The sequence below is a fragment of the Bacillus cereus group sp. BfR-BA-01380 genome (genome assembly GCF_022663535.1).
Classification (GTDB): domain Bacteria; phylum Bacillota; class Bacilli; order Bacillales; family Bacillaceae_G; genus Bacillus_A; species Bacillus_A cereus_BB.
Map to the genome: position 1 here is coordinate 1 of NZ_JAKUFS010000030.1, position 56,393 is coordinate 56,393.

Genomic DNA, 56,393 nt, shown 5'->3' on the forward strand with positions numbered 1-56,393 from the left:
TGATGGCAGAGAGGTCACACCCGTTCCCATACCGAACACGGAAGTTAAGCTCTCTAGCGCCGATGGTAGTTGGGACTTTGTCCCTGTGAGAGTAGGACGTTGCCAGGCAAACGAAAGACGAGTCAGTGGACTCGTCTTTTTTGTGTTTTTTATCCTGCAAAAACTAAATTGAAAATCTTCATAGGAAACTTTACATTCTTTATTCATAAAATAAAGAACGGTTGATTAAGCAGGAAAAAATATGGATAGGATAGAGAAGGAAGCAAAAGAGTTGCAAAATTTTTTAATACGTATATAATTAAAGTCAAAGATAGTCAAAGTCAATAAAGGTGGAGGATAAATGAGAAATATATCTGATATTATTGAACAATATCTAAAGCAAGTTATTGACTTAAGTAATAATAATGCAATTGAAATTAAAAGAAGCGAAATTGCTGATAAGTTTGATTGCGTGCCATCTCAAATTAACTACGTTATTAATACTCGTTTTACGCTAGAAAGAGGATTTGTAGTGGAGAGTAAACGAGGTGGCGGAGGTTACATTCGCATTATAAAAGTCAAATTGCATGATGATATAGACATTATTGATCAAATGGTACAAATAGTTCAGTATAGTATTGCTCAGTCAAGCGCCGAGAGTATAATAAGGCGTTTAGCTGAAGAAGGCATTGTTACAAGCAGGGAAGCGAAGCTCATGTTTAGTGTGTTAGATCGATCTGTATTACTAACAGACTTACCACTTCGAGATGAATTGCGAGCACGTATGCTCCGAGCGATGCTTAGAACACTGAAGTATAAGTAAAACTTCTTTTAGGAATAATTTATCTCCTAAAGGTTAGTTGAACGAATAAGGTTATAAATTCATAATTCGTTCCTATTGTAAAGGTGGGGAAATACGTTGATTTGTCAAAACTGTAATTCACGATCAGCAACGCTACATTTTACAAAAGTAATGAATGGAGAAAAGACGGAGATTCATCTTTGCGAGCAGTGTGCACAAGAAAATGGATATACGTCTTTCTTTCAATCAAACAAGTCTAGTTTTTCATTTCATAATTTATTAGCAGGTTTACTGCATGTTGAAGAACCCGCACCTGAGAAAAAAACAAATGGCTTTTCGAATACGGATCCGCTGCAATGTTCGAAATGTAATATGACGTATTCTCAATTTGCAAAAATCGGTAGATTCGGTTGTTCTTCTTGTTATGAAACATTTAAAGAACAATTACAACCGATGCTAAAGCGTCTTCATGGCGGGTACACAAGTCATAATGGGAAAATTCCTAACCATATAGAAGGAAATATTCATCTGAAAAAAGAATTAGATGAGTTAAAACTAAAATTGCAGGAATGCATACAACAAGAAGAGTTTGAACAGGCTGCAGAATTACGCGATAAAATTCGCAGTGTAGAAAATCAGCTTCGTGAGCATAGAGAGGGGGAATAGTTCTATGTCACTCGATCGTATTATGAACGAAGCGATTAGCCCGTGGATGAGGGAAGATGGTCCTGATTCCGATATTGTTTTAAGCAGTCGTGTTCGATTGGCTCGGAATTTACGAGATTACCAATTTCCGACTATGTTAACAAATGAAGAAGCGGAGCAAATGATTAAAGTATTTCAAGAAAGGTTTGCTAATCAAACGGTCGAACCTTTTGGGATATTTGAACTGTTACAAATGAATAGCATTCAGCCGTTGCAGCGCAGAGTATTGGTAGAAAAGCACCTTGTAAGTCCAGATTTAGTGGGAACAGAATATGGTGCTTGTTTATTATCTGAAAATGAACAAATAAGCATTATGCTTAATGAAGAAGATCATATTCGAATTCAATGTTTATTTCCGGGATTACAGTTATCAGAAGCGCTATATAGTGCAAATCGAATTGATGATTGGATAGAAAGTCAGGTTGAATACGCATTTGATGAACAAGTTGGTTATTTAACGAGTTGTCCTACAAATATAGGAACGGGTTTACGAGCTTCAGTGATGATACATTTGCCCGCTCTTGTGTTAACAGGACAAATGAATCGTATCGTTCAAGCAATTAATCAACTTGGTTTAGTGGTAAGAGGAATATATGGTGAAGGTAGTGAAGTGCTAGGTAATATATTCCAACTTTCGAATCAAATGACATTAGGAAAAACTGAAGGAGATATTGTAGAAGATTTAAAAAGTGTTGTTCAGCAACTTATTCAACAAGAGCGAACAGCGAGGGAATCTATCATGAAAAATTCAAGCGTAGAGCTTGAAGATAAGGTATATCGTTCTTATGGTGTATTGGCAAATAGCCGCTTAATTGAATCTGCTGAGGCTGCAACATGCTTATCGGATGTGCGACTTGGCATTGATCTTGGGTATATCGAAAATATATCCAGAAATATTTTAACAGAGTTAATGGTACTTACACAGCCAGGAATTTTGCAGCAATATGCTGGTGGCCCACTGCAGCCTGATGAAAGAGATTATCGCAGAGCAGCACTTATTCGTGAAAGATTACAAATTGAACAAAATCGAGCGAAGTAGGAGTGTGATTTATATGATGTTTGGAAGATTTACAGAGCGAGCACAAAAAGTATTAGCGTTATCCCAAGAAGAAGCAATTCGCATTGGTCATAATAATATCGGTACAGAGCATATTTTACTCGGTCTTGTACGAGAAGGAGAAGGAATTGCTGCGAAAGCATTGGTCGCACTTGGATTAAGCCCGGAGAAAGTTCAAAAGGAAGTAGAGGCGCTAATTGGGCGTGGTACAGAGATGTCTCAAACCGTTCACTATACGCCACGCGCGAAAAAAGTAATAGAGTTGTCGATGGATGAAGCACGTAAGCTGGGTCATTCTTACGTAGGAACGGAGCATATTCTACTTGGTCTTATTCGTGAAGGAGAAGGGGTTGCAGCCCGTGTTTTAAATAATTTAGGTGTAAGTTTAAATAAAGCACGCCAACAAGTATTGCAGCTTCTCGGTAGTAATGAGACTGCGTCTGGCCATCAAGGTGGTGGTTCTGCTAATGCAAATACACCGACACTTGATAGCTTAGCTCGCGATTTAACAGTTGTAGCTCGTGAAGGGCGTTTAGATCCCGTGATTGGTCGCAGCAAAGAGATTCAACGTGTAATTGAAGTATTAAGTAGAAGAACAAAAAATAACCCTGTATTAATTGGAGAACCTGGTGTTGGTAAAACTGCGATTGCTGAAGGGTTAGCACAACAAATTGTAAACAATGAAGTTCCAGAAACTTTACGTGATAAGCGTGTTATGACATTAGATATGGGGACTGTAGTTGCTGGTACGAAATATCGCGGTGAGTTTGAAGACCGCTTAAAGAAAGTCATGGATGAAATTCGCCAAGCAGGTAATATTATTTTATTCATTGATGAGCTTCATACATTAATAGGTGCGGGCGGTGCAGAAGGAGCAATTGATGCATCAAATATTTTGAAACCATCACTAGCGCGTGGGGAACTGCAATGTATTGGTGCAACAACACTAGATGAGTATCGTAAATATATTGAAAAAGATGCGGCATTAGAGCGACGTTTTCAACCGATCCAAGTGGATGAACCAAGTCTAGAAGAATCAATCCAAATTTTAAAAGGATTACGTGACCGTTATGAAGCTCATCATCGCGTTTCTATCTCAGATGCTGCGATTGATGCCGCTGTAAAATTATCTGATCGTTACATTACAGATCGTTTCCTACCTGATAAAGCAATTGACCTAATTGATGAAGCTGCTTCAAAGGTTCGTTTACGCTCTTATACAACACCACCAGATTTAAAAGAGCTTGAATTGAAACTAGAAGAGGTAAGAAAAGAAAAAGATGCAGCAGTGCAAAGTCAGGAATTTGAGAAAGCAGCTTCTTTACGTGATATGGAACAACGTCTACGTGAGAAATTAGAGGATACAAAGCGTCAATGGAAAGAGCAGCAGGGTAAAGAGAACTCAGAAGTAACAGTAGAAGATATTGCAAATGTTGTTTCAACATGGACGCGAATCCCAGTCTCTAAGCTAGCTCAAACAGAAACAGACAAATTATTGAACTTGGAAAATATTTTACATGATCGTTTAATTGGGCAGGATGAAGCTGTTGTTGCAGTTGCAAAAGCAGTTCGCCGCGCGCGAGCAGGTTTAAAAGATCCAAAACGTCCAATCGGTTCTTTTATTTTCTTAGGACCAACTGGCGTTGGTAAAACGGAACTTGCACGCGCATTAGCGGAATCAATGTTTGGTGATGAGGATGCAATGATTCGTATCGACATGTCGGAGTACATGGAGAAACACTCTACTTCTCGTTTAGTTGGTTCTCCTCCAGGATATGTTGGATACGAAGAAGGTGGCCAACTAACAGAAAAGGTTCGTCGAAAACCATACTCTGTTGTCTTACTTGACGAGGTAGAAAAAGCGCATCCAGATGTATTCAATATTTTACTGCAGGTACTAGAAGATGGTCGTTTAACTGATTCAAAGGGCCGTACAGTCGATTTCCGTAATACAATTGTGATTATGACTTCTAACGTCGGTGCAGATGCATTAAAACGAAATAAACATCTTGGATTTAATGTACAAGATGAAAGTCGTGATTATGCAGATATGAAGGGTAAAGTAATGGATGAGTTGAAAAAAGCATTCCGCCCTGAATTCTTAAACCGCATTGATGAAATTATTGTTTTCCATACATTAGAGAAGAAACATATTAAAGAAATTGTTATTCTTATGGTAGAACAGTTAGTTAAACGTTTAAAAGAACAAGAGATTGATTTAGAGTTAACAGATGCGGCAATTGAAGCGATTGCTGATAAAGGATTTGACCCAGAGTATGGAGCGCGTCCACTACGCCGTGCTATTCAAAAACATGTTGAAGATCGATTATCGGAAGAGCTTCTTAAAGGAGTTGTTGAGAAAGGTCAAAAAGTTGTTTTTGATACAGAAGGGGAAACATTTGTCATTCGTAGTGCAGAAAAGGTAAAATAAGTATAGACAAACAAAAAGGGGGCTAAAGGATAGCCCTCTTTCTTGTACGAGAAGGAAATATTTTTGTTACACATGAAAGTGAAGTGTAAAAAACGATGGCTAAAAAGAAAACAAAATTTATATGTCAAGAATGTGGTTATCAGTCACCGAAGTACATGGGAAAGTGTCCAGGATGTGGACAGTGGAATACCCTAGTTGAGGAGATGGAACCAGTTGTATCGTCACGTCGGCTTAATTATGCAAATGCAATTCAAACGGAAGCAACAAAGCCTCGGCGCTTGAAAGAAGTGGAAACGAAAACAGAAGCGCGTATTGAAACGAATTTTCAAGAATTCAATCGGGTTCTTGGAGGAGGAATTGTAGATGGCTCTCTCGTACTCATAGGGGGAGACCCCGGTATTGGGAAATCGACATTGTTATTGCAAATATCGTCACAACTAGCAGACCGTGCTTACGATGTCTTATACATATCGGGTGAGGAATCTGCAAAACAAATTAAACTTCGAGCAGATCGCCTTCATGTAAATGGAGATAATTTATTTGTTGTGTCAGAAACTGATTTACAACGAATTGCAGTATATATAGATGAGGTGAATCCGTCATTTGTCGTAATTGATTCTATTCAAACAATTCATTTACCGGAAGTAACTTCAGCACCGGGAAGTGTCGCACAAGTACGTGAATGTACAGCGGAATTGATGAAGCTTGCCAAAACAAAAGGAATTCCTATTTTTATTGTAGGGCATGTAACGAAAGAAGGAGCTATTGCCGGTCCTCGTATGTTAGAACATATGGTGGATGCTGTTCTTTATTTTGAAGGGGATCGTCATCATACATACCGAATTTTACGAGCAGTAAAAAATCGTTTCGGTTCAACTAATGAGATGGGAATTTTTGAAATGAAGGAACTTGGTCTTTCAGAGGTGTTAAATCCTTCTGAAATCTTTCTAGAAGAAAGACCTGTGGGTGTTGCGGGTTCAACGGTTGTTGCCTCTATGGAAGGAACAAGACCTGTTTTAGTAGAAATACAAGCATTAATTTCTCCTACAAGTTTCGGAAATCCACGAAGAATGGCAACGGGAGTTGATCATAATCGTGTCTCTCTTATTATGGCAGTGCTAGAAAAAAGAGCGGGGTTATTGCTCCAAAACCAAGATGCTTATTTAAAAGTTGCTGGGGGAATCAAGTTAGATGAGCCTGCAGTGGATTTAGCAGTTGCAATAAGCATCGCATCAAGTTTTCGTGATAAAACGACTTCCCCAGGCGATGCCGTTATTGGTGAAGTTGGTTTAACTGGAGAAGTTCGCCGCGTCTCTCGTATTGAACAGCGTGTACAAGAAGCGGCAAAATTAGGGTTTCAACGTGTAATTATCCCAAGGAAAAATTTAGGTGGATGGACGATTCCGGAAGGGATTGAAGTAGTTGGCGTATCGAATATAGGAGAGGCTCTTCGATTTGCACTAGGAGGATAAGATATGGAAGAAAACAAGCAACGTTCTAAAAGTATTATTAATATTTTGCAGCTTGTTGCACCGGGGACACCACTAAGAGAAGGAATTGATAATGTGCTTCGTGCACAAACGGGTGGTCTTATTGTACTTGGATACAACGAACAAATTAAAGGTATTGTTGATGGAGGATTTCATATTAATTGTGCCTTTTCGCCTGCTAGTCTATACGAACTAGCAAAAATGGATGGAGCCCTGATTTTAAATGAAACGGGGAGTAAAATCTTAATTGCGAATGGACAGTTAGTTCCGGATCCAACTATTGACTCCATTGAAACAGGTATGCGTCACCGAACAGCAGAGCGAGTGGCGAAGCAAACAAATAGTCTTGTTGTGGCCATTTCACAAAGACGAAATGTAATTACCTTATATCAAGGTAATTTACGTTACACATTAAAAGATATTGGGGTTATTTTAACAAAAGCAAATCAGGCAATTCAAACATTAGAAAAGTATAAGGCTGTATGGAATGAAGGAATAACAAACCTTGGTATTTTGGAATTTGAAGAAGTCGTTACGATGTCTGAAGTTGTACATGTATTGCATAGCGTTGAGATGATGCTGCGTATTAAAAATGAAATCTTTAGTTACATTCATGAGTTAGGAACAGAAGGAAGACTTATTCGTTTGCAGTTAACAGAAGTGCTTGCTGACGTAGAAGCAGAAGCTGCACTATTAATTAAAGACTATTATCATGAAAAAACACAGGATCACTATCAAATTTTAAAAAGGTTACAAGAGCTTGCGAATGCCCAACTTCTAGAAGATAGCGATTTAGTAAAACTGCTCGGATATTCTGGACAAATGAAACTAGAAGAAAGCATTACACCGCGAGGGTATCGAATTGCAAGTAAGATTTCTAGAGTTCCACCTCTTATTATCGAAAACCTAATTAATCGTTTTAAGAATTTACAAGGAATTTGCCGTGCAACAATTGCAGATTTGGATGATGTGGAAGGAATTGGAGAAGTGCGGGCGAAAAAAATACGAGAGGGTTTAAAACGAATTCAAGAACACTTGTATATGAGCAGACACAATTAAGAATATTACATTGGTTTCATAATATAACGACACTCAAAGATTTTTTATATATGATATGATATATTGGTAAATAAAACAAATCATGAAAAAAACACGTCCACTTTTGCACTCGAGGTTTTGAGTGGCGAAGTAATGGTTAATAATGAGTAGGAGGTGGTTGAATGTTAAAACGAATCGTACAGCTTTTCTTTTTAGTTATTGGAGGAGCACTAGGGATTTTTCTTATTCCAAAAGTGATTGATATGTTGGGTGTAGGTGCAGTACCTTGGCTTGAAGGTTCTTATATTCGTGCAATTATTGGTGCAATCATTTTATTTTTAACAACATTTTGGCTTGTAGATTATATTGTTCAGCTTATTAAACATATTGAGGAATCGCTTGTAAAAGCACCTGTTACAGATGTTTTATTTGGAACATTAGGGTTAATTTCAGGGCTAATTGTTGCGTATTTGATTTTGATTCCGATTCGCGAAATTACCATTCAAGTCATTAGTACAGTATTGCAAATCTTTTTCACACTATTACTTGGTTACTTAGGATTCCAAGTAGGGTTTAAAAAGAGAAATGAATTGTTAGGATTGTTTACATTGCCACAACGCGGAGGCAAGAAAAAGAATACAAGCAATGAAAATGAGGAAGTAGAAACGCTAACTTCCGGATGGAAAATATTGGATACTAGTGTTATTATTGATGGGCGTATTGCGGACATTTGCCAAACAAAGTTTTTGGAAGGAACAATTGTCATTCCGCAATTTGTGTTAGAAGAATTACAGCATATTGCTGATTCTTCGGATGCGTTAAAGCGTAATCGCGGACGAAGAGGTTTGGATATTTTAAATCGTATTCAAAAAGAGTTACCTACCCCAGTAGAAATTTATGAAGGTGATTTCGAAGACATTCAAGAAGTCGATAGTAAGCTTGTGAAACTAGCGAAATTAACTGGTGGAACTGTTGTTACGAATGATTTTAACTTAAATAAAGTTTCTGAATTGCAAGGCGTGACCGTTTTAAATATTAATGATTTAGCAAATGCCATTAAGCCAGTTGTACTTCCAGGTGAAGAGTTAAGGGTATATGTCGTGAAAGATGGGAAAGAGCAAAATCAAGGTGTTGCTTATTTAGATGACGGTACAATGATCGTTGTCGAAGATGGTAGAGAGCATGTTGGTTCGCAAATTGATGTACTTGTTACAAGTGTATTGCAAACATCTGCAGGTCGTATGATCTTTGCCAAGCGTAAATTGTTAGAGAAAGCGTTATAAGTAGAGGTCTAAGACGATGTATACATTAATTATTCCAGCAGCAGGACAAGGTAAGCGTATGGGTGCGGGAAAAAATAAGTTATTCTTGCAACTTGATGATGTCCCCATTATTATTCATACATTACGGGCTTTTGAAAAAGATGAACAATGTAGACAGATTATTTTAGCGATTAATGAGAGAGAGCGTTCTTATTTTGAAGAACTTCTTCAAACTTACCATATTCAAAAAGATATCCAATTTGTTCAAGGCGGAAATGAGCGTCAGGATAGTGTATATCATGCTCTTATGCATGTAAGAGAGGTAGAGTATGTACTTGTCCACGACGGGGCACGTCCGTTTGTAACGAAAAAGATGATTGAAGATGTATTACAAATGGCGAAAGAAAAAGGTGCTTCTATTTGTGCAGTACCTGTGAAAGATACAATTAAAAAAGTGATGCATGATGCTGTTGTTGAAACAGTAGAACGTTCCCCACTGCGAGCGGTTCAAACACCACAAGGGTTTTATGTTCCTATTTTGTTAGATGCGCATGAGAGTGCAAAACAAGTGGATTTTCTTGGGACTGACGATGCCAGCTTGGTAGAGCGTCTTTCTAAGGAGGTAGGAGTTGTAGAAGGAAGCTATTACAATATTAAGGTGACAACACCTGAAGATTTAGTGATTGCTGAAAGCTTCTTGCGCGTTTTGCAAATACAGTAGCGATGTTATAATAGAAAAGCTCGGTAGCTACCGAGCTTTTCTATATATAAAGTGGAAATTTCAGCGAGCGGACCTTTATATGTCCGTGCGAGTGATATTACCCGTAAATAGCGGGATAAAGTTTACTAGTGTAGTTTGAGGAGGAATTGGAAATGTTTCGAATTGGACAAGGTTTTGATGTTCATGCATTTGCAGAAGGAAGACCATTAATTATTGGTGGGATTACAATTCCATATGAGAAAGGATTACTTGGACACTCTGATGCTGATGTTCTTTTACATACGATTGCAGATGCTTGTTTAGGGGCAATCGCTGCGGGAGATATCGGTAAGCACTTTCCAGATACAGATCCTGCATTTAAAGATGCGGACTCGGCTGTGCTTTTGCAAAAAGTATGGGAGTTTGTTACAGAACAAGGATATGTACTTGGAAACTTAGATTGTACAATTATTGCTCAAAAGCCAAAAATGGCACCGCACATTGAAAGTATGCGTGTGAGAATTAGTGAGCTGCTGCAAACAGATATCGAGAATGTTAATGTAAAAGCAACGACAACAGAAAAATTAGGTTTTACAGGACGAGAAGAAGGAATTGCTTCACAAGCTATTGTATTATTACAGAAAAAATAGTTGTTTTTAATTCGTAAGATGGATAATCATATTTTTTTGGTGTACAATTAAGGAATCTGTTGACATTAAGAATGGAAGGTGTACCAATTATGGAAAAGCAAGTGAGAGTGCGCTATGCGCCAAGTCCAACAGGACACTTACATATCGGAAATGCACGTACGGCATTATTTAACTATTTATTCGCTCGTAGTCAAAACGGAAAATTTATTATCCGTATTGAAGATACAGACATAAAGCGTAATATTGCTGGCGGCGAAGAAAGCCAATTAACATACTTAAAATGGCTTGGCATGGACTGGGATGAGAGCGTCGATGTTGGTGGTGAATACGGCCCGTACCGTCAAATGGAGCGTTTGGATATTTATAAAAAGTTATATGAAGATTTACTTGAGCGTGGTTTAGCTTATAAATGCTATATGACTGAAGAAGAATTAGAAGCAGAACGTGAAGGGCAAATCGCTCGTGGTGAAACACCTCGTTATGCAGGTAATCACCGTGAACTAACAGAAGAACAAGTAAAACAATTCGAGGAAGAAGGACGCATTCCGAGTATTCGTTTCCGTGTACCTGAAAACCGTGAATATGTTTTTAATGATATCGTAAAAGGTGAAGTATCCTTTAACTCAAATGATTTCGGTGATTTTGTTATTGTGAAGAAAGATGGTATTCCAACTTATAACTTTGCAGTAGCGGCAGATGATCATTTTATGGAAATCTCTCATGTTCTTCGTGGTGATGACCATATTTCGAATACACCAAAACAAATGATGATTTATGAAGCATTTGGTTGGGATGTACCCCAATTTGGTCATATGACGTTGATTGTGAATGAAAGTCGTAAAAAGTTAAGTAAACGCGACGAATCTATTATTCAATTTATTGAACAATATGAAGCGCTAGGATATCTTCCAGAAGCAATTTTTAACTTTATTGCATTATTAGGTTGGTCACCAGTAGGGGAAGAGGAAATCTTCTCTAAGGATGAGTTTATTGAAATGTTCGATGCAGCTCGTTTATCGAAATCACCAGCGTTATTCGATTCGCAAAAATTAAAATGGATGAACAACCAATATATGAAAAAGCAAGACTTAGATCGCGTTGTCGAATTAAGCTTACCGCATTTAGTGAAAGCTGGTCGTGTAAGTGAAAATGCAAGTGAACAAGAATTAGCTTGGATTCGCGATATGATTGCGTTATATCATGATCAAATGAGCTTCGGGGCTGAAATTGTTGAGCTATCTGATATGTTCTTTAAAGATCATGTGGATTATGAAGAAGAAGGACAAGAGGTATTGAAGGGCGAACAAGTACCAGAAGTTCTTCGCGTGTTTGCAGCAGAGTTAGAAGCATTAGAAGAAGTAGAGCCTGCAACAGTTAAATCAGCGATTAAAGCTGTTCAAAAGCAAACTGGTCAAAAAGGAAAAGGCTTGTTCATGCCAATTCGTGTTGCGACAACTGGTCAAACACACGGACCAGAGCTTCCGAATGCAATTGCACTTCTTGGAAAAGAAAAAGTTTTAAATCGTGTTCGTAAAGTAATTGGTTAACATTTTACGGATTTAGAAATATAATAAAAATACTTCAAAACGAAATAAACAAAAGCGACGAGAAGGAGAAGTAGAAAATCATGCTTTTCACAGAGAAAACCACCATTTGGCTGGAAGTGGTTTAAAAGTGGATTTTTGAAGTGCCCCTTTGAGTCTTCTGCTGAACAACGAATATATTTCGAGAAACGTCATAATGATGTAAAGTAAGCAGAAGCGGTATAAACCGTTATCATGTATGAGTTTGAGGTCTTTTTAGGCCTAAACAGAGTGGAACCGCGCTAGTAAGGCGTCTCTGTCTATAGACAGAGGCGCCTTTTTCTATACATTAAAGGTATGGGGGAAGTTTCACTTTAAACAAAAAAGGGGGAACACCGATGTTTAAGAGGCTTCGGGAGGATATTGAAGTCGTCTTTGAACAGGATCCGGCGGCGAGAAGTTATATCGAAGTGACTTTAACTTACTCTGGATTGCATGCAATTTGGGCACATCGTATTGCGCACGCCTTTTATAAACGAAAATTTTTCTTTTTTGCACGTGTTATCTCGCAAATGAGTCGTTTTTTTACAGGTATTGAAATTCATCCAGGGGCAACAATCGGTCGTAAGTTTTTTATCGATCATGGTATGGGGGTTGTAATTGGAGAAACGTGTGAAATTGGAGATAATGTGACGATTTATCAAGGCGTTACGTTAGGTGGTACAGGAAAAGAGAAGGGGAAACGTCATCCAACGATTAAAGATAATGTGTTAATTGCAACAGGTGCGAAAGTGCTTGGATCGATCACAGTTGGAGAAAATTCTAAAATTGGTGCTGGTTCAGTTGTGCTGAAAGAAGTGCCTGCGCATTCTACAGTTGTAGGCATTCCTGGTCGTGTCGTGATTCAAAATGGCGTAAAAGTAGGTCAGGAATTAAATCATTGTGATCTTCCAGATCCGATTTTTGATAAGTTGAAAGCGATGGAAGAAGAGCTTGAACAATTGAAAAAACAACTAATATTGAAAATAGAAAGGGCGGATAAAAATGACTATTCACATTTATAATACGTTAACGCGTCAAAAAGAAGCGTTTATTCCATTAGAAGAAAACAAAGTGAAAATGTATGTATGCGGACCAACTGTATACAACTACATCCATATTGGGAATGCAAGACCACCTATGGTATTCGACACAGTACGTCGTTATTTAGAACATAAAGGGTACGATGTACAATATGTTTCTAACTTTACTGATGTAGATGATAAATTAATTAAAGCGGCGAATGAGCTAGGAGAAGATGTTCCAACAATTGCAGATCGCTTTGTTGAAGCATACTTTGAAGATGTAACGGCACTAGGTTGCAAACATGCGACAGTTCATCCGCGTGTAACAGAAAATATGGATATCATTATTGAGTTTATTCAGGAACTTGTGAATAAAGGTTATGCATATGAATCTGAAGGCGATGTTTATTACAGAACAAAGGAATTTGAAGGTTACGGTAAATTATCACATCAGCCAATTGCAGATTTGCGTCATGGTGCACGTATTGAAGTTGGCGAAAAGAAACACGATCCACTTGACTTTGCGTTATGGAAAGCAGCGAAAGAAGGAGAAATCTTCTGGGAGAGCCCTTGGGGGAAAGGGCGTCCAGGATGGCATATTGAATGCTCTGCAATGGCACGTAAATATTTAGGTGATACAATCGATATTCATGCTGGTGGTCAGGATTTAACATTCCCGCATCATGAAAATGAAATTGCCCAATCAGAAGCATTGACTGGGAAAACATTTGCACGTTACTGGATGCATAATGGATATATTAATATTGACAATGAAAAAATGTCTAAGTCGTTAGGGAACTTTATTTTAGTTCACGATATTATTAAACAGTATGATCCACAGTTAATCCGATTCTTTATGTTATCTGTGCATTATCGTCACCCGATTAATTTTAGTGAAGAATTATTGCAACATACAAGTAACGGATTAGATCGTATTAAAACAGCTTATGGTAACTTAAAGCATCGTATGGAAAGTAGTACAGATTTAACAGATCACAATGAGAAGTGGTTAGCTGAGATGGATAAATTCCAGGCTGCATTTGAAAAGGCAATGGATGATGACTTTAATACGGCAAATGCCATAACAGAGTTATACAACTTAGCAAATCATGCAAATCAATATTTATTAGAAGAGCATACATCAAAAGTGGTAATTGAGGCATATATGAAGCAATTTGAAACGCTGTTTGGAATTTTAGGATTAGAATTAACGAAAGAAGAATTGCTTGACGAGGAAATTGAAGTATTAATCCAAAAACGTATTGAGGCTCGTAAAAATCGCGATTTTGCATTATCTGATCAAATTCGTGATGAGTTAAAAGAGCGTAACATTATTTTGGAAGATACACCACAAGGTACAAGATGGAAAAGAGGTTAAACATGATTGATGCAAAGCAATTGAATAGCTTAGCGTTAGCGTATATGGGTGATGCGGTATATGAACAATATATCCGTTATCACCTGCTTCAAAAAGGAACAGTTCGTCCAAACCAACTACATCGTTTGAGTACAAGCTTTGTTTCTGCAAAGGCGCAAGCAAAAGTTGTTTATCATTTATTAGAGACATCATTTCTTAATGAAGAAGAGGAAGCTGTATTAAGAAGAGGACGTAATGCAAAATCAGGTTCTGTTCCGAAAAATACGGATGTACAAACGTATCGACATAGTACTGCTTTTGAAGCTTTGATTGGATATCATTATTTATTAAATCATCAAACGCGAATGGAAGAGATTGTATTTGAAGCGATTCGTGTATTAGAGAATAAGGAAGGAGGCGCGTGAGCGTGAATAGTGAATATATTATTGGTCGTAACCCTGTAATTGAAGCGCTGAGATCAGGTCGTGATATTAATAAGATTTGGATTGCGGAAGGTGCTATGAAAGGACAGGTGCAAATTGTACTTGCATTAGCGAAAGAAAACAAAATTTTAGTACAAAATGCGCCGAAGAAAAAATTAGATCAACTTGTAGAGGGGAATCACCAAGGTGTAATTGCACAAGTGGCAGCATATGAATATGCAGACTTAGAAGATTTATTTGCAGTAGCAGCTAAGCGAAATGAAGATCCTTTCTTTTTAATTCTTGACGAGATTGAAGATCCGCACAACTTAGGTTCTATTATGCGTACGGCAGATGCGGTAGGAGCTCACGGTATTATTATTCCAAAGCGCAGGGCGGTTGGTTTAACAGCAGCAGTTGCAAAGGCTTCGACGGGAGCGATTGAGTATGTTCCAGTAGCTCGTGTGACAAATTTATCGAGAACGATTGATGAGTTAAAAGAACGTGGGCTTTGGATTGCAGGTACGGATGCAAAAGGAAAAGATGACTATCGTCATTTAGATGGAAAAATGCCAATTGGCTTAGTGATTGGTAGTGAGGGGAAAGGCATGAGTCGCCTTATTGGTGAGAAATGTGACTTCCTAATTCATTTGCCAATGGTTGGTAAAGTTACATCCTTAAATGCTTCAGTTGCTGCTAGTTTGTTAATGTATGAAGTGTATCGGAAACGTCATCCAATCGGTAAGTAAGAATGAATGATATTTTAATCGTTGATGGCTACAACATTATTGGGGCTTGGGTAGATTTGAGAAAGCTAAGGGATGTAGACTTGCAGGCTTCACGCGACTTACTTATTGATAAAATGGCAGATTATCAAGGGTATACAGGCACGAAAGTTATGATTGTATTTGATGCATATTCTGTTTATGGAATCGAAAAGAAGATGAAGCAAGCGCGCGTTGACGTAATTTTCACAAGAAAGAACCAAACAGCCGATGAGAAAATTGAGCAGCTCGCAATTGAACTACGTAATATTAATACACGTATTTATGTTGCGACGTCTGATTACACAGAGCAGTGGGCTATTTTTGGACAAGGTGCTCTGCGTAAATCAGCGCGCGAGTTAGAGATAGAAGTTCAGGCGATGGAACGAACCGTACGTCATGAAACGAAGAAAACGAAAGAAACACAACCGGCTATGCGGACGATATTTAGTGAGGAAGTTACAGAAAAATTAGAAAAATTAAGACGAGGAGGGCGTTGAAACATTGACGCTCTCTAAGTGCTTACTGTATAATATTGCTAAATAACTAGCGGTCGGAGGGATCAGATTGGAAGTAGACTTCGTAAGCGACAACAATGTTATATTTAGTAGTCTAGAGGATGAAGAGATAGTTGAATTAGTAAGGAAAGGTAATGTAGATGCGCTGGAGTATTTAATTCATAAGTACAAAAACTTTGTTCGTGCAAAATCAAGATCTTATTTTTTAGTTGGTGCTGATCGTGAAGATATTATTCAAGAAGGCATGATTGGGTTATTTAAGGCGATTCGTGATTATAAAGAGGACAAGCTATCTTCTTTTAAGGCTTTTGCGGAATTATGTATTACACGCCAAATTATCACCGCTATTAAAACTGCGACAAGACAGAAACATATTCCTTTAAATTCGTACGTGTCTTTAGACAAACCAATTTATGATGAAGAATCTGATCGAACTCTGTTAGATGTTATATCTGAGGCGAAGATGACGGACCCTGAAGAGATGATTATTAGCCAAGAAGAGTATGTTGATATAGAATCGAAAATATCTGAATTATTAAGCGATTTAGAAAGAAAAGTGCTGTCTTTGTATTTAGATGGAAGATCGTATCAAGAGATTTCAGAGCAATTGAATCGTCATGTAAAATCTATTGATAATGCTCTGCAACGAGTGAAAAGAAAACTAGAACGTTATATGGAAATGAGAGAAACGGCAACTGTTAATGCACCCTCCATTAAGCGAAATATATAAATGCCAATTGAAAAACCAAATACTTTTTAGATAGGAGAAGATATTTGGCTATGCATAGAAGCGGCTAGCTCCTTTTTTATTTTATAAAGCAGCGGCTTATATGTTGGGAAATAAAAATAGATTTATATAGATGCTTCTTAAAGGTATATTAAAATAACAGATTAATATAGAAGAGAGGTTTGTCCTCTCTTCTCCTTTTCTTTTTGAAGTAGATGGGAAGTGTCATTGACATTGTATTTTATTGTATGATACATTTTTAAAGAAATAATGTTACAAGGCTGGTGTAACAGGTGAGAAAAAAAATTGTACTCGCATGTGAAAAGTGTAATAATCGAAACTATTCCACTATGAAAGATACAAGCTCAGTAGAGCGTCTGGAGATAAAGAAATTTTGTAAAACATGCAATGCGCATATGATTCATAAGGAAACAAAATAAATAATCGTAATTATGCACTGGAGGTCCCGGAAATGCGTTTGACGAACTTTTTTGGTGATGTAAGCCGTGAAATGAAAAAAGTAAGTTGGCCGAAAAAAGATGAATTATTCCGTTCGACACTTACTGTAATTGCAACCGTTGTGTTCTGTGCAGTTTTCTTTGCAGTGGTGGATATGGGGATTTCTTCTTTAATTCGTTTAATTCTTGAATAAGAAGCACTTATACATGATATAATGTTAATGTTATTTATACGAACTGTGTAAAAGCCCGGTGAACGGGTTTTTTCATTTGCGCGAAAAAATGTACGTCAGGGAGGGAAGGACGGTTGTCCTAAATCAATGGAAAAACGTTGGTATGTTGTCCATACTTATTCTGGATATGAAAATAAAGTAAAAACGAACCTAGAGAAACGTGTAGAATCAATGGGTATGCAAGATAAGATTTTCCGTGTTATTGTTCCAGAAGAAACAGAAGTAGAAATGAAAAACGGAAAAGAGAAAATAACTAAGAGGAAAGTATTTCCTGGCTACGTATTAGTAGAACTTATCATGACAGATGATTCTTGGTATGTTGTTCGCAATACACCGGGGGTAACGGGGTTTGTTGGTTCTTCTGGATCTGGTTCAAAACCATCTCCACTATTAGAAGAAGAAGTAGTTGTGATTTTAAAACACATGGGAATGGAAAATGAAGTGGTTGACTTTGATTTCGAACTTCATGAGACTGTACGTGTGAATGAAGGCCCATTTGCAAATTATACAGGTGCTATTAATGAAATTGACCTAGAAAAACAAAGGGTTACAGTACTCGTTGATATGTTTGGTCGCGAAACTTCAGTTGAGTTAGATTTCCACCAAATTGAAAAATTATAAAATCAAACTTGAAATGAATTGTAAAAAGTGATAATATCTTTAAGGTCAGTACGTCTTCGGAAACGGAGACGTTTTTTGAGAAAAATTTTATCGCTAAAGATAAAATAAGAAGTGGGAGGGCAAAAAATAATTGCCCATTGACCACATCACGGACTTAAGGAGGTGTGTCTCGTGGCTAAAAAGGTAATTAAAATGGTAAAACTTCAAATTCCTGCAGGTAAAGCTAACCCAGCTCCACCAGTTGGTCCAGCATTAGGACAAGCGGGTGTTAACATCATGGGCTTCTGTAAAGAGTTCAACGCTCGTACAGCAGATCAGGCTGGTCTAATCATTCCTGTTGAAATTACAGTATTTGAAGACCGTTCATTCACTTTCATTACTAAAACTCCTCCTGCTGCTGTTCTTCTTAAGAAAGTAGCTGGTATCGAGTCTGGTTCTGGTGAACCAAACCGTAATAAAGTGGCAACTGTTAAGCGTGATAAAGTTCGCGAAATCGCTGAAACTAAAATGCCTGACCTAAACGCTGCTAGCGTAGAAGCTGCAATGCGTATGGTTGAAGGTACTGCACGCAGTATGGGCATTGTTATCGAAGACTAATTCGATTTGTTTTTTTGTAAAAGAGGTTGCGGGTCTGGAGTTCCAATTCGCAACCTTTATTATCGTAAATGAATGTCGTTTTTTAAATAAAAGGATGGGCGCACATCCTCGATTGTATCGAAAAAAATGCGTAAACGTGGGAGGTTATTCCGCTAAAACCACATTGAGGAGGAAATAAAATGGCTAAAAGAGGTAAAAAGTACGTAGAAGCTGCAAAGCTTGTTGATCGTGCGACTGCTTACTCTGCGACAGAGGCAGTAGAATTAGTAAAGAAAACAAACACAGCTAAATTTGATGCATCTGTAGAAGCTGCATTCCGTTTAGGTGTTGACCCTAAGAAAGCTGACCAACAAATCCGTGGTGCAGTTGTTCTTCCACACGGTACTGGTAAAGTACAACGTGTATTAGTATTCGCTAAAGGCGAAAAACTAAAAGAAGCTGAAGCTGCTGGAGCTGACTTCGTAGGTGATGCAGACTACATCAACAAAATTCAACAAGGTTGGTTTGGCTTTGACGTAGTAGTAGCAACTCCTGACATGATGGGTGAAGTTGGTAAACTTGGTCGTGTATTAGGACCTAAAGGTTTAATGCCAAACCCTAAAACTGGAACAGTTACTTTCGACGTAACAAAAGCAGTTAACGAAATCAAAGCTGGTAAAGTAGAATACCGTGTTGATAAAGCTGGTAACATCCATGTACCAATCGGTAAAGTATCTTTCGAAGATGCAAAATTAGTTGAAAACTTACAAACAATTGCTGATGCGCTTCTGAAAGCTAAGCCAGCTGCTGCAAAAGGTACTTACATGAAGAACGTAACGGTTGCTTCTACAATGGGACCTGGCGTACGCGTTGAAGTTTCTACTATTGCGTAAAAATTGGAAGTTGACTTCACAATGAAGTTCTAATATAATCAACTGTGTTGTGAATTTTAATAGTGTACCGTAGACAGTAGGTGCCAATTTGGCTTAATATCCTACCGAGGTGTAAATATACGGAACGGAATTTTTCTGTGACTATATGCCTCCATGTCTATAACTGGGCACGGAGGCTTTTTAGTGCACTTTCGGTACATCTTCTATATAATCTACAGGAGGTGTAATAACATGACTAAAGCAATCGAAGCAAAACAACATGTTGTAACTGAAATCGCTGGTAAACTTAGCGAAAGTAAATCAACTATCGTTGTTGACTACCGTGGTTTAACAGTATCTGAAGTAACAGAATTACGTAAAGCATTACGTGAAGCTGGCGTTGAGTTCAAAGTTTACAAAAACTCTTTAACTCGTCGTGCTGCAGAAGCTGCTGAACTAACTGAGTTAAATGAATACCTAACAGGACCAAACGCTATCGCGTTCAGTAACGAAGATGTAGTTGCTCCTGCGAAAGTATTAAACGACTTCGCGAAAAATCACGAAGCTTTAGAAATTAAAGCTGGTGTAATCGAAGGTAAACTTGTAACTGTTGATGAAGTTAAAGCTATCGCTACTCTTCCATCACGTGAAGGCTTACTTTCTATGCTTCTTAGCGTTCTTCAAGCTCCAATCCGCAACCTTGCACTTGCTGCAAAAGCTGTTGCTGATCAAAAAGAAGAGCAAGGCGCTTAATTTTTTAAAAGATAATTACGTATTATCGATCAAACAATATGAACTTATTTAATAAGGGAGGATATTTACAATGACTAAAGAACAAATCATTGAAGCAGTTAAAAATATGACTGTATTAGAACTTAACGACTTAGTAAAAGCTATCGAGGAAGAATTCGGCGTAACTGCTGCTGCTCCTGTAGCTGTAATGGGTGGCGCTGCTGGTGAAGCTGCTGCTGAGAAAACTGAATTTGATGTAGTACTTGCTGAAGCGGGCGCTCAAAAAATCAAAGTTATCAAAGTTGTTCGTGAAATCACTGGTCTTGGATTAAAAGAAGCTAAAGAAGTAGTTGACAACACTCCAAAAGCAGTTAAAGAAGGCGTTTCTAAAGACGAAGCTGAAGAAATCAAAGCTAAACTTGAAGAAGTTGGCGCTGTTGTAGAAGTTAAGTAATTAACTTTTGAAGCTTTTAAAAAAAAGCTCGCTCTCATGCGAGCTTTTTTTTTAACTGTAAAGAAAAGAGGTGGCCATATGGCAGACCATTATTTTTCTAACGATCCTTCTAGCAAAAGTGATCGTAAACGTTGGGAATATACGCTCAGAGAATCTCAATTTGTTTTCTTATCTGACCACGGAGTGTTTTCGAAAAATGAAGTAGATTTTGGTTCTCGTCTTTTAATTGAAGCTTTTCAGATGCCAGATGCCCAAGGTGATGTATTGGATGTTGGGTGTGGATATGGTCCAATCGGTTTATCTTTAGCGAAAGAGTTTCAAGAGCGTGTAGTTCATATGGTGGATGTAAATGAAAGGGCGCTCGGGCTTGCGAAAGAAAATGCTGCTAATAATCGGATTGGAAATGTCCAAATTTATCAAAGTAGTGTATATGAAAATGTGAGTGGAGAATACGCTGCTATTCTATCTAATCCGCCAATCCGAGCAGGGAAGCACGTCGTGCATGAGATTCTAGAAAAAGCAGTGGATCATCTTGTGCCGGGCGGAGAGCTTTGGATTGTAATCCAGAAAAAGCAAGGTGCACCATCTGCGGTGAAAAAATTAGAAGAAGTGTTCGATGTTGTGGAAGTCGTAGAAAAGAAAAAAGGCTATTATATCATAAAATCAAAAAAACGTTGACGGTTATTTTTGGTTGTGTTAACATTATAAAATGCCAATATATGATCTTCTGCGTTGAGAACAATGTATATTTTTGCTTCTCTTGGAAAAGATAGTAAAATCAGCAGATTATGAAACAGAATGATGGTTTTCTTATAGAAGCCATTTTTCTTTTTTGAGCAGTTAGAAACACTCAACGTATCTATCTTTTTAGAGAAAAAAGGCTACGTAATTTGCGTTAGTCGTATTTAGTTGTGATTTTGCACATTTTTGTGCATTTATAATACTCTTGATTTGAGGGGTGAAGCAGTTGACAGGTCAACTAGTTCAATACGGACGACACCGCCAACGAAGAAGTTATGCCCGTATTAGTGAGGTATTAGAATTACCAAATCTTATCGAAATTCAAACCTCTTCTTATCAGTGGTTTCTTGATGAGGGTTTGCGAGAAATGTTCCAAGACATTTCTCCGATTGAGGACTTTACGGGAAATCTATCGCTTGAATTTATCGACTACAGTTTAGGTGAACCGAAATATTCTGTAGAAGAATGTAAAGAGCGTGACGTGACGTATGCAGCACCACTTCGTGTAAAAGTGCGTCTAATCAATAAAGAAACTGGTGAAGTAAAAGAGCAAGATGTGTTCATGGGGGATTTCCCGCTCATGACAGAGACAGGAACATTTGTAATTAACGGTGCAGAACGCGTTATCGTTTCTCAGTTAGTTCGTTCACCAAGTGTATACTACAACGGAAAAGTGGACAAAAACGGAAAACGCGGATTTACTGCTACTGTAATTCCAAACCGCGGAGCATGGTTGGAATATGAAACAGATGCTAAGGATGTTGTTTATGTGCGTATCGATCGTACGCGTAAATTACCTGTAACTGTTTTGTTACGCGCATTAGGGTTTGGCTCTGATCAAGAAATCACCGAATTGATAGGTGATAACGAATACTTAAGCAATACGCTAGAAAAAGATAACACGGATAGCACAGAAAAAGCATTGCTTGAAATTTATGAGCGTCTACGTCCAGGCGAACCACCAACAGTAGAAAACGCAAAGAGCTTGCTTGTTTCTCGCTTCTTTGATCCAAAACGTTATGATCTAGCGAATGTAGGTCGCTACAAAATTAATAAGAAATTACACATCAAAAACAGATTGTTTAACCAACGTTTAGCTGAAACTTTAGTGGATCCTGAGACAGGTGAAATTTTAGCAGCAGAAGGAACAGTCTTAGATCGTCGTACATTAGATCGCATTTTACCTTACTTAGAAAAGAACATTGGCTTTAAAACAGCGAAGCCGATGGGCGGAGTGGTAGAAGGCGAGGTTGAATTACAATCTATTAAGATTTATGCTCCAGATGCAGATGGAGAGCGCTCTATCAATATTATTGGTAATGCGAATATCGATCGCGATGTAAAGCATATTACACCAGGCGATATTATTGCATCTATTAGCTATTTCTTTAATCTTCTATATAAAGTAGGAGACACAGACGATATTGACCATTTAGGAAACCGTCGCCTACGTTCTGTAGGGGAATTGTTACAAAATCAATTCCGTATCGGTCTTTCTCGTATGGAGCGTGTTGTTCGTGAAAGAATGTCAATTCAAGATACAAATGCAATTACACCGCAAGCGTTAATTAATATTCGCCCAGTTATTGCATCTATTAAAGAGTTCTTCGGTAGCTCTCAGTTATCTCAGTTCATGGATCAAACAAACCCATTGGCAGAGTTAACGCATAAACGAAGACTATCTGCATTAGGACCTGGTGGTTTAACGCGTGAGCGCGCAGGCTTTGAAGTGCGTGACGTTCACTACTCACACTATGGTCGTATGTGTCCAATTGAAACACCTGAGGGACCAAACATCGGTTTGATCAACTCTCTATCTTCGTTTGCGAAAGTAAATGAATTTGGTTTCATTGAAACACCATATCGCCGTGTTGATCCAGAAACTGGACGTGTAACAAAACGTGTAGATTACTTAACAGCTGATGAACAAGATAACTATGTTGTTGCCCAAGCAAACGCACGTTTATCTGAAGAGGGAGATTTCCTTGATGAAGACGTTGTAGCGCGTTTCCGCGATGAGAACGTTGTAGTAAAACGTGAACGTATCGACTACATGGATATCTCTCCAAAACAGGTTGTGTCTGCTGCGACAGCTTGTATTCCGTTCTTAGAAAACGATGACTCGAACCGTGCACTAATGGGTGCGAACATGCAACGTCAAGCGGTTCCACTTATGAATCCAGAATCTCCAATTGTAGGTACTGGTATGGAGTACGTATCGGCGAAGGATTCAGGGGCTGCAGTAATTTGTAAACATCCTGGTATCGTTGAACGTGTAGAAGCTCGCGAAGTTTTGGTACGTCGTTATATCGAAGTAGACGGTCAACAAGTAAAAGGTGACTTAGATCGCTACAAAATGTTGAAATTCATCCGTTCTAACCAAGGAACTTGTTACAACCAACGTCCAATCGTAAGTGTTGGTGATGAAGTTGTAAAAGGTGAGATTCTTGCAGACGGTCCTTCTATGGAAAAAGGTGAACTTGCACTTGGTCGTAACGTGCTTGTTGGCTTTATGACATGGGATGGTTATAACTACGAGGATGCGATCATTATGAGTGAGCGCCTTGTAAAAGATGATGTGTACACTTCTATTCATATTGAAGAGTATGAATCTGAAGCTCGTGATACAAAGCTAGGACCAGAAGAAATTACACGAGACATTCCAAACGTAGGTGAAGATGCGCTTCGCAACCTTGATGAGCGCGGTATTATCCGCATCGGTGCAGAAGTAAAAGATGGAGACTTGCTTGTTGGTAAAGTAACGCCAAAAGGTGTAACAGAGTTAACAGCAGAAGAACGTCTATTACATGCAATCTTTGGTGAGAAAGCTCGTGAAGTACGTGATACATCACTACGTGTACCACACGGTGGTGGCGGTATTATCTTAGACGTAAAAGTATTTAACCGTGAAGATGGCGATGAATTGCCACCAGGTGTGAATCAACTTGTACGTGCATATATCGTTCAAAAACGTAAAATTTCTGAAGGTGACAAGATGGCCGGTCGTCACGGTAACAAAGGTGTTATCTCCCGTATTTTACCGGAAGAAGATATGCCTTACTTACCAGACGGCACACCAATCGATATCATGTTAAACCCATTAGGGGTACCATCTCGTATGAATATCGGTCAGGTGTTAGAGCTTCATCTTGGTATGGCAGCAAGATATCTTGGTATCCACGTTGCAACGCCAGTATTCGATGGTGCCCGTGAGGAAGATGTATGGGGAACAATTGAAGAAGCTGGTATGGCGCGTGATGCGAAGACAATTTTATACGATGGACGTACTGGTGAACCGTTCGACAACCGCGTATCTGTTGGTGTCATGTATATGATTAAACTTGCACACATGGTTGACGATAAACTTCATGCTCGTTCTACTGGACCATACTCACTTGTAACGCAGCAACCTCTTGGAGGTAAAGCACAGTTCGGTGGACAGCGTTTCGGTGAGATGGAGGTTTGGGCACTTGAAGCTTATGGTGCTGCATATACTCTTCAAGAAATCTTAACAGTTAAGTCGGATGATGTTGTTGGTCGTGTGAAAACGTACGAATCGATTGTAAAAGGCGAAAACGTTCCAGAGCCAGGTGTTCCTGAATCATTCAAAGTATTGATTAAGGAATTACAAAGTTTAGGTATGGATGTTAAGATGATGTCTAGCGACGATACGGAAATTGAAATGCGTGATGTGGATGACGATGATCATCAATCTGCAGATAAATTAAATGTCGAAGTTGAGACAACGAAGGAATAATTGGGATAACCTGTAGATTAAAAGGGAGGTAGGCCCCTTGATAGATGTAAACAACTTTGAATATATGAAGATTGGACTTGCATCACCAGACAAAATTCGCTCTTGGTCATATGGGGAAGTAAAAAAACCCGAAACGATAAACTATCGTACATTGAAACCAGAGAAAGACGGTTTGTTCTGTGAGCGTATTTTCGGTCCAACAAAAGACTGGGAATGTCATTGTGGTAAATATAAACGTGTCCGTTATAAAGGTGTAGTTTGTGATCGATGCGGCGTTGAAGTAACGCGTGCGAAAGTTCGTCGTGAACGTATGGGTCATATTGAATTAGCTGCTCCTGTATCTCATATTTGGTATTTCAAAGGTATCCCAAGCCGCATGGGACTTGTCTTAGACATGTCCCCTCGTGCGCTTGAAGAAGTAATTTATTTCGCTTCTTATGTGGTAACAGAAAGCGGGGATACACCGCTTGATAAGAAGCAACTTCTTTCGGAGAAAGAATACCGTGCGTATCGCGATAGATACGGAAACTCTTTCCAAGCTTCTATGGGCGCAGAAGCAATTAAGAAGTTATTACAAGATATCGATTTAGATAAAGAAGTAGACTTCTTAAAAGAAGAGTTAAAAACAGCACAAGGACAACGCCGTACGCGTGCTATTAAACGTCTAGAAGTATTAGAGGCATTCCGTAACTCTGGAAACGAACCATCTTGGATGATTCTAGATGTTCTTCCAGTTATCCCACCAGAACTTCGCCCGATGGTACAGTTAGATGGTGGACGTTTTGCAACTTCTGACTTAAACGACCTATATCGTCGTGTAATTAACCGTAACAATCGTTTGAAACGTTTATTGGACTTAGGTGCACCAAGCATTATTGTCCAAAACGAAAAGCGCATGTTACAAGAAGCAGTAGATGCTTTAATTGATAACGGTCGTCGTGGTCGTCCAGTTACTGGACCTGGTAACCGTCCGTTAAAATCTCTTTCACATATGTTAAAAGGTAAGCAAGGACGCTTCCGTCAAAACTTATTAGGTAAACGTGTTGACTACTCTGGTCGTTCCGTTATCGTTGTAGGACCGAACTTAAAAATGTACCAATGCGGTCTGCCAAAAGAAATGGCGCTTGAATTGTTCAAACCTTTCGTTATGAAAGAGTTAGTAGGAAAAGGCTTAGCGCACAACATTAAGAGTGCGAAACGTAAAATTGAACGAGTACAACCTGAAGTTTGGGATGTTTTAGAGTCTGTAATTAAAGAACACCCTGTACTTTTAAACCGTGCTCCAACGCTTCACCGTCTTGGTATTCAAGCGTTTGAACCTACATTGGTAGAAGGTCGTGCAATTCGTCTACATCCACTTGTATGTACTGCATACAACGCGGACTTTGACGGTGACCAAATGGCGGTTCACGTTCCGTTATCATCAGAAGCACAAGCAGAAGCTCGTCTTCTTATGTTAGCTGCACAAAACATCTTGAACCCGAAAGACGGAAAACCAGTTGTTACACCGTCTCAGGATATGGTATTAGGTAACTACTACTTAACGCTTGAACGTGCGGGTGCAATTGGTGAAGGTATGATTTTCAAAGATACGAATGAAGCAATACTTGCATACCAAAACGGATATGTACACTTGCATACTCGTGTTGCTGTTGCAGCAAGCTCTGTAAACAACGAAACGTTCACAGAAGAGCAAAACAGCAAGCTGTTGTTAACAACAGTTGGTAAGCTAATATTCAATGAAATCTTACCGAAATCATTCCCTTACATTAACGAACCAACAAAAACAAACTTGGAGAAAGAAACTCCAGTAGAATACTTTGTTGAAAAGGGTTCTAACGTAAGAGAAATTATAGCTAGCCGCGAAGAAGTGGCGCCATTTAGCAAGAAAATTCTTGGTAATATCATTGCTGAAGTATTTAAACGTTTCAAGATTACAGAAACGTCTCGTATGCTTGATCGTATGAAAAACCTAGGATTTAAATACTCTACAAAAGCTGGTATTACAGTTGGGGTAGCGGATATTCTTGTATTAGGTGAAAAAGAAGAAATCTTGCATGAAGCGCAAGCAAAAGTAGATACAGTAATTAAACAATTCCGTCGTGGTTTAATCACGGAAGAAGAACGTTATGATCGCGTTATCTCTATTTGGAGTAATGCAAAAGACGTTATCCAAGGAAAACTGATGAAAACTCTAGATAAGCGCAACCCGATCTTCATGATGAGTGATTCTGGTGCCCGTGGTAACGCATCGAACTTTACTCAGCTTGCTGGTATGCGTGGTTTGATGGCCAACCCGTCTGGACGTATCATCGAACTTCCAATCAAATCAAGTTTCCGTGAAGGTTTAACGGTACTTGAGTACTTCATCTCTACGCATGGTGCGCGTAAGGGTCTTGCCGATACAGCACTTAAAACTGCCGATTCTGGTTACTTAACACGTCGTCTTGTTGACGTTGCACAAGATGTTATCGTTCGTGAAGATGATTGTGGAACAGATCGCGGTTTATTAATCGGTGCAATTAAAGAAGGAAACGAAATTATCGAGTCCTTATACGACCGTCTTGTAGGACGTTTCGCAAGAAAAACTGTGAAGCATCCAGAAACAGGCGAAGTATTAGTTCGTGAAAATGAATTAATTACAGAAGATATCGCTCATATCATTGAAAAAGCAGGCGTTGAACAACTGTACATCCGTTCTGCATTTACATGTAACACACGTCACGGTGTATGTAAGAAATGTTACGGTCGTAACTTAGCTACTGGTACAGATGTAGAAGTAGGCGAAGCGGTTGGTATTATCGCAGCTCAATCTATCGGTGAGCCAGGTACACAGTTAACGATGCGTACATTCCATACAGGTGGGGTTGCTGGAGACGATATCACACAAGGTTTACCGCGTATTCAAGAGATTTTCGAAGCGCGTAATCCGAAAGGTCAAGCGGTTATCAGTGAGATCGATGGTGTTGTTGCAGCGATTAACGATGTGAAAGATCGCCAAGAAGTTGTTGTACAAGGTGATGTAGAAGCTCGTACGTATACAATTCCTTATGGCGCTCGTTTAAAAGTAGCTCCAGGACACCGCATCGAACATGGTAAAGAACTTACTGAAGGTTCTATCGATCCGAAAGAATTACTGAAAGTAACAGATATTACAGCAGTTCAAGAATACTTGCTTCGTGAAGTACAAAAAGTATACCGTATGCAAGGGGTAGAAATTGGTGATAAGCACGTTGAAGTAATGGTTCGCCAAATGCTTCGAAAAGTTCGTGTAATCGATGCTGGTGAAACAGACGTATTACCAGGAACGTTACTTGATATCCATCAATTTACAGATGCAAATGCGAAAGTGTTGCTTCAAGGCAAACAACCAGCAACAGCACGTCCAATCCTTCTTGGTATTACGAAGGCTTCACTTGAAACAGATTCATTCTTATCTGCAGCATCATTCCAAGAAACAACTCGCGTGTTAACTGATGCAGCAATTAAAGGTAAGCGTGATGAACTTCTTGGTCTGAAAGAAAATGTTATTATCGGTAAACTTGTTCCAGCTGGTACAGGTATGAATCGTTACCGTAAAGTAGATCTTGTAAAAACAGCACAAGCAGAAATAAATGTAGAAAATGACGAAGTTTACGTAGAAAACTAAAATTTTCCGTCGTAAATTTTGTATAAAAAAGATAATCCTAGTTGACATGATGTAATGCAAAATGTTAATATAAGCAAGGTTGCTCCTAAATAAATGTTGAATGTGATTCAACACGGTATAGTTAGAACGTTGTCGTAGCTTTTAGCAAGACAACATAACATACTTTTTCAAAACTGGATCTCAACATGAAAATGAGTGAGATGCAAGTAGGAGCTTCAGTGATAGGAATAACAAGTTAAAACTGTTTTTGTGAGGAGAGAGCATTTGCTCTTCCTTGCAAAAACTTTGTTTTCAACTAATAATGAACCACCTGGATATGTGGTCATACAAACGTGCGAAGGGAGGATAAATTAATGCCTACTATTAACCAATTAGTGAGAAAAGGTCGTACTGATAAAGTATGGAAATCTAAATCACCTGCGTTAAACAAAGGTTTCAACTCTTTAAAGAAAAAAGCAACTGATATCTCTGCACCTCAAAAACGTGGTGTATGTACTCGTGTTGGTACAATGACTCCAAAGAAACCGAACTCAGCGTTACGTAAATACGCTCGTGTACGTTTAACAAATGGTATCGAGGTAACAGCATACATCCCAGGTATCGGTCATAACTTACAAGAGCACAGCGTAGTATTAATTCGCGGTGGTCGTGTAAAAGACTTACCAGGGGTACGTTACCACATCGTTCGTGGTGCGCTTGACACAGCTGGTGTTGACAAACGTATGCAAGGACGTTCTAAATATGGTACTAAGAGACCAAAAGCAGCTAAGAAATAATAAAACTGAACTGAAAGGAGGAACTCAATATGCCTCGTAAAGGACCTGTTGCGAAACGTGACGTGTTACCAGATCCAATGTACAATTCTAAACTTGTAACACGCCTAATCAACAAAATGATGGTTGACGGTAAAAAAGGTAAATCTCAAACAATTCTTTATAATGCGTTCGATATCGTTCGCGAACGTACTGGTAACGAACCAATGGAAGTGTTCGAGCAAGCTCTTAAGAACATTATGCCTGTTCTTGAAGTACGCGCTCGTCGTGTTGGTGGTGCTAACTACCAAGTTCCAGTTGAGGTTCGTCCAGAACGCCGTACAACTTTAGGTCTTCGCTGGTTAGTAAACTACGCTCGTCTTCGTGGTGAAAAAACTATGGAAGAGCGTTTAGCTTACGAAATCTTAGATGCAGCTAACAACTCTGGTGCATCTGTTAAGAAACGTGAAGACACTCATAAAATGGCAGAAGCTAACAAAGCATTTGCTCATTACCGTTGGTAGGATTCAACGCAAAATAATTGTAAGCATAGACCGCTTTATTTGTCGCTTATGGAAGTGTGGAGAGGGAGAATGCCTCTCCCTTTCATTGGGCGCTCGTTTTACATAATGAGGGTACTGGACATACTGACATATGTAACAAAATAAAGTGGCTTTTTTGCTACTTAAAATAAAATAATCCAATCCATATTAGGAAGGAGAAAGACACCAAATGACTAGAGAGTTCTCCTTAGAAAACACTCGTAATATTGGTATCATGGCTCACATCGATGCTGGTAAAACAACAGCAACTGAGCGTATCCTGTACTACACAGGCCGCATTCACAAAATCGGTGAAACTCACGAAGGTGCATCTCAGATGGACTGGATGGAGCAAGAACAAGAGCGTGGTATCACAATTACTTCTGCAGCAACTACAGCCCAATGGAAAGGTCACCGTGTAAACATCATTGACACTCCAGGACACGTAGACTTCACTGTAGAAGTAGAACGTTCTTTACGCGTACTTGATGGTGCGGTAGCAGTACTTGACGCGCAATCTGGTGTAGAACCACAAACAGAAACTGTTTGGCGCCAAGCAACTACTTACGGCGTACCACGTATCGTGTTCGTTAACAAAATGGACAAGATCGGTGCAGACTTCTTATATTCTGTAGGAACAATTCATGACCGTTTACAAGCAAACGCACATCCAATTCAGTTACCAATCGGTGCTGAGGATCAGTTTACTGGAATTATCGACCTTGTTGAAGAGTGTGCATACATGTACACAAACGACTTAGGAACAGATATCCAACGTATTGACATCCCTGCAGAACATAAAGAATTAGCTGATGAATATCGCGGAAAACTTATTGAAGCGGTAGCAGAGCTTGATGAAGAAATGATGATGAAGTACCTAGAAGGTGAAGAAATCACTGTAGAAGAGCTTAAAGCTGGTATCCGTAAGGCTACAACTTCTGTAGAATTCTTCCCAGTAATCTGTGGTTCTGCATTCAAAAATAAAGGTGTTCAAATTCTGTTAGATGCAGTTATCGACTACCTTCCATCTCCATTAGACGTACCTGCTATTAAAGGTACTCTTCCGGATACAGAGGAAGAAGTAGAACGTCATTCTAGCGATGAAGAGCCTTTCGCAGCATTAGCATTCAAAATCATGACTGACCCTTATGTTGGTAAGTTAACATTCTTCCGTGTGTACTCTGGTGTGTTAAACTCTGGATCATATGTGAAAAACTCAACTAAAGGTAAGCGTGAGCGTGTAGGTCGTATCCTACAAATGCACGCAAACAGCCGTGAAGAGATTTCAACAGTTTATGCTGGAGACATCGCTGCTGCTGTAGGGTTAAAAGATACTACAACTGGTGATACTCTTTGTGACGAGAAGAGCCTTGTTATCCTTGAGTCTATGGAATTCCCAGAGCCAGTTATCTCTGTAGCTATCGAACCAAAATCTAAAGCTGACCAAGATAAAATGGGTACAGCATTATCTAAGCTTTCTGAAGAAGATCCAACATTCCGTGCTCACACTGACCAAGAAACTGGCCAAACAATCATCGCTGGTATGGGTGAACTTCACCTTGATATCATCGTTGATCGTATGCGCCGTGAATTCAAAGTGGAAGCAAACGTTGGCGCTCCTCAGGTAGCATACCGTGAGACTTTCCGCGCTGCTGCGAAAGTTGAAGGTAAGTTCGCTCGTCAATCTGGTGGTCGTGGACAATTCGGTCACGTTTGGATTGAGTTCGAACCTAACGAAGAAGGTAAAGGATTCGAGTTCCAAAACAAGATCGTCGGTGGTGTAGTTCCACGTGAATACATCCCAGCTGTTGGAGCGGGTCTTGAAGATGCACTTAAAAATGGTGTACTTGCAGGGTATCCTCTAGTAGACATTAAAGCTGCATTAGTTGACGGATCTTACCATGATGTTGACTCCTCTGAGATGGCGTTCAAAATCGCTGCATCTATGGCACTTAAAGCTGCGGTTTCTAAATGCAACCCAGTAATTCTTGAGCCAATGATGAAAGTTGAAGTTGTAATTCCTGAAGAGTACATGGGTGACATTATGGGTGACGTAACTTCTCGCCGTGGACGCGTAGAAGGTATGGAAGCTCGTGGTAACGCACAAGTAGTTCGTGCGATGGTTCCACTTTCTGAAATGTTCGGTTATGCAACGGCTCTACGTTCTAACACGCAAGGTCGTGGAACATTCTCAATGACATTTGATCATTATGAAGAAGTACCGAAGTCTATTTCAGAAGAAATTGTTAAAAAAAATAAAGGTGAATAATTGATTTTTATCGATTGTTCAAGTATAACTACTTATGTAAGCTTAGAAAGCGGGGCTTAGGCCCCTTACTTTCTAGTCTAAATATAAAATAATCTATATAACTAAGGAGGAATTTAGAATGGGAAAAGCTAAATTCGAACGTTCTAAACCACATGTTAACATTGGTACAATCGGCCACGTTGACCATGGTAAAACTACATTAACTGCTGCTATCACTACAGTTCTTGCAAAAGCTGGTGGTGCTGAAGCGAAAGGTTACGACCAAATCGATGCTGCTCCAGAAGAAAGAGAGCGCGGTATCACAATCTCAACTGCACACGTTGAGTATGAAACTGAAACTCGTCACTATGCACACGTTGACTGCCCAGGCCATGCTGACTATGTTAAAAACATGATCACTGGTGCTGCTCAAATGGACGGCGGTATCTTAGTAGTATCTGCTGCTGATGGCCCAATGCCTCAAACTCGTGAGCACATCCTTCTTTCTCGTCAAGTAGGTGTTCCTTACATCGTTGTATTCTTAAACAAATGCGACATGGTTGACGACGAAGAGTTATTAGAATTAGTAGAAATGGAAGTTCGCGATCTATTATCTGAATACGACTTCCCAGGCGATGATATCCCTGTAGTTAAAGGTTCTGCTCTTAAAGCTCTTCAAGGAGATGCTGAGTGGGAAGCAAAAATCATCGAATTAATGGCTGAAGTTGATTCTTATATCCCAACTCCAGAACGTGACACTGAAAAAGCATTCTTAATGCCTGTTGAGGACGTGTTCTCTATCACAGGTCGTGGTACAGTTGCTACAGGTCGTGTAGAGCGCGGTGTAGTTAAAGTTGGTGACGTAGTAGAAATCATCGGTTTTGAAGAAGAAAACAAATCTACAACTGTAACTGGTGTAGAAATGTTCCGTAAGCTTCTTGATCAAGCTCAAGCTGGAGACAACATCGGTGCTTTACTTCGTGGGGTTGCTCGTGAAGACATCCAACGTGGACAAGTTCTTGCTAAAACTGGCTCTGTAAAAGCTCACGCTAAATTCAAAGCTGAAGTTTTCGTTTTATCTAAAGAAGAAGGTGGACGTCACACTCCATTCTTCGCTAACTACCGCCCACAATTCTATTTCCGTACAACTGACGTAACTGGTATCATCCAATTACCAGAAGGTACTGAAATGGTAATGCCTGGCGACAACATCGAAATGACTATCGAGCTTATCGCTCCAATCGCGATCGAAGAAGGAACTAAGTTCTCTATTCGTGAAGGTGGACGTACAGTAGGTTACGGCGTAGTTGCAACTATCGTTGAGTAATCTTAACTGATATATGAAACCCAAGGGATTTTCCCTTGGGTTTTTTATTTATAATAAATAAAACCTATTTTTAAGTTTTGACGAGTTTCTTCTATTAATATATAAAATGCAAAACTCTTCAACCAAAAACTGTAAAAAGAATTACAACAGATGAAAACTTGAAATTCGTTAAAGTACCATGTATAATAGCAAAAGTACAGTAAATGACGATGTGCACAAATAAAGTGTTGCATCTAGGCTAGAAACATTGTATAATAAACAATGTTGGTCTTTGACTGCGATGAAGTGGAAGGTTGCTGACACACCCGGCCGCTTTGCCATGGCGAGTGTGTGGAAATTTCCATGGAGAATGTCTATTTTAAAAATAGGCGAAAGAAGGAGGGAAAATAATGGCAAAAGAAAAAATTCGTATTCGTTTAAAAGCTTACGATCACCGTATTCTTGATCAATCAGCTGAGAAAATTGTAGAAACAGCTAAACGTTCTGGGGCGACAGTTTCTGGTCCAATCCCATTACCAACTGAAAAAACTGTTTACACGATTCTTCGTGCGGTTCATAAATACAAAGATTCTCGTGAGCAATTCGAAATGCGCACGCACAAACGTCTAATCGACATCGTGAGCCCTACTCCACAAACAGTAGACTCTTTAATGCGTTTAGACTTACCATCTGGTGTAGATATCGAAATCAAACTATAATTTATATAAGTTAAAATGTAGGAGGTGTAACTCATGACCAAAGGAATCTTAGGAAAAAAGATCGGTATGACTCAAGTATTTGCTGAAAACGGCGAGCTAATTCCTGTAACTGTTATCGAAGCGACTCCAAACGTTGTCCTTCAAAAGAAAACTGTTGAAACTGATGGCTACAATGCAATTCAGTTAGGTTTTGCTGACAAACGCGAAAAATTAGCTAACAAACCTGAACAAGGTCACGTTGCTAAAGCAACTACTGCTCCTAAGCGCTTCATTCGCGAACTTCGCGATGCAGACGTGGAAGGACAAGAAGTTGGTCAAGAGGTAAAAGTAGAAGTTTTCGCTGCAGGTGAAACTGTAGACGTAACAGGTATTTCTAAAGGCAAAGGTTTCCAAGGTGCTATTAAACGCCACGGACAATCTCGCGGACCTATGTCTCATGGTTCTCGTTATCACCGTCGTCCTGGTTCAATGGGCCCTGTTGCTCCGAACCGTGTATTCAAAGGCAAAAAACTTGCTGGACGTATGGGTGGAGACCAAGTTACTATCCAAAACTTAGAAATCGTTCAAGTTGATGTTGAACGTAACTTACTGTTAGTAAAAGGCAACGTTCCTGGCGCTAAGAAATCTCTTGTAGTTGTTCGTAGTGCTGTTAAGGCTAGCAAATAATTCTCTATAAGAAAGGAGGAACCCCAATGCCAAAAGTAAAGTTATTTAACCAAACTGGTTCTGAAGTTGGTGAAATCCAATTAGCTGAAACTATTTTCGGTATCGAACCAAACGAAGCTGTACTTTTTGAAGCAGTAATGATGCAACGTGCATCTTTACGTCAAGGTACACATAAAGTAAAAACTCGCTCTGAAGTGCGCGGTGGAGGTCGCAAACCATGGCGTCAAAAAGGAACTGGACGTGCTCGTCAAGGTTCTATCCGCTCTCCTCAATGGCGCGGTGGTGGTACGGTATTCGGACCTACACCAAGAAGCTATGCATACAAACTACCTAAAAAAGTTCGTCGCTTAGCTATTAAATCTGCATTAGCTACTAAAGTAGTTGAGAACAACATCGTAGTTCTTGAAGACTTAGTGTTAAATGCACCAAAAACAAAAGACATGGTGGCAGTTCTTAAAGGATTAACTGTTGAGAAGAAAGCTCTTATCGTAACTGCTGATGTAAACGAAGCAGTTGAGTTATCTGCTCGCAATATTCCTGGAGTAACAGTAATCACTGCTGATGGCGTAAACGTTTTAGACGTGCTTCATCATGATAAGCTAATCATGACAAAAGCGGCAGTGGAAAAAGTAGAGGAGGTGCTTGCATAATGAAAGATCCTCGTGATATCATTAAGCGCCCAGTTATCACTGAACGTTCTATGGAAATGATGGCTGAAAAAAAATACACGTTCGATGTGGACGTTAAAGCTAATAAAACGGAAGTTAAAGATGCTGTAGAAGCGATCTTTGGTGTTGAAGTTGAGAAAGTAAATATCATGAACTACAAACCAAAAGCAAAACGTGTTGGTCGTCACGCTGGTTTTACTAACCGTCGTCGTAAAGCAATCGTTAAGCTTACTGCTGACAGCAAAGAAATCGAGATCTTCCAAGGAGTTTAATTCTTACTAAAGAAGGAGGGAAAATCAGATGGCAATCAAAAAGTATAATCCAACTACTAACGGTCGTCGTAACATGACTACGAATGATTTCGCTGAAATCACGACTGATAGACCGGAAAAATCATTACTTGCGCCTTTAAGCAAAAAGGCTGGACGTAATAACCAAGGTAAAATTACTGTACGTCACCAAGGTGGCGGACACAAGCGTCAATACCGTATCATCGACTTCAAACGTAACAAAGATGGAATTCCTGGACGCGTTGCTACGATCGAATACGATCCAAACCGCTCTGCGAATATCGCATTAATTAACTACGTTGACGGTGAAAAACGTTACATCCTTGCTCCTAAAAACTTAGAAGTAGGTATGGAAATCATGTCTGGCCCAGAGGCTGACATTAAAATCGGTAACGCATTACCATTAATCAACATTCCAGTAGGTACAGTTGTTCATAACATCGAGCTTAAACCAGGTCGCGGTGGACAATTAGTTCGTTCTGCTGGTACATCTGCTCAAGTACTTGGTAAAGAAGGTAAATACGTACTTGTACGTTTAACTTCTGGTGAAGTACGCTTAGTTCTAGCTACTTGCCGCGCTACAGTAGGTCAAGTAGGTAATGAACACCATGAGCTTATTAAAATTGGTAAAGCGGGTCGTTCTCGCTGGTTAGGCAAGCGCCCAACTGTTCGTGGTTCTGTAATGAACCCATGTGATCACCCACACGGTGGTGGTGAAGGTCGCTCACCAATCGGACGTAAGTCTCCAATGTCTCCATGGGGTAAACCAACTCTTGGATTCAAAACTCGTAAGAAAAATAAAGCGTCTGACAAATTCATCGTTCGTCGTCGTAAAAAATAATGGGGTTGTAGTACGGTTCATTTTTAGAACCGTACGGCAATCACGAAGGGAGGCACCAAAATGGCTCGTAGCTTGAAAAAAGGACCATTTGTCGATGATCATTTAATGAACAAAATTGCAAAGTTAAATGAAACTGAGCAAAAGCAAGTTGTAAAAACTTGGTCTCGTCGTTCAACGATCTTCCCACAGTTTATTGGTCATACAATCGCTGTATATGATGGTCGTAAACACGTTCCTGTATACGTAACTGAAGATATGGTAGGCCACAAGTTAGGTGAGTTCGCACCAACTCGTACGTACAAAGGTCATGATGCTGACGATAAGAAAACTAGAAGATAATGAGAGGAGGCACTTCAATGCAAGCTAAAGCAGTAGCGAGAACAGTTCGTATTGCTCCTCGTAAAGTTCGTTTAGTAGTAGACTTAATCCGAGGTAAGCAAGTGGGTGAAGCGATTGCTATCCTTAACCACACACCAAAAACTGCTTCTCCAGTTGTAGAAAAAGTTTTAAAATCTGCAATCGCAAACGCAGAGCATAACTACGAAATGGATGTAAACAACTTAGTTGTAGAAAAAGTTTTCGTTGACGAAGGTCCAACGTTAAAACGTTTCCGTCCACGTGCAATGGGTCGTGCTAGCCAAATTAACAAGCGCACAAGCCACATCACAGTTGTGGTATCTGAAAAGAAGGAGGGATAATCGATGGGTCAAAAGGTTCATCCAGTTGGTCTTCGCGTCGGTATCATTCGCGATTGGGAATCTCGTTGGTACGCTGAAAAAGACTACGCTACATTCTTACATGAAGACATCAAAATTCGTGAATACATTAACGTTCGCTTAAAAGATTCTGCTGTTTCTAAAGTAGAAATCGAGCGTGCGGCAAATCGTGTAAATGTTACAATTCACACGGCAAAACCTGGTATGGTAATTGGTAAAGGTGGTACAGAAGTTGAAGCACTTCGTAAAGCTCTTAACCAATTAACAGGTAAACGTGTACACATCAACATTTTAGAAGTTAAGAGAGCTGATCTTGACGCTAAATTAGTAGGCGAAAACATTGCTCGTCAATTAGAAAACCGTGTATCTTTCCGTCGTGCACAAAAGCAAGCAATTCAACGTGCTATGCGTGCAGGAGCTAAAGGTATTAAAACACAGGTTTCTGGTCGTCTTGGCGGAGCTGATATCGCTCGTGCAGAATCTTACAGTGAAGGAACTGTTCCACTTCATACACTTCGCGCTGATATTGACTATGCAACAGCTGAAGCTGATACAACGTACGGTAAATTAGGTGTAAAAGTATGGATCTACCGTGGAGAAGTCCTTCCTACAAAAAAGAAAGCTTCTGAGGAAGGAGGAAAATAATATGTTAATGCCTAAACGCGTAAAATATCGTAGAGAGCATCGTGGTAAAATGCGTGGTCGTGCAAAAGGTGGCGCTGAAGTACATTTTGGTGAGTTTGGTTTACAATCTCAAGAAGCATCTTGGATTACAAACCGTCAAATCGAAGCAGCTCGTCGTGCAATGACTCGTTATATGAAACGTGGCGGTCAAGTTTGGATTAAAATTTTCCCTTCTAAACCTTACACTGCTAAGCCTCTAGAAGTACGTATGGGTTCCGGTAAAGGGGCTCCTGAAGGTTGGGTAGCGGTTGTAAAACCTGGAAAGGTTATGTTTGAAATCGCGGGTGTATCTGAAGAAGTAGCACGCGAAGCATTACGTCTTGCAGCTCACAAATTACCAGTGAAATGTAAATTCGTAAAACGTGAAGAAAATGGTGGTGAATCTAATGAAAACTAATGATATTCGTGAGTTAACCACTGCTGAAATCGAAACAAAAGTTAAAGCTTTAAAGGAAGAGTTGTTTAATCTTCGCTTCCAACTTGCTACAGGACAATTAGAGAATCCAACACGCATCCGTGAAGTGCGTAAAGCGATTGCTCGTATGAAAACTGTAGTTCGTGAAAGAGAGATCGGAATTAATCGATAAATTGAGGGGAGGTTTGCAAAGTGAGCGAACGTAACCAACGCAAAGTTTATACTGGTCGTGTTGTTTCTGACAAAATGGACAAAACGATTACAGTTTTAGTTGAAACTTACAAAACTCATTCCTTGTACGGAAAACGCGTTAAGTATTCTAAGAAGTACAAAGCGCATGATGAGCAAAACCAAGCAAAAGTTGGCGATATCGTAAAAATCATGGAAACTCGCCCGCTTTCTGCTACTAAGCGTTTCCGTTTAGTTGAAATCGTTGAAGAAGCGGTTATTATCTAAATAGACGAATCGGAATTTTAAGTCCGAAGGGAGGTTTCATAACATGATCCAACAAGAATCTCGTTTGAGAGTAGCTGACAACTCTGGCGCACGTGAACTTTTAACAATCAAAGTATTAGGTGGCTCTGGTCGCAAATACGCAAACATCGGTGATATTATCGTTGCTACGGTAAAACAAGCAACACCAGGTGGCGTTGTTAAAAAAGGTGACGTTGTTAAAGCAGTAGTAGTACGTACGAAGAGCGGTGCTCGTCGTCCAGACGGTTCTTACATCAAATTTGATGAAAACGCAGCGGTTATCATTAAAGACGATAAGAGCCCACGTGGTACTCGTATCTTCGGACCAGTAGCTCGTGAATTACGTGATAACAACTTCATGAAGATCGTTTCTTTAGCTCCAGAAGTTCTATAATTTAAGGTATTGCCTTGCTAAGGAGGTGCAGAAGTAAGATGCATGTAAAAAAAGGTGATAAAGTACAGGTAATCAGTGGTAAAGACAAAGGGAAACAAGGTGTTATCCTTGCAGCTTTTCCGAAAGAAAGCCGTGTTATCGTTGAGGGTGTTAACATCGTTAAAAAGCACTCTAAGCCATCACAATTAAATCCACAAGGTGGAATTATCACGAAAGAAGCAGCTATCCACGTATCTAATGTTATGCCATTAGATCCTAAAACAGGTGTACCTACTCGTGTAGGTTACAAAGTGGAAGATGGTAAAAAAGTTCGTGTTGCAAAAAAATCTGGTGAATCATTAGATAAATAAGTTCAATATGAAAGGAGGTCCCTTCATTGAATCGCCTTAAAGAGAAATTCCAAAAAGAAATTACTCCTGCTCTTATGAGCAAGTTTAACTATAAATCTGTTATGGAAGTACCGAAAATCGAAAAGATCGTAATCAACACTGGTGTTGGTGACGCGGTATCCAATTCTAAAGCATTAGACAGTGCTGTAGAAGAATTAACTCAAATCGCAGGTCAAAAGCCTGTTGTAACTCGCGCTAAAAAATCTATCGCAGGTTTCCGTCTTCGTGAGGGTATGCCTATCGGTGCAAAGGTTACTTTACGCGGCGAGCAAATGTATGAGTTCTTCGACAAATTAGTATCAGTTTCTTTACCACGTGTACGTGATTTCCGTGGTGTTTCTAAGAAATCTTTCGATGGTCGTGGTAACTACACATTAGGTGTTAAAGAGCAATTAATTTTCCCTGAGATTGATTATGATAAAGTGAGCAAAGTTCGTGGTATGGACATCGTAATCGTTACTACAGCGAAAACTGATGAAGAAGCTCGTGAACTTTTAACACAATTCGGTATGCCATTCCAAAAATAATGGAAGCCAACGCTAAGTAGAGGAGGCGAAAACGTGGCTAAAAAATCTATGATTGCGAAACAAAAGCGTACTCCTAAGTTTAAAGTACAAGACTATACACGTTGCGAGCGCTGCGGTCGTCCGCATTCTGTATACCGCAAATTTAAACTTTGCCGTATTTGTTTCCGTGAACTTGCATATAAAGGTCAAATTCCTGGTGTTAAAAAAGCTAGTTGGTAATCCCCACAAATGGGAAGGAGGTAAAACATATGGTGATGACAGATCCAATTGCAGATATGCTTACTCGCATCCGTAATGCGAACATGGTACGTCATGAGAAATTAGAAGTTCCTGCTTCTAAAATCAAAAAAGAAATCGCTGAAATCTTAAAACGTGAAGGTTTCATTCGTGATGTGGAATACATCGAGGATAACAAACAAGGTATCCTTCGCATTTTCCTAAAATACGGTGTAAACAACGAACGTGTAATCACTGGATTAAAGCGTATTAGTAAGCCTGGCTTACGCGTTTATGCAAAAGCTGACGAAGTACCACGTGTACTTAACGGATTAGGTATTGCACTTGTTTCTACATCTAAGGGCGTAATGACTGACAAAGAAGCTCGTCAATTACAAACTGGTGGAGAAGTAGTAGCATACGTTTGGTAATATATATTTAAAACGAACGGAGGTGTGACCACATGTCTCGTATTGGTAAAAAGATTCTTGAAATCCCTGCAGGTGTTACAGTTACAGTAGCAGAAAATAATACAGTAACTGTAAAAGGCCCTAAAGGTGAATTAACTCGTACTTTCAATGCTGATATGGTTATCAAAATTGAAGAAAATATCTTAACAGTAGAACGTCCTACTGAACAGAAAGAACACCGTGCATTACACGGAACAACTCGTGCTCTTCTAGGAAACATGGTTGAAGGTGTAACTACAGGTTTCGCTCGCGGACTTGAATTAATCGGTGTTGGTTACCGTGCACAAAAACAAGGTGACAAACTTGTATTAAACGTAGGTTACTCTCACCCAGTTGAGATGACTCCAGAAGCTGGTCTTGAAGTTGAAGTTCCTGCTCCTACAAAGATCGTAATTAAAGGTATCGACAAGCAACGTGTTGGCGAATTCGCTGCTAACATTCGCGCTGTACGTGCTCCAGAGCCATATAAAGGCAAAGGTATTCGTTACGAAGGCGAAGTTGTACGTCGTAAAGAAGGTAAAACTGCTAAGTAAACCCGTTAGGTGAAAGAAAGGAGTGACAAGAATGATCACTAAACCTGATAAAAATGCGGTTCGTAAGAAAAGACATGCGCGTGTACGTGCAAAACTTACTGGTACAGCTGAACGTCCACGTTTAAACGTGTTCCGTTCTAATCAACACATTTACGCTCAAGTAATTGATGATGTAAACGGTGTAACATTAGTAAGTGCGTCTACTCTTGATAAAGAACTTACTCTTAACGGTACAAGCAACATCGAGGCTGCTACTAAAGTTGGCGAAATCGTTGCTAAACGTGCTGTAGAGAAAGGCGTTAAAGAAGTAGTATTTGATCGCGGCGGTTACTTATACCATGGTCGTGTTAAAGCTTTAGCTGAAGCTGCTCGTGAGGCTGGCTTACAATTTTAATGGTCAAAGGAGGGAAAATAGATGCGTCGCATTGACCCAAGTAAATTTGAACTTGAAGAACGTGTAGTTACGATAAACCGTGTTGCGAAGGTTGTTAAGGGTGGTCGTCGTTTCCGCTTCGCTGCACTGGTTGTAGTTGGTGATAAAAACGGTCATGTTGGATTCGGTACTGGTAAAGCGCAAGAGGTGCCAGATGCAATCCGCAAGGCTATCGAAGATGCTAAGAAAAACTTAATCGAAGTACCATTAGTTGGTACAACAATTCCACACTTAATTATCGGTAACTTTGGAGCAGGGGAAGTATTATTAAAACCTGCTGCAGAAGGTACTGGAGTTATTGCTGGTGGTCCAGTTCGTGCGGTTCTTGAATTAGCTGGTGTACAAGATATTCTTTCTAAATCTCTTGGTTCTAACACACCAATTAACATGATCCGTGCTACTGTGAACGGATTAAAAGATCTTAAGCGTGCTGAAGATGTAGCAAAATTACGCGGTAAATCTGTAGAAGAGCTACTAGGTTAAGAAGGAGGGAAAACATAATGGCGAAAAAGTTAGAAATTACCCTCACTCGTAGTGTAATTGGTCGTCCGCAAGATCAACGTGCGACTGTAGAAGCTTTAGGTCTTAAAAAGTTGAATTCAACTGTAGTTAAGGAAGAAACTCCTGCTATTCGCGGTATGATCAACAAAGTTTCTCACCTTATAACTGTAAAAGAAGCTTAATGATAACTCATCAATATAAGGAGGTGCCTGGGAATGAAACTTCATGAATTACAACCTGCAGAAGGTTCTCGTAAAGTTCGTAATCGTGTAGGTCGTGGTATCGGTTCTGGTAACGGTAAAACTGCTGGAAAAGGTCATAAAGGACAAAACGCACGTTCTGGTGGCGGTGTTCGTCTTGGTTTTGAAGGCGGTCAAACTCCATTATTCCGTCGTTTACCAAAACGCGGCTTCACAAACATCAACCGTAAAGAGTTTGCTATCGTTAACTTAACAACATTAAATCGTTTTGAAGACGGTACAGAAGTAACACCTGAATTATTGCTTGAGACTGGCGTTATCAGCAAATTAAACGACGGTGTTAAAATTCTTGCAAACGGCGCTGTAGAGAAAAAGCTTACTGTTAAAGCTCACAAGTTCTCTTCAAGTGCAAAAGAAGCTATTGAAGCAGCTGGCGGAACAGTTGAGGTGATCTAATGTTTCGCACAATCTCCAACTTTATGCGCGTTGCTGAGATAAGAAATAAAATATTATTCACTTTAGCGATGTTAATCGTGTTTCGACTTGGCACGTTCATCCCAGTGCCTCATACAAATGCAGATGTACTGAGAGCGCAAGACCAGTTGAATGTATTGGGCATTCTGAATACATTTGGCGGCGGAGCCTTAAAAAACTTTTCCATCTTCGCGATGGGAATCATGCCGTACATTACAGCATCCATCATCGTGCAATTATTGCAGATGGATGTTGTTCCTAAATTTACGGAGTGGTCAAAACAAGGTGAAATGGGTCGTCGTAAACTAGCTCAGTTTACCCGCTACTTTACAATTGTTCTTGCTTTTATTCAAGCAATCGGTATGTCAATCGGTTTTAATGGTATGGCAGGTGGGCAATTAATTTTGGATCCTAGCTGGTCAACTTATTTATATATTGCTACGGTACTAACTGCCGGAACTGCATTTTTAATGTGGTTAGGTGAGTTAATTACAGCAAAGGGAGTAGGAAACGGTATTTCTATTATCATCTTTGCAGGTATTACCGCAGCTATCCCAAATACTATAAATCAAGTGTATGCACAGCAGTTCCAAGATGCCGGAGATCAATTGTTCATTCGTATCGTAAAAGTCGGTTTAATTTTGTTAGCTGTGTTAGCAGTTATTGTTGGTGTTATTTACATTCAACAAGCTGTTAGAAAAATCCCGATTCAATATGCGAAGCGCGTAACTGGAAACGGTGGTTATACTGGAGCACAAAACACTCATTTACCACTTAAGGTAAATAGTGCTGGTGTTATTCCAGTAATTTTTGCTGTTTCATTCTTGATTACGCCTCCGACTATTGCACAGTTTTTCCCGAAACATGAAATATCGCAGTGGATTATTAAAAACTTTAACTACTCTCATCCAGTGGGTATGATCGTATATGTTGCACTAATTATTGCCTTTGCATATTTCTATGCATTTGTTCAAGTAAATCCTGAACAGATGGCTGAAAACTTAAATAAACAAGGTGGATATGTTCCTGGTATTCGTCCGGGTAAGAATACAGAACAGTATCTAACAAAGATCTTGTATCGTTTGACCTTTGTAGGTGCAATTTTCTTAGCAGCGATTGCAATCCTGCCTGTTTTATTTATTAAAATTGCAAACTTGCCACAATCTGCACAGATAGGTGGAACAAGTTTACTAATTGTTGTCGGCGTTGCTTTAGAAACAATGAAGCAGCTCGAAAGTCAATTAGTAAAACGCCATTACAAAGGGTTTATCAAACAGTGAGTAAGCGGGGAGATTCATCTTCCCTATATGCTCATTCATGAGGGGGAATACAGATGAACTTAATTTTAATGGGGCTTCCAGGTGCTGGTAAAGGTACACAAGCCGAAAAGATTGTTGCCAAGTATAACATCCCTCACATTTCAACAGGAGATATGTTTCGTGCTGCTATGAAAGATGAAACTGAACTTGGTTTACAAGCTAAGTCCTTTATTGATAAAGGAGCACTTGTACCAGATGAAGTTACAATCGGAATCGTGCGTGAGCGTTTAAGTCAAGAAGACTGTGTAAAAGGCTTCTTATTAGATGGTTTTCCACGAACAGTTGCACAGGCTTCAGCTCTTGAAGAAATCATGAAAGATCTTGGCAAAAAGATCAACTATGTTTTAAACATTAATGTGGATTCAGGATTACTGTTAAAACGTTTAACAGGCCGTCGCATTTGTAAAGAGTGCGGTGCGACTTACCACTTAGAATTCAATCCGCCAGCAAAAGAGGGCGTGTGCGATAAATGTGGTGGCGAGTTATATCAGCGTTCTGATGACAACGAAGAAACTGTAGCAAATCGTTTAGAAGTGAATATTAAGCAAACAAAGCCGTTGCTTGATTTCTACGAAGAGCTTGGTTACTTAGAAAGCATTAATGGTGAGCAAGATATCGATAAAGTATTTGCTGATGTCGATCTTCTCATCGGAGGCTTAGCGTAATGATTATTTGCAAAACTCCTCGCGAAATCGAGATTATGCGAGAAGCTGGCAAAATTGTTGCTTTAACTCATCAAGAGTTAAAAAAGCATATTGCCCCAGGAATTACAACGAAAGAGCTCGATCAAATAGCGGAAAAAACGATTCTAAAATATGGCGCTGTGCCATCTTTTAAAGGATATAACGGATTTCCGGGAAGCATTTGTGCTTCGGTAAACGAAGAGCTTGTACACGGGATTCCAGGAAAGCGCAAGCTCCAAGAAGGCGATATTATTAGTATCGATATTGGCGCGAAATATAATGGATACCATGGAGATTCTGCATGGACGTATCCAGTAGGAAACATTTCCGAATCTGTTCAAAAGCTACTTGATGTCACAGAAAAATCGTTGTATCTTGGTCTAGAACACGCAAAACCGGGCGAGCGATTATCTAATATTTCACATGCGATTCAAACGTATGTTGAAGATAGTGGATTCTCGATCGTTAGGGAGTATGTCGGTCACGGAATCGGGCAAGACTTACATGAAGACCCACAAATCCCGCACTATGGTCCACCAAATCAAGGACCTAGATTAAAACCGGGAATGGTCATTTGTGTTGAGCCGATGGTGAACCAAGGAAGACGATATGTAAAAACACTATCTGATGACTGGACAGTGGTAACGGTAGATGGTAAATGGTGTGCACATTTTGAGCACACGATTGCTCTTACAGAAGCAGGATACGAAATCCTTACCACTTTATAGGTAGCTGGCTCTCCGGAATTTCAGAACAGTGTAGAATGTTACTGATTTGAAGAAGGGAGAACATTGAATGGCTAAAGATGATGTAATTGAAGTCGAAGGTACCGTTATTGAAACGTTGCCAAATGCTATGTTCAAAGTAGAATTAGAGAATGGGCATGTTGTATTGGCTCACGTTTCTGGTAAAATCCGTATGAACTTCATTCGTATTTTACCAGGAGATAAAGTTACGGTAGAATTATCTCCGTACGATTTAAATCGTGGTCGTATCACGTACCGCTTTAAATAATATAGCACTCCGTAATCTTTAAGGAGGTTCGAGACATGAAAGTAAGACCGTCAGTTAAGCCGATCTGCGAAAAATGTAAAGTTATTCGTAGACGTGGAAAAGTAATGGTTATTTGTGAAAACCCTAAACATAAACAAAAACAAGGTTAATCAGAAGGAGGTGCATTCGGAATGGCACGTATCGCAGGTGTAGATATTCCTCGTGACAAACGCGTTGTTATTTCTTTAACTTACGTATTCGGCATTGGTCGCACAACTGCTGAAAAAATTCTTGCTGAAGCTGGTGTTTCTGAAGAAACACGAGTTCGCGATTTAACAGAAGACGAATTAGGACGTATCCGTGATATCGTCGATCGTATCAAAGTTGAAGGAGACCTTCGTCGTGAAGTATCCCTTAACATTAAACGTCTAATGGAGATCGGTTCTTACCGTGGTCTTCGTCACCGTCGTGGTTTACCAGTTCGTGGTCAAAACTCTAAAAACAATGCTCGTACACGTAAAGGTCCACGTCGTACAGTAGCAAATAAAAAGAAATAATAAGTAAAGGAGGTTGAACTAACAATGGCACGTAAAACAAACACTCGTAAAAAACGTGTGAAAAAGAATATTGAAGCTGGTGTAGCTCATATTCGTTCTACTTTCAACAACACAATCGTAACACTTACAGATACTCATGGTAACGCGCTTTCTTGGTCTAGTGCTGGTGCGCTTGGTTTCCGTGGATCTCGTAAATCTACTCCATTCGCTGCACAAATGGCTGCTGAAACTGCTGCTAAAGTTGCAATGGAGCACGGTTTAAAAACTTTAGAGGTTACTGTAAAAGGCCCTGGTGCTGGTCGTGAAGCTGCAATTCGTGCGCTTCAAGCTGCAGGTCTAGAAGTAACAGCAATCAGAGATGTTACTCCAGTTCCTCATAATGGATGCCGTCCGCCAAAACGTCGTCGTGTTTAATTTTTCTGTATAGAATTTTCCCTTTTGTCTATAATGGATATGATGCATTACCGAGAAATTTCGTACAGAAACATCGCTTGTTGTGCACAATCGGGAACTGCCTAAGGGGGGACTTTCGGTTAGACAAAGGTTTTTCCTTTGTTTAGCCGAGGTTTCGACGTTTTGAAGGAGGGTTTAGTTAATGATTGAAATTGAAAAACCGAAAATCGAAACGGTTGAGCTTAACGAAGATGCTAAGTATGGTAAATTCGTTATTGAACCGCTTGAGCGTGGATATGGTACTACTTTGGGTAACTCCTTACGTCGTATCCTTTTATCCTCACTCCCTGGTGCCGCTGTTACTGCCATCCAAATCGATGGCGTATTACACGAATTTTCGACAGTTGAGGGTGTAGTAGAAGATGTTACAACAATCATCTTAAACTTGAAAAAGTTAGCTCTCAAAATCTACTCTGAAGAAGAGAAGACACTCGAAATCGATGTACAGGGCGAAGGTGTTGTCACAGCTGCTGATATTACTCACGATAGTGATGTTGAAATCTTAAATCCAGATTTATACATTGCAACGTTAGCAAAGGATGCGCATTTCCGCGTGCGTTTAACTGCAAAGCGTGGCCGTGGGTATACGCCGGCTGATGCAAATAAGAGCGAGGATCAACCAATAGGTGTAATTCCTATTGATTCTATTTATACTCCAGTATCACGTGTGACTTACCAAGTGGAAAAGACACGTGTTGGACAAGTGGCAAATTATGATAAGCTTACGCTTGATGTATGGACGGATGGAAGCATCGGGCCAAAAGAAGCTATCTCTTTAGGTGCCAAAATCTTAACAGAGCATTTAAACATCTTTGTTGGTTTAACTGACGAAGCACAAAATGCTGAGATTATGGTCGAAAAGGAAGAAGACCAAAAAGAAAAAGTTCTAGAAATGACAATTGAAGAACTTGATCTTTCTGTTCGTTCTTATAATTGCCTAAAGCGTGCAGGTATTAACACTGTACAAGAGCTTGCGAATAAAACTGAAGAAGATATGATGAAAGTTCGTAACTTAGGACGTAAATCTTTAGAAGAAGTTAAGCATAAGCTAGAAGAACTAGGTTTAGGCTTACGTAAAGATGACTGAGATTTAAATTCATCAACGAAGGAGGGAACTACGAATGGCATACAGAAAATTAGGCCGTACAAGTGCGCAACGTAAAGCTATGTTACGTGACTTAGCTACTGATTTAATTATCAACGAGCGCATTCAAACGACAGAAACTCGTGCAAAAGAACTTCGTTCTGTAGTGGAAAAAATGATCACTTTAGGTAAACGCGGAGATCTTCATGCTCGTCGTCAAGCTGCTTCTTACATTCGTAATGAAGTTGCTAATGCTGAGACTGGTCAAGATGCATTACAAAAATTATTCGCTGATGTAGCTCCACGCTATGCTGAGCGTCAAGGCGGATACACTCGTATTGCAAAAATTGGTCCACGTCGCGGTGACGCTGCACCAATGGTAATTATCGAGTTAGTATAATGACAAGCAAAAGGGCAGGACAGTACTTTTTAAGTAACTGGTCATGGCCCTTTTTTTTTAAGTATAGAAGAAAACGTTTATTTGGCTGAATAATGGAAGAGGGTGTCCACAAGTGAAAAAAGAGAAGCTTCGTGCTGAGAACATATCATTTCAATATCCTCAAGCTGCTTCTTACGCCCTGCGTGACGTTTCGTTCTCCTTATATGAAGGAGAGTGGGTATCTATTATTGGGCAAAATGGGTCAGGGAAATCAACGCTTGCAAAGTTATTAAATGGCTTGTTTTTACCATCAGCAGGAACAATTACTGTAAATGGAACACTCGTTTTATCAGAAGAAACTGTATGGGATATTCGAAAACAGATTGGAATGGTTTTTCAAAATCCAGATAATCAATTTGTCGGAACAACTGTACAGGATGATGTTGTCTTTGGGCTTGAGAATGCCGGGATGCCTAGAGAGCTAATGGTAGAACGGATGAAACACGCTTTGGAGCTCGTTCGAATGGAAGAATTCCAAAATGAAGAACCTCACTACTTATCGGGTGGACAAAAACAGCGCGTTGCAATTGCAGGTATATTAGCACTCCAACCGTCTATTTTAGTATTAGATGAGGCGACATCTATGCTTGACCCTCAAGGCCGTAAAGAAGTGATAGAAACGGTAAGAGACCTTGTTCGTACGAAGGGAATTACAGTTCTTTCGATTACTCACGACTTAGAAGAAGCAGCGCAGTCAGATCGTATTATTATTTTAAATCGTGGAGAATTACTAGGAGAGGGAACACCTGAACATATTTTTCAATCACCGAAAATGCTGCAAGAAATCGGTTTAGACGTACCATTTTCAGTGAAAATGGCAGAATTATTGAAAAGCAATAAAATTCCTTTACAATCTATGCATCTTACAATGGAAAGTTTGGTGAGCGAACTTTGGAGATTACATTCCAAAAAGTAGAGCATCGTTATCAATATAAAACCCCATTTGAAAAACGAGCCCTTTACGATATAGATATTTCGCTTCCTAGTGGTGGTTATTATGCGATTATCGGTCATACGGGATCGGGTAAGTCAACGATGATTCAACATTTAAATGGCTTATTACAACCAACGAGTGGTACGGTTCAAATTGGGGAATATAGAATTTCTTCTCAAAAAAAAGCGAAGAAATTAAAGCCTCTTCGAAAAAAAGTAGGGGTTGTTTTTCAATTTCCAGAGCATCAATTATTTGAAGAAACAGTAGAAAAGGATATTTGCTTCGGGCCTTTAAATTTTGGTGTATCTGAAGAAGCAGCAAAACAAAAGGCAAAAGATTCCATTCTGTTAGTTGGGCTATCAGAGGAGCTATTAGAACGATCTCCGTTTGAATTAAGCGGTGGACAAATGAGACGTGTTGCTATAGCGGGTGTACTCGCGATGGAGCCTGAAGTATTAGTATTAGATGAACCAACAGCAGGACTTGATCCTAAGGGCCAAAATGAGCTTATGGAGATGTTTTATCAGCTTCACAAGCAAAAAAATCTTACGGTGATTCTTGTGACACATAATATGGAGGATGCTGCAAAATATGCAGACAACATTGTTGTGATGCATAAAGGAACGGTCCTTTTGCAAGGAACATCAGAGGAAGTCTTTACGCATGCAGATGAGCTTGAACAAATTGGTGTCTCTCTTCCGATGTCGCTAAAGTATAAGCGAGAAATTGAAGAGAGATTAGGCATTTCTATACCAAAAGCCACCTTGTCTTTAGAAGATTTAGCAGATGAAGTCATACAACTGTTTAGAAAAGGTGGGGATTCATCATGCAGCAGTTAATTATTGGGAGATATATTCCGGGAGAATCTGCTATTCATAGATTGGATCCTCGTACAAAACTGTTAATGGTCTTTTTATATGTATTTGTTGTATTTTTAGCAAATAATGCAATTTCATACGGCTTGCTATTTTTGTATGCACTCATTGCTTTGTTTTTTGCAAAAGTGCCGATTCGTTATATTCTTTCTGGGCTAAAACCTATTTTATGGATTTTTTTGTTTACGTTCTTTCTGCACATTTTTACAACAAAAGAAGGTGCTGTACTCGTTCAATTTGGATGGTTTTCGATATATGAGAAAGGGCTAGAGCAGGGAATTTATATTTCTATTCGCTTTTTGGTCATTATTTTAATGACGACTTTATTAACATTAACGACAACACCAATTGAAATTACAGATGGCATGGAGACATTGTTGCATCCTTTAAAACGGATAAAAGTTCCTGTTCACGAAATCGCACTTATGATGTCTATATCCTTACGCTTTATTCCAACTTTAATGGATGAAACTAGTAAAATTATGAAAGCACAAGCTTCTCGAGGTATAGACTTTGCAGGTGGTCCAATGAAAGACAGGCTGAAAGCGATTATCTCGTTACTTGTACCACTATTTATTAGTGCGTTTAAACGTGCAGAAGACTTAGCAATTGCGATGGAAGCACGAGGTTATCAAAGTAACGGATACCGTACGAAATTCCGGCAGTTAGAATGGAAGTGGATCGATACATTAACGCTTTTAAGCCTATTTGGTTTAACGTGTATTTTAATTTTAGTTCGATCGTAATGGAGAGTATGAGTATGAAAAGAATAAAGTGCACAGTTTCGTATGATGGAATTAACTTTTGTGGATATCAAATTCAACCGAATCAACGTACTGTTCAACAAGAAGTAGAGAAAGCACTGCAAAAGGTGCATAAAGGGGAAGCTGTTCGTGTACAAGCGTCAGGAAGAACAGATTCCAACGTTCATGCCAAAGGCCAGGTGATTCATTTTGATACACCGCTATCACTAACAGGAGAGCAGTGGATGGCGGCTTTAAATACAATGCTGCCAGATGATATTGTGGTGGAGAAGGCTGAGCAAAAAACGTTAGACTTTCATGCAAGGTATGGCGTTGTAAAAAAGGAATATCGTTATCGTGTACTATTATCCAAAAAAGCTGATGTATTCCGTAGAAATTACGTATATCAGTATCCATATGCGCTAAATATAGAATCGATCCGAAAAGCAATTCCTTATTTTATTGGAACACATGATTTTACTTCATTTTGTTCGACAAAAACTGACAAAAAAGATAAAGTGCGAACAATTTATGAAATAGATTTAATAGAACAGGGCGATGAGTTAGTCTTTCGCTTTGTTGGAAATGGTTTTTTATATAACATGGTTCGAATTATTGTCGGTACGCTGCTTAGCGTCGGTCAAGGAAAAATTGCTCCTGAAAGCATTTCAGACATTTTACAAAAACAAGACCGCCGTTTTGCTGGGAAGATGGTACCGGGGCAAGGCCTTTATTTATGGGAGGTAAACTATAACAACTAATCCTGGTGTAACATTCGCTTGACATTAGAAACTCAAAAGTATATCATAACATATGGTATTGTTTCTAAAACCACGATTAGCCCCGGAAGGAAATCGTGTTTAAGATAAACAATAGATTTTTTCTATGGAAAAGATAACGAGGAGGGAAACAAATGCGTACGACTTTTATGGCAAAAGCTAACGAAGTTGAACGTAAATGGTATGTGGTTGACGCTGAAGGTCAAACTTTAGGTCGCCTTGCTAGTGAAGTAGCATCCATTTTACGTGGTAAAAACAAACCAACATTTACACCACACGTTGACACGGGTGATCATGTAATTATTATTAACGCTGAGAAAATTCACTTAACAGGTAATAAATTAAACGATAAAATTTACTACCGTCACACTAACCACCCAGGTGGACTTAAGCAAAGAACAGCTCTAGAAATGCGTACAAACTACCCTGTACAAATGTTAGAGCTTGCTATTAAAGGCATGCTTCCAAAAGGACGTTTAGGACGTCAAATGTCTAAAAAGTTAAATGTGTATGCTGGAGCTGAGCATCCACATCAAGCACAAAAACCAGAAGTTTACGAACTTCGCGGATAATTAATTAAAGGAGGGCTTACTTTGGCACAGGTACAATACAATGGTACTGGACGTCGTAAGAGTTCAGTAGCACGCGTACGCCTAGTTCCAGGCGAAGGACGCGTTATCATTAACGGTCGTGATTTTGAAAATTATATCCCATTTGCTGCATTACGTGAAGTAGTGAAACAACCTCTAGTTGCAACAGAAACTTTAGGTAACTACGATGTACTTGTAAACGTACATGGCGGTGGATACACTGGTCAAGCTGGTGCTATCCGTCACGGTATTTCTCGCGCTTTATTAAAAGCTGATCCAGAATACCGTTTAACATTAAAACGTGCAGGTCTATTAACTCGTGACGCACGTATGAAAGAGCGTAAAAAATACGGTCTTAAAGGTGCTCGTCGTGCACCTCAGTTCTCAAAACGTTAATTTTTGCGAACTTCAAACCTCAGCCTTTTGGCTGGGGTTTTTTTATATTTTTAAACAAATTGCTTTTGGGTAGTGAGAGTTTTCCATTAGTGGAGAACCTGGCTGATGGAAAACTCTCATTTTACCACCCCCTTCTTTGGAATATTTTAGTGCTACCTTCTTGTGTATGCTTCCTACTGAGAAGTTTAGACTAATACGTACATAGGGAGGTTTTAAGTACTATGAATGTTATTGTGAGTCTGAAGGAAAAACAAAGAGAAAAGCAACTGAAGTATGAACGTAAAATATTGCGTGAATTATCATTGCAAACACTCAGAGAAAATATTCGTGATTGCTTTTGTATGGATACATTTCATCGTCATTATGAAGATTATTGTATAGAACTGGGCATTGAGTCTTATTTATTAGGAGCCAGGTATAGTAAGTTTGGGTATTATGGAGAATCACTTTTAGATGTAAAAAACAGATCATCTCATGAAGAAATTCAATTAACAGAAATGCTGTTTCATTTTTTGACAAGTGTTCTTTTAAGCGTTTTAGAAGAAAACGAAGATGATCAGTTGTATCAATCGTGTCAGCATTTTATTAGTGCTTGGTGGCAACAAGGATATGAGAAGGGTGAGAAAAGATATCGCATGAAGCTGCATTAAGAAAATCATAAACTTTCCTCTTGTCCCATATAAGTAAGTAGAGGGACTAGCTAGAGGGGGAAAGGTATGAAAAGAATTCGGATTATTTCTTTTATGTTAGCAGCGGTGGTACTCTTTTTTTTAGTAAAGCAGGAGTTTCAAATCACAAAATCATGGAGAGCATGGAATTTGCCTTTGTCTGGAAAAATTATTGTATTGGATGCTGGTCATGGTGGCCCAGATGGAGGTGCGGTTGGCGGGGAAGATATTATTGAAAAAGATATTACACTGGAAATTACAAAAAAGGTACGAGACTATTTGCAGGAACAAGGAGCACTCGTTATTTTAACGCGCAACGGAGATTATGATTTGGCTGACAAAAGCACGAAGGGATATAGCCGCCGTAAAGCAGAGGATTTAAAAAAACGCGTAGATATCGTTAATAAGTCCGATGTTGATTTTTTTGTTAGTGTGCATTTGAATGCTCTCCCAAGTGGTAGTTCAAAAGGAGCACAAACGTTTTATTATCGTTCTTTAGTGGAAAACGAGCGAGCGGCAAAATTTATTCAGGCTGAATTGCGAACAAGTCTTGAGAATACGAACCGTTCAGCGAAAACAATTTCTCATGTTTATTTATTGAAGTATGCAAAAACACCTGGTGCATTAGTTGAAGCTGGTTTTTTATCAAATGTAAACGAAAGATATTTATTGAATTCAGAGAAATATCAGCAAAAGGTTGCTGCGGCTATATATCGCGGAGTCTTGCGGTATTTTACTGAAAAAGGAAACCCTCCTGATTAAGGAGGGTTTTCTTTGTAACGGAGTTTTCCGAAAATATGCTATACTTACAATGAAAACGTATTTATTTCGTTTTAACGGCAATTACATGCTCGTAAGAACGTAATTTCAATTATCTTCATAACAGGGGGCGGGACAGATTATGGTAACGAAAGAACAAGTAATGGGAGCACTTGAAGGGATTGTAGATCCGTTTCTAAATAAAACATTAAAAGAAACAAATGCTATTAAAGAAGTTACAGTAAAACCAGAAAAAGAACATGTTAGCATTAAAGTTGCAATTGTGAAAACAGGAACAGCGGAGCAAATGCAACTGCAAGGAGCAATTGTAAAATTAGTGAAAGAGCTAGGAGCAGCGACAGTAGGATTGCGCTTTACAGAATTTACTGAAGAGGAGCGATTACAATTTGCTCCGCAAGAAGAGCAGAGTGAATCTTTATTATCACCACATTCTAAAACCACTTTCTTAGCAGTAGCGAGTGGAAAAGGCGGTGTTGGTAAATCAACGGTTTCTGTAAACTTGGCGATTTCTCTTGCCCGTTTAGGGAAAAAGGTCGGGATTGTAGATGCTGATATATACGGATTTAGTGTGCCGGATATGATGGGAATTGAAAAACGTCCTATTGTACGAGGTGATAAAATCATTCCAGTAGAGCGTTTTGGTGTAAAAGTTATTTCTATGGGATTTTTCGTGGAAGACAATGCACCTGTTATTTGGAGAGGCCCTATGCTTGGGAAAATGTTAAATCATTTCTTCACAGAAGTAGAGTGGGGGGATTTAGATTACTTAGTGTTAGACTTACCTCCAGGTACAGGTGACGTAGCATTAGATGTGCATTCAATGCTTCCGTCGTGTAAAGAAGTTATTGTAACAACGCCGCATCCAACAGCAGCCTTTGTAGCAGCTAGAGCTGGTGCAATGGCACTTCGTACAGAGCATGAGATTATTGGCGTTGTGGAAAATATGTCTTATTTCGAAAGTAAAGTAACTGGTGAAAAAGAATATGTATTTGGTAAAGGCGGAGGGGAAAAATTAGCAACAGAGCTGCAAACAGAAGTACTTGGCAACATTCCGCTTCAGCAGCCGGATTGGAATACAGAAGAATTTGCTCCATCTGTATACGATGAAGATCATAAAATTGGAGTAATCTATAAACAAATTGCTCAGCAAGTAATTGAGAGAGCTGCAATTAAACAAAAATAACCCTCAGTATGAGGGTTATTTTTGTTCTTTTTTGCCTTCTTCTGATCCGCCTTCTTTTTTCTGTTCACCACCACTTTTCTGCGCCTTTTCAACACCTTTACTAATAATATCGATCATTTTCGCTTGAAATAATGGACTTTCGGCAGTTTCAGTTAAGACTTGCTGTAAATATTGACGGTACTCTTTGCTTTTCATTGTTTGCATCATGATTTTTCCTACTTCTGGATTTTTCATGATTTCTATAACACCAGCTTGATAATCGGGATCTTTTAATAAAGTTTTCATTAAATTTGTTTGCTCTTTCTCAATGCTTTTGGCAAATTTAGTGGAAAACTCAGGGTCTTTAAATGCTTTTTCCCAAAATTTCTGCCCTTTGTCTGATATCATAGTATCTTCAATGGTCTTTTTTACTACAGATTCATCTAAAATAAGAGCTTGTTTCATTTTTTCATCGGTTAGTACATCTTGAATCGCTTTTTTCCCTTGATCCGTTTTTAAAATATCAATAATCATTTTTTTTGTTTGATCATAATCCAATTGGGATTTCGCTTCTTTTTCCTGTGCGCATGCAACAATTCCGATAAAAAGGATGAAAGAGACCGAAATGAGTAGAATCCGTTTCATCAGCCGGGGCTCCTTTCACGTGTTTCTCTTTTTTAATATAAATCTCTTAGAAGAATTTATGCATATTGATGGCTAGCTTTTTAAAATTGACATTGTTACAATTTAATTAGAAATATATATAATGGGGGATATGTCTGTGAATAGCCGAAATTGGGTACGACTTTTTTTGACGACTTTATTTCTTGGGGGAAGCAGTACAATCTTTATCGGTTTTATTTTAGAGTGGGACAAGTATAATAAATTTTTTCAAAAT

71 protein-coding genes, 1 rRNA gene and 2 other annotated features (1 of these 74 running past the window's edge) are annotated in these 56,393 nt (G+C 39.3%); of the genes, 71 read left to right on the forward strand and 1 reads right to left on the reverse strand.

What is annotated here, in order from left to right:
• The 70 genes from rrf to MR076_RS21710 form a co-directional block, all read left to right on the forward strand.
• Window positions 1–108: ribosomal RNA gene (rrf, locus tag MR076_RS21365) — 5S ribosomal RNA — on the forward strand; the annotation flags it as partial.
• Window positions 109–340: 232 nt separating this feature from the next.
• Entirely contained in the window at window positions 341–802 is a 462-nt protein-coding gene (locus MR076_RS21370) for a CtsR family transcriptional regulator (protein WP_242224008.1), read from the forward strand.
• Window positions 803–898: 96 nt separating this feature from the next.
• A complete protein-coding gene (locus MR076_RS21375; protein WP_242224010.1) occupies window positions 899–1,447 on the forward strand; it encodes a protein-arginine kinase activator protein McsA in 549 nt (182 codons plus the stop codon).
• Between the two features lie 4 nt (window positions 1,448–1,451).
• A complete protein-coding gene (locus MR076_RS21380) occupies window positions 1,452–2,525 on the forward strand; it encodes a protein-arginine kinase McsB (protein WP_242224012.1) in 1,074 nt (357 codons plus the stop codon).
• A 13-nt stretch (window positions 2,526–2,538) separates the two neighbouring features.
• The gene (gene clpC / locus MR076_RS21385; protein ID WP_242224014.1) at window positions 2,539–4,974 is read left to right on the forward strand and encodes an ATP-dependent protease ATP-binding subunit ClpC; all 2,436 of its coding nucleotides are present in this window, start codon (window positions 2,539–2,541) and stop codon (window positions 4,972–4,974) included.
• A 95-nt stretch (window positions 4,975–5,069) separates the two neighbouring features.
• A complete protein-coding gene (gene radA / locus MR076_RS21390; protein WP_242224016.1) occupies window positions 5,070–6,446 on the forward strand; it encodes a DNA repair protein RadA in 1,377 nt (458 codons plus the stop codon).
• Window positions 6,447–6,449: 3 nt separating this feature from the next.
• A complete protein-coding gene (gene disA, locus MR076_RS21395; protein WP_242224018.1) occupies window positions 6,450–7,523 on the forward strand; it encodes a DNA integrity scanning diadenylate cyclase DisA in 1,074 nt (357 codons plus the stop codon).
• A gap of 161 nt (window positions 7,524–7,684) precedes the next feature.
• Entirely contained in the window at window positions 7,685–8,785 is a 1,101-nt protein-coding gene (locus tag MR076_RS21400; protein ID WP_242224020.1) for a PIN/TRAM domain-containing protein, read from the forward strand.
• Between the two features lie 16 nt (window positions 8,786–8,801).
• Entirely contained in the window at window positions 8,802–9,485 is a 684-nt protein-coding gene (ispD, locus tag MR076_RS21405) for a 2-C-methyl-D-erythritol 4-phosphate cytidylyltransferase (RefSeq protein WP_242224022.1), read from the forward strand.
• 152 nt (window positions 9,486–9,637) lie between these two features.
• A complete protein-coding gene (gene ispF / locus MR076_RS21410; RefSeq protein ID WP_090918607.1) occupies window positions 9,638–10,114 on the forward strand; it encodes a 2-C-methyl-D-erythritol 2,4-cyclodiphosphate synthase in 477 nt (158 codons plus the stop codon).
• Window positions 10,115–10,203: 89 nt separating this feature from the next.
• Complete coding sequence (gene gltX / locus MR076_RS21415; RefSeq protein WP_242224024.1) at window positions 10,204–11,661, forward strand: glutamate--tRNA ligase; 1,458 nt, start codon at window positions 10,204–10,206, stop codon at window positions 11,659–11,661.
• A gap of 48 nt (window positions 11,662–11,709) precedes the next feature.
• Window positions 11,710–11,958: a binding site (T-box leader), on the forward strand.
• 77 nt (window positions 11,959–12,035) lie between these two features.
• Window positions 12,036–12,701: a serine O-acetyltransferase gene (gene cysE / locus MR076_RS21420; protein WP_242224026.1), complete on the forward strand. Its 666-nt coding sequence runs from the start codon at window positions 12,036–12,038 to the stop codon at window positions 12,699–12,701.
• The gene (gene cysS / locus MR076_RS21425) at window positions 12,682–14,079 is read left to right on the forward strand and encodes a cysteine--tRNA ligase (protein ID WP_242224029.1); all 1,398 of its coding nucleotides are present in this window, start codon (window positions 12,682–12,684) and stop codon (window positions 14,077–14,079) included. Before cysE ends, cysS begins: the two co-directional genes overlap by 20 nt.
• A 2-nt stretch (window positions 14,080–14,081) precedes the next feature.
• The gene (locus tag MR076_RS21430) at window positions 14,082–14,483 is read left to right on the forward strand and encodes a Mini-ribonuclease 3 (RefSeq protein ID WP_242224031.1); all 402 of its coding nucleotides are present in this window, start codon (window positions 14,082–14,084) and stop codon (window positions 14,481–14,483) included.
• Window positions 14,484–14,485: 2 nt separating this feature from the next.
• The gene (rlmB, locus tag MR076_RS21435; protein ID WP_242224033.1) at window positions 14,486–15,229 is read left to right on the forward strand and encodes a 23S rRNA (guanosine(2251)-2'-O)-methyltransferase RlmB; all 744 of its coding nucleotides are present in this window, start codon (window positions 14,486–14,488) and stop codon (window positions 15,227–15,229) included.
• A gap of 2 nt (window positions 15,230–15,231) precedes the next feature.
• A complete protein-coding gene (locus MR076_RS21440) occupies window positions 15,232–15,744 on the forward strand; it encodes an NYN domain-containing protein (RefSeq protein ID WP_242224035.1) in 513 nt (170 codons plus the stop codon).
• A gap of 67 nt (window positions 15,745–15,811) precedes the next feature.
• Window positions 15,812–16,492: an RNA polymerase factor sigma-70 gene (locus MR076_RS21445; protein WP_277928573.1), complete on the forward strand. Its 681-nt coding sequence runs from the start codon at window positions 15,812–15,814 to the stop codon at window positions 16,490–16,492.
• Between the two features lie 290 nt (window positions 16,493–16,782).
• Window positions 16,783–16,929, forward strand: a complete 147-nt coding sequence (gene rpmG, locus MR076_RS21450; protein ID WP_242224036.1) for a 50S ribosomal protein L33 — start codon at window positions 16,783–16,785, stop codon at window positions 16,927–16,929.
• A 32-nt stretch (window positions 16,930–16,961) separates the two neighbouring features.
• Complete coding sequence (secE, locus tag MR076_RS21455) at window positions 16,962–17,141, forward strand: preprotein translocase subunit SecE (RefSeq protein ID WP_020062280.1); 180 nt, start codon at window positions 16,962–16,964, stop codon at window positions 17,139–17,141.
• 126 nt (window positions 17,142–17,267) lie between these two features.
• The gene (gene nusG / locus MR076_RS21460; RefSeq protein WP_035433735.1) at window positions 17,268–17,801 is read left to right on the forward strand and encodes a transcription termination/antitermination protein NusG; all 534 of its coding nucleotides are present in this window, start codon (window positions 17,268–17,270) and stop codon (window positions 17,799–17,801) included.
• Window positions 17,802–17,972: 171 nt separating this feature from the next.
• Entirely contained in the window at window positions 17,973–18,398 is a 426-nt protein-coding gene (gene rplK / locus MR076_RS21465) for a 50S ribosomal protein L11 (RefSeq protein ID WP_001085872.1), read from the forward strand.
• A gap of 179 nt (window positions 18,399–18,577) precedes the next feature.
• Window positions 18,578–19,270, forward strand: a complete 693-nt coding sequence (gene rplA / locus MR076_RS21470) for a 50S ribosomal protein L1 (protein ID WP_242224038.1) — start codon at window positions 18,578–18,580, stop codon at window positions 19,268–19,270.
• A gap of 49 nt (window positions 19,271–19,319) precedes the next feature.
• Window positions 19,320–19,461, forward strand: a sequence feature (ribosomal protein L10 leader region).
• Between the two features lie 40 nt (window positions 19,462–19,501).
• A complete protein-coding gene (gene rplJ, locus MR076_RS21475) occupies window positions 19,502–20,002 on the forward strand; it encodes a 50S ribosomal protein L10 (RefSeq protein ID WP_242224040.1) in 501 nt (166 codons plus the stop codon).
• Between the two features lie 70 nt (window positions 20,003–20,072).
• The gene (gene rplL / locus MR076_RS21480) at window positions 20,073–20,435 is read left to right on the forward strand and encodes a 50S ribosomal protein L7/L12 (protein ID WP_242224043.1); all 363 of its coding nucleotides are present in this window, start codon (window positions 20,073–20,075) and stop codon (window positions 20,433–20,435) included.
• A gap of 78 nt (window positions 20,436–20,513) precedes the next feature.
• The gene (locus tag MR076_RS21485) at window positions 20,514–21,113 is read left to right on the forward strand and encodes a class I SAM-dependent methyltransferase (RefSeq protein WP_242224044.1); all 600 of its coding nucleotides are present in this window, start codon (window positions 20,514–20,516) and stop codon (window positions 21,111–21,113) included.
• A 289-nt stretch (window positions 21,114–21,402) separates the two neighbouring features.
• Entirely contained in the window at window positions 21,403–24,933 is a 3,531-nt protein-coding gene (rpoB, locus tag MR076_RS21490) for a DNA-directed RNA polymerase subunit beta (RefSeq protein WP_242224046.1), read from the forward strand.
• Between the two features lie 37 nt (window positions 24,934–24,970).
• Window positions 24,971–28,582 (forward strand): DNA-directed RNA polymerase subunit beta', encoded by a 3,612-nt coding sequence (gene rpoC, locus MR076_RS21495; RefSeq protein ID WP_242224047.1) that lies wholly within the window; start codon window positions 24,971–24,973, stop codon window positions 28,580–28,582.
• Window positions 28,583–28,935: 353 nt separating this feature from the next.
• Window positions 28,936–29,358: a 30S ribosomal protein S12 gene (gene rpsL / locus MR076_RS21500; protein WP_035433722.1), complete on the forward strand. Its 423-nt coding sequence runs from the start codon at window positions 28,936–28,938 to the stop codon at window positions 29,356–29,358.
• A 29-nt stretch (window positions 29,359–29,387) separates the two neighbouring features.
• The gene (rpsG, locus tag MR076_RS21505; protein WP_035433720.1) at window positions 29,388–29,858 is read left to right on the forward strand and encodes a 30S ribosomal protein S7; all 471 of its coding nucleotides are present in this window, start codon (window positions 29,388–29,390) and stop codon (window positions 29,856–29,858) included.
• Between the two features lie 208 nt (window positions 29,859–30,066).
• A complete protein-coding gene (fusA, locus tag MR076_RS21510) occupies window positions 30,067–32,145 on the forward strand; it encodes an elongation factor G (protein ID WP_242224048.1) in 2,079 nt (692 codons plus the stop codon).
• 118 nt (window positions 32,146–32,263) lie between these two features.
• Entirely contained in the window at window positions 32,264–33,451 is a 1,188-nt protein-coding gene (gene tuf, locus MR076_RS21515; protein ID WP_035433717.1) for an elongation factor Tu, read from the forward strand.
• Window positions 33,452–33,840: 389 nt separating this feature from the next.
• Entirely contained in the window at window positions 33,841–34,149 is a 309-nt protein-coding gene (gene rpsJ, locus MR076_RS21520; protein ID WP_001040596.1) for a 30S ribosomal protein S10, read from the forward strand.
• Between the two features lie 33 nt (window positions 34,150–34,182).
• Window positions 34,183–34,815 (forward strand): 50S ribosomal protein L3, encoded by a 633-nt coding sequence (gene rplC / locus MR076_RS21525; RefSeq protein WP_230576168.1) that lies wholly within the window; start codon window positions 34,183–34,185, stop codon window positions 34,813–34,815.
• Between the two features lie 26 nt (window positions 34,816–34,841).
• Window positions 34,842–35,465, forward strand: coding sequence for a 50S ribosomal protein L4 (rplD, locus tag MR076_RS21530; protein WP_035433714.1), 624 nt, complete (start codon window positions 34,842–34,844; stop codon window positions 35,463–35,465).
• Window positions 35,465–35,755, forward strand: a complete 291-nt coding sequence (gene rplW / locus MR076_RS21535; protein ID WP_035433713.1) for a 50S ribosomal protein L23 — start codon at window positions 35,465–35,467, stop codon at window positions 35,753–35,755. Before rplD ends, rplW begins: the two co-directional genes overlap by 1 nt.
• A 28-nt stretch (window positions 35,756–35,783) precedes the next feature.
• The gene (gene rplB / locus MR076_RS21540; protein WP_035433711.1) at window positions 35,784–36,614 is read left to right on the forward strand and encodes a 50S ribosomal protein L2; all 831 of its coding nucleotides are present in this window, start codon (window positions 35,784–35,786) and stop codon (window positions 36,612–36,614) included.
• A 60-nt stretch (window positions 36,615–36,674) separates the two neighbouring features.
• Window positions 36,675–36,953: a 30S ribosomal protein S19 gene (rpsS, locus tag MR076_RS21545; protein ID WP_020062296.1), complete on the forward strand. Its 279-nt coding sequence runs from the start codon at window positions 36,675–36,677 to the stop codon at window positions 36,951–36,953.
• 17 nt (window positions 36,954–36,970) lie between these two features.
• Complete coding sequence (rplV, locus tag MR076_RS21550; protein ID WP_011983250.1) at window positions 36,971–37,312, forward strand: 50S ribosomal protein L22; 342 nt, start codon at window positions 36,971–36,973, stop codon at window positions 37,310–37,312.
• A 3-nt stretch (window positions 37,313–37,315) separates the two neighbouring features.
• Window positions 37,316–37,975 (forward strand): 30S ribosomal protein S3, encoded by a 660-nt coding sequence (rpsC, locus tag MR076_RS21555; RefSeq protein WP_035433709.1) that lies wholly within the window; start codon window positions 37,316–37,318, stop codon window positions 37,973–37,975.
• Between the two features lies 1 nt (window position 37,976).
• Entirely contained in the window at window positions 37,977–38,411 is a 435-nt protein-coding gene (gene rplP, locus MR076_RS21560) for a 50S ribosomal protein L16 (RefSeq protein ID WP_242224049.1), read from the forward strand.
• Window positions 38,401–38,601 carry a 50S ribosomal protein L29 gene (rpmC, locus tag MR076_RS21565; protein ID WP_000855718.1) on the forward strand — a complete coding sequence of 67 codons (201 nt, stop codon included), beginning with the start codon at window positions 38,401–38,403 and terminating at the stop codon, window positions 38,599–38,601. Before rplP ends, rpmC begins: the two co-directional genes overlap by 11 nt.
• Window positions 38,602–38,621: 20 nt before the next feature.
• Window positions 38,622–38,885, forward strand: coding sequence for a 30S ribosomal protein S17 (rpsQ, locus tag MR076_RS21570; protein ID WP_011983253.1), 264 nt, complete (start codon window positions 38,622–38,624; stop codon window positions 38,883–38,885).
• Between the two features lie 43 nt (window positions 38,886–38,928).
• Window positions 38,929–39,297, forward strand: a complete 369-nt coding sequence (gene rplN, locus MR076_RS21575) for a 50S ribosomal protein L14 (RefSeq protein ID WP_098917213.1) — start codon at window positions 38,929–38,931, stop codon at window positions 39,295–39,297.
• Between the two features lie 38 nt (window positions 39,298–39,335).
• Window positions 39,336–39,647, forward strand: a complete 312-nt coding sequence (gene rplX, locus MR076_RS21580) for a 50S ribosomal protein L24 (protein ID WP_035433707.1) — start codon at window positions 39,336–39,338, stop codon at window positions 39,645–39,647.
• A gap of 26 nt (window positions 39,648–39,673) precedes the next feature.
• Window positions 39,674–40,213 carry a 50S ribosomal protein L5 gene (gene rplE / locus MR076_RS21585; RefSeq protein WP_020062301.1) on the forward strand — a complete coding sequence of 180 codons (540 nt, stop codon included), beginning with the start codon at window positions 39,674–39,676 and terminating at the stop codon, window positions 40,211–40,213.
• 33 nt (window positions 40,214–40,246) lie between these two features.
• A complete protein-coding gene (gene rpsN / locus MR076_RS21590) occupies window positions 40,247–40,432 on the forward strand; it encodes a 30S ribosomal protein S14 (protein ID WP_020062302.1) in 186 nt (61 codons plus the stop codon).
• 29 nt (window positions 40,433–40,461) lie between these two features.
• On the forward strand, window positions 40,462–40,860 hold the full coding sequence (gene rpsH, locus MR076_RS21595) for a 30S ribosomal protein S8 (protein WP_035433706.1): 399 nt from the start codon (window positions 40,462–40,464) through the stop codon (window positions 40,858–40,860).
• A gap of 32 nt (window positions 40,861–40,892) precedes the next feature.
• On the forward strand, window positions 40,893–41,432 hold the full coding sequence (gene rplF, locus MR076_RS21600) for a 50S ribosomal protein L6 (protein ID WP_035433705.1): 540 nt from the start codon (window positions 40,893–40,895) through the stop codon (window positions 41,430–41,432).
• 31 nt (window positions 41,433–41,463) lie between these two features.
• Window positions 41,464–41,826 (forward strand): 50S ribosomal protein L18, encoded by a 363-nt coding sequence (gene rplR, locus MR076_RS21605; protein WP_035433703.1) that lies wholly within the window; start codon window positions 41,464–41,466, stop codon window positions 41,824–41,826.
• A 21-nt stretch (window positions 41,827–41,847) separates the two neighbouring features.
• Window positions 41,848–42,348 carry a 30S ribosomal protein S5 gene (rpsE, locus tag MR076_RS21610; protein WP_242224050.1) on the forward strand — a complete coding sequence of 167 codons (501 nt, stop codon included), beginning with the start codon at window positions 41,848–41,850 and terminating at the stop codon, window positions 42,346–42,348.
• Window positions 42,349–42,365: 17 nt separating this feature from the next.
• Window positions 42,366–42,548, forward strand: coding sequence for a 50S ribosomal protein L30 (gene rpmD, locus MR076_RS21615; RefSeq protein ID WP_242224051.1), 183 nt, complete (start codon window positions 42,366–42,368; stop codon window positions 42,546–42,548).
• 33 nt (window positions 42,549–42,581) lie between these two features.
• Window positions 42,582–43,022: a 50S ribosomal protein L15 gene (gene rplO, locus MR076_RS21620; RefSeq protein WP_020062308.1), complete on the forward strand. Its 441-nt coding sequence runs from the start codon at window positions 42,582–42,584 to the stop codon at window positions 43,020–43,022.
• Window positions 43,022–44,320, forward strand: a complete 1,299-nt coding sequence (gene secY / locus MR076_RS21625; protein WP_242224052.1) for a preprotein translocase subunit SecY — start codon at window positions 43,022–43,024, stop codon at window positions 44,318–44,320. The genes rplO and secY overlap by 1 nt, the downstream gene beginning before the upstream one ends.
• Window positions 44,321–44,373: 53 nt before the next feature.
• The gene (locus MR076_RS21630; RefSeq protein ID WP_242224053.1) at window positions 44,374–45,024 is read left to right on the forward strand and encodes an adenylate kinase; all 651 of its coding nucleotides are present in this window, start codon (window positions 44,374–44,376) and stop codon (window positions 45,022–45,024) included.
• Window positions 45,024–45,770 carry a type I methionyl aminopeptidase gene (gene map, locus MR076_RS21635; RefSeq protein WP_242224054.1) on the forward strand — a complete coding sequence of 249 codons (747 nt, stop codon included), beginning with the start codon at window positions 45,024–45,026 and terminating at the stop codon, window positions 45,768–45,770. Before MR076_RS21630 ends, map begins: the two co-directional genes overlap by 1 nt.
• Before the next feature lie 67 nt (window positions 45,771–45,837).
• On the forward strand, window positions 45,838–46,056 hold the full coding sequence (gene infA, locus MR076_RS21640; RefSeq protein WP_020062312.1) for a translation initiation factor IF-1: 219 nt from the start codon (window positions 45,838–45,840) through the stop codon (window positions 46,054–46,056).
• Between the two features lie 35 nt (window positions 46,057–46,091).
• Window positions 46,092–46,205: a 50S ribosomal protein L36 gene (gene rpmJ, locus MR076_RS21645; RefSeq protein ID WP_000868344.1), complete on the forward strand. Its 114-nt coding sequence runs from the start codon at window positions 46,092–46,094 to the stop codon at window positions 46,203–46,205.
• Between the two features lie 21 nt (window positions 46,206–46,226).
• Window positions 46,227–46,592: a 30S ribosomal protein S13 gene (gene rpsM, locus MR076_RS21650; RefSeq protein WP_035433696.1), complete on the forward strand. Its 366-nt coding sequence runs from the start codon at window positions 46,227–46,229 to the stop codon at window positions 46,590–46,592.
• A 24-nt stretch (window positions 46,593–46,616) separates the two neighbouring features.
• The gene (gene rpsK / locus MR076_RS21655; protein WP_000101801.1) at window positions 46,617–47,006 is read left to right on the forward strand and encodes a 30S ribosomal protein S11; all 390 of its coding nucleotides are present in this window, start codon (window positions 46,617–46,619) and stop codon (window positions 47,004–47,006) included.
• Window positions 47,007–47,187: 181 nt separating this feature from the next.
• Window positions 47,188–48,132, forward strand: coding sequence for a DNA-directed RNA polymerase subunit alpha (locus MR076_RS21660; protein ID WP_242224055.1), 945 nt, complete (start codon window positions 47,188–47,190; stop codon window positions 48,130–48,132).
• Between the two features lie 34 nt (window positions 48,133–48,166).
• On the forward strand, window positions 48,167–48,529 hold the full coding sequence (gene rplQ, locus MR076_RS21665) for a 50S ribosomal protein L17 (protein ID WP_098310011.1): 363 nt from the start codon (window positions 48,167–48,169) through the stop codon (window positions 48,527–48,529).
• A 112-nt stretch (window positions 48,530–48,641) separates the two neighbouring features.
• Window positions 48,642–49,484 carry an energy-coupling factor ABC transporter ATP-binding protein gene (locus MR076_RS21670; RefSeq protein WP_242224056.1) on the forward strand — a complete coding sequence of 281 codons (843 nt, stop codon included), beginning with the start codon at window positions 48,642–48,644 and terminating at the stop codon, window positions 49,482–49,484.
• A complete protein-coding gene (locus MR076_RS21675) occupies window positions 49,460–50,341 on the forward strand; it encodes an energy-coupling factor ABC transporter ATP-binding protein (protein ID WP_242224057.1) in 882 nt (293 codons plus the stop codon). The genes MR076_RS21670 and MR076_RS21675 overlap by 25 nt, the downstream gene beginning before the upstream one ends.
• Window positions 50,329–51,123: an energy-coupling factor transporter transmembrane component T family protein gene (locus MR076_RS21680; protein WP_242224058.1), complete on the forward strand. Its 795-nt coding sequence runs from the start codon at window positions 50,329–50,331 to the stop codon at window positions 51,121–51,123. The genes MR076_RS21675 and MR076_RS21680 overlap by 13 nt, the downstream gene beginning before the upstream one ends.
• A 14-nt stretch (window positions 51,124–51,137) precedes the next feature.
• Window positions 51,138–51,881 carry a tRNA pseudouridine(38-40) synthase TruA gene (truA, locus tag MR076_RS21685; protein ID WP_313897358.1) on the forward strand — a complete coding sequence of 248 codons (744 nt, stop codon included), beginning with the start codon at window positions 51,138–51,140 and terminating at the stop codon, window positions 51,879–51,881.
• A 152-nt stretch (window positions 51,882–52,033) separates the two neighbouring features.
• A complete protein-coding gene (rplM, locus tag MR076_RS21690; protein ID WP_090920426.1) occupies window positions 52,034–52,471 on the forward strand; it encodes a 50S ribosomal protein L13 in 438 nt (145 codons plus the stop codon).
• 21 nt (window positions 52,472–52,492) lie between these two features.
• A complete protein-coding gene (gene rpsI / locus MR076_RS21695) occupies window positions 52,493–52,885 on the forward strand; it encodes a 30S ribosomal protein S9 (RefSeq protein WP_020063209.1) in 393 nt (130 codons plus the stop codon).
• A 221-nt stretch (window positions 52,886–53,106) separates the two neighbouring features.
• Window positions 53,107–53,535 carry a DUF2521 family protein gene (locus tag MR076_RS21700; RefSeq protein WP_242224060.1) on the forward strand — a complete coding sequence of 143 codons (429 nt, stop codon included), beginning with the start codon at window positions 53,107–53,109 and terminating at the stop codon, window positions 53,533–53,535.
• 66 nt (window positions 53,536–53,601) lie between these two features.
• Entirely contained in the window at window positions 53,602–54,315 is a 714-nt protein-coding gene (cwlD, locus tag MR076_RS21705; protein ID WP_242224061.1) for an N-acetylmuramoyl-L-alanine amidase CwlD, read from the forward strand.
• 139 nt (window positions 54,316–54,454) lie between these two features.
• Window positions 54,455–55,516, forward strand: coding sequence for an Mrp/NBP35 family ATP-binding protein (locus MR076_RS21710; protein ID WP_242224062.1), 1,062 nt, complete (start codon window positions 54,455–54,457; stop codon window positions 55,514–55,516).
• Between the two features lie 15 nt (window positions 55,517–55,531).
• Here MR076_RS21710 and gerD read toward each other — a convergent pair whose 3' ends face one another.
• Window positions 55,532–56,140, reverse strand: a complete 609-nt coding sequence (gerD, locus tag MR076_RS21715; RefSeq protein ID WP_242224063.1) for a spore germination lipoprotein GerD — start codon at window positions 56,138–56,140, stop codon at window positions 55,532–55,534.
• A 136-nt stretch (window positions 56,141–56,276) separates the two neighbouring features.
• On the opposite strand from gerD, the gene MR076_RS21720 reads away from it, so the two are divergent.
• Window positions 56,277–56,393, forward strand: partial view of a KinB-signaling pathway activation protein gene (locus tag MR076_RS21720; protein ID WP_242224064.1) — the 5' end (the start) only. The gene runs 486 nt beyond the window's last position; 117 of the gene's 603 nt are visible here — the first part of the coding sequence; it begins with the start codon at window positions 56,277–56,279; its stop codon lies off the right edge, out of view.

Bases quoted from the DNA above. Each gene is read 5' to 3' on its own strand.
- ispD (WP_242224022.1), top strand. From the start codon at position 8,802: ATGTATACATTAATTATTCCAGCAGCAGGACAAGGTAAGCGTATGGGT.
- rplB (WP_035433711.1), top strand. From the start codon at position 35,784: ATGGCAATCAAAAAGTATAATCCAACTACTAACGGTCGTCGTAACATG.
- rpsM (WP_035433696.1), top strand. From the start codon at position 46,227: ATGGCACGTATCGCAGGTGTAGATATTCCTCGTGACAAACGCGTTGTT.
- rplQ (WP_098310011.1), top strand. From the start codon at position 48,167: ATGGCATACAGAAAATTAGGCCGTACAAGTGCGCAACGTAAAGCTATG.
- tuf (WP_035433717.1), top strand. From the start codon at position 32,264: ATGGGAAAAGCTAAATTCGAACGTTCTAAACCACATGTTAACATTGGT.
- rpsS (WP_020062296.1), top strand. From the start codon at position 36,675: ATGGCTCGTAGCTTGAAAAAAGGACCATTTGTCGATGATCATTTAATG.
- rplX (WP_035433707.1), top strand. From the start codon at position 39,336: ATGCATGTAAAAAAAGGTGATAAAGTACAGGTAATCAGTGGTAAAGAC.
- MR076_RS21400 (WP_242224020.1), top strand. From the start codon at position 7,685: ATGTTAAAACGAATCGTACAGCTTTTCTTTTTAGTTATTGGAGGAGCA.
- fusA (WP_242224048.1), top strand. From the start codon at position 30,067: ATGACTAGAGAGTTCTCCTTAGAAAACACTCGTAATATTGGTATCATG.
- rpsG (WP_035433720.1), top strand. From the start codon at position 29,388: ATGCCTCGTAAAGGACCTGTTGCGAAACGTGACGTGTTACCAGATCCA.
- rpsL (WP_035433722.1), top strand. From the start codon at position 28,936: ATGCCTACTATTAACCAATTAGTGAGAAAAGGTCGTACTGATAAAGTA.
- rplN (WP_098917213.1), top strand. From the start codon at position 38,929: ATGATCCAACAAGAATCTCGTTTGAGAGTAGCTGACAACTCTGGCGCA.
- rplO (WP_020062308.1), top strand. From the start codon at position 42,582: ATGAAACTTCATGAATTACAACCTGCAGAAGGTTCTCGTAAAGTTCGT.
- rpsH (WP_035433706.1), top strand. From the start codon at position 40,462: ATGGTGATGACAGATCCAATTGCAGATATGCTTACTCGCATCCGTAAT.
- rplM (WP_090920426.1), top strand. From the start codon at position 52,034: ATGCGTACGACTTTTATGGCAAAAGCTAACGAAGTTGAACGTAAATGG.
- nusG (WP_035433735.1), top strand. From the start codon at position 17,268: ATGGAAAAACGTTGGTATGTTGTCCATACTTATTCTGGATATGAAAAT.
- rplC (WP_230576168.1), top strand. From the start codon at position 34,183: ATGACCAAAGGAATCTTAGGAAAAAAGATCGGTATGACTCAAGTATTT.
- rplF (WP_035433705.1), top strand. From the start codon at position 40,893: ATGTCTCGTATTGGTAAAAAGATTCTTGAAATCCCTGCAGGTGTTACA.
- rplV (WP_011983250.1), top strand. From the start codon at position 36,971: ATGCAAGCTAAAGCAGTAGCGAGAACAGTTCGTATTGCTCCTCGTAAA.
- MR076_RS21630 (WP_242224053.1), top strand. From the start codon at position 44,374: ATGAACTTAATTTTAATGGGGCTTCCAGGTGCTGGTAAAGGTACACAA.
- rpsJ (WP_001040596.1), top strand. From the start codon at position 33,841: ATGGCAAAAGAAAAAATTCGTATTCGTTTAAAAGCTTACGATCACCGT.
- rplA (WP_242224038.1), top strand. From the start codon at position 18,578: ATGGCTAAAAGAGGTAAAAAGTACGTAGAAGCTGCAAAGCTTGTTGAT.
- map (WP_242224054.1), top strand. From the start codon at position 45,024: ATGATTATTTGCAAAACTCCTCGCGAAATCGAGATTATGCGAGAAGCT.
- rpsK (WP_000101801.1), top strand. From the start codon at position 46,617: ATGGCACGTAAAACAAACACTCGTAAAAAACGTGTGAAAAAGAATATT.
- rpsC (WP_035433709.1), top strand. From the start codon at position 37,316: ATGGGTCAAAAGGTTCATCCAGTTGGTCTTCGCGTCGGTATCATTCGC.
- infA (WP_020062312.1), top strand. From the start codon at position 45,838: ATGGCTAAAGATGATGTAATTGAAGTCGAAGGTACCGTTATTGAAACG.
- secE (WP_020062280.1), top strand. From the start codon at position 16,962: ATGCGTTTGACGAACTTTTTTGGTGATGTAAGCCGTGAAATGAAAAAA.
- rpmD (WP_242224051.1), top strand. From the start codon at position 42,366: ATGGCGAAAAAGTTAGAAATTACCCTCACTCGTAGTGTAATTGGTCGT.
- MR076_RS21710 (WP_242224062.1), top strand. From the start codon at position 54,455: ATGGTAACGAAAGAACAAGTAATGGGAGCACTTGAAGGGATTGTAGAT.
- MR076_RS21680 (WP_242224058.1), top strand. From the start codon at position 50,329: ATGCAGCAGTTAATTATTGGGAGATATATTCCGGGAGAATCTGCTATT.
- ispF (WP_090918607.1), top strand. From the start codon at position 9,638: ATGTTTCGAATTGGACAAGGTTTTGATGTTCATGCATTTGCAGAAGGA.
- cysS (WP_242224029.1), top strand. From the start codon at position 12,682: ATGACTATTCACATTTATAATACGTTAACGCGTCAAAAAGAAGCGTTT.
- gerD (WP_242224063.1), bottom strand. From the start codon at position 56,140: ATGAAACGGATTCTACTCATTTCGGTCTCTTTCATCCTTTTTATCGGA.
- MR076_RS21370 (WP_242224008.1), top strand. From the start codon at position 341: ATGAGAAATATATCTGATATTATTGAACAATATCTAAAGCAAGTTATT.
- cwlD (WP_242224061.1), top strand. From the start codon at position 53,602: ATGAAAAGAATTCGGATTATTTCTTTTATGTTAGCAGCGGTGGTACTC.
- gltX (WP_242224024.1), top strand. From the start codon at position 10,204: ATGGAAAAGCAAGTGAGAGTGCGCTATGCGCCAAGTCCAACAGGACAC.
- rplW (WP_035433713.1), top strand. From the start codon at position 35,465: ATGAAAGATCCTCGTGATATCATTAAGCGCCCAGTTATCACTGAACGT.
- rpmC (WP_000855718.1), top strand. From the start codon at position 38,401: ATGAAAACTAATGATATTCGTGAGTTAACCACTGCTGAAATCGAAACA.
- rpsE (WP_242224050.1), top strand. From the start codon at position 41,848: ATGCGTCGCATTGACCCAAGTAAATTTGAACTTGAAGAACGTGTAGTT.
- secY (WP_242224052.1), top strand. From the start codon at position 43,022: ATGTTTCGCACAATCTCCAACTTTATGCGCGTTGCTGAGATAAGAAAT.
- truA (WP_313897358.1), top strand. From the start codon at position 51,138: ATGAAAAGAATAAAGTGCACAGTTTCGTATGATGGAATTAACTTTTGT.
- rpmJ (WP_000868344.1), top strand. From the start codon at position 46,092: ATGAAAGTAAGACCGTCAGTTAAGCCGATCTGCGAAAAATGTAAAGTT.
- clpC (WP_242224014.1), top strand. From the start codon at position 2,539: ATGATGTTTGGAAGATTTACAGAGCGAGCACAAAAAGTATTAGCGTTA.
- MR076_RS21700 (WP_242224060.1), top strand. From the start codon at position 53,107: ATGAATGTTATTGTGAGTCTGAAGGAAAAACAAAGAGAAAAGCAACTG.
- MR076_RS21660 (WP_242224055.1), top strand. From the start codon at position 47,188: ATGATTGAAATTGAAAAACCGAAAATCGAAACGGTTGAGCTTAACGAA.
- rplJ (WP_242224040.1), top strand. From the start codon at position 19,502: ATGACTAAAGCAATCGAAGCAAAACAACATGTTGTAACTGAAATCGCT.
- MR076_RS21440 (WP_242224035.1), top strand. From the start codon at position 15,232: ATGAATGATATTTTAATCGTTGATGGCTACAACATTATTGGGGCTTGG.
- MR076_RS21380 (WP_242224012.1), top strand. From the start codon at position 1,452: ATGTCACTCGATCGTATTATGAACGAAGCGATTAGCCCGTGGATGAGG.
- rplD (WP_035433714.1), top strand. From the start codon at position 34,842: ATGCCAAAAGTAAAGTTATTTAACCAAACTGGTTCTGAAGTTGGTGAA.
- cysE (WP_242224026.1), top strand. From the start codon at position 12,036: ATGTTTAAGAGGCTTCGGGAGGATATTGAAGTCGTCTTTGAACAGGAT.
- rplR (WP_035433703.1), top strand. From the start codon at position 41,464: ATGATCACTAAACCTGATAAAAATGCGGTTCGTAAGAAAAGACATGCG.
- MR076_RS21485 (WP_242224044.1), top strand. From the start codon at position 20,514: ATGGCAGACCATTATTTTTCTAACGATCCTTCTAGCAAAAGTGATCGT.
- rplL (WP_242224043.1), top strand. From the start codon at position 20,073: ATGACTAAAGAACAAATCATTGAAGCAGTTAAAAATATGACTGTATTA.
- disA (WP_242224018.1), top strand. From the start codon at position 6,450: ATGGAAGAAAACAAGCAACGTTCTAAAAGTATTATTAATATTTTGCAG.
- rplP (WP_242224049.1), top strand. From the start codon at position 37,977: ATGTTAATGCCTAAACGCGTAAAATATCGTAGAGAGCATCGTGGTAAA.
- radA (WP_242224016.1), top strand. From the start codon at position 5,070: ATGGCTAAAAAGAAAACAAAATTTATATGTCAAGAATGTGGTTATCAG.
- MR076_RS21430 (WP_242224031.1), top strand. From the start codon at position 14,082: ATGATTGATGCAAAGCAATTGAATAGCTTAGCGTTAGCGTATATGGGT.